Origin of the sequence: Alcaligenes nematophilus (genome assembly GCF_026344155.1) — a bacterium.
Lineage (GTDB): Bacteria > Pseudomonadota > Gammaproteobacteria > Burkholderiales > Burkholderiaceae_B > Alcaligenes > Alcaligenes phenolicus.
In genome coordinates this window covers 456,979-513,028 of sequence record NZ_JAPKMZ010000002.1, presented here as the reverse complement: position 1 = coordinate 513,028, position 56,050 = coordinate 456,979, and the positions used below count along the sequence as shown (strand labels likewise).

55 protein-coding genes, 1 tRNA gene and 1 pseudogene (1 of these 57 cut by a window edge) are annotated in these 56,050 nt (G+C 55.3%); 38 read left to right on the top strand and 19 right to left on the bottom strand.

Going from position 1 to position 56,050, the window contains the following annotated elements:
• On the bottom strand, positions 1-250 hold the 5' portion of the coding sequence (locus OSH04_RS07490; RefSeq protein ID WP_083054201.1) for a monooxygenase. The gene continues 62 nt to the left of window position 1, outside the view; only the first 250 of its 312 coding nucleotides appear in the window; it begins with the start codon at positions 248-250; its stop codon lies off the left edge, out of view.
• 166 nt (positions 251-416) lie between these two features.
• Here OSH04_RS07490 and OSH04_RS07485 point away from each other — a divergent pair, with 166 nt between their 5' ends.
• The 5 genes from OSH04_RS07485 to OSH04_RS07465 all read left to right on the top strand — a co-directional run bounded on the left by OSH04_RS07485 (position 417) and on the right by OSH04_RS07465 (position 7,834).
• Positions 417-1,301, top strand: coding sequence for an EamA family transporter (locus OSH04_RS07485; RefSeq protein ID WP_060186242.1), 885 nt, complete (start codon positions 417-419; stop codon positions 1,299-1,301).
• A gap of 94 nt (positions 1,302-1,395) precedes the next feature.
• Positions 1,396-3,300 carry a molecular chaperone HtpG gene (gene htpG / locus OSH04_RS07480; protein ID WP_060186243.1) on the top strand — a complete coding sequence of 635 codons (1,905 nt, stop codon included), beginning with the start codon at positions 1,396-1,398 and terminating at the stop codon, positions 3,298-3,300.
• Positions 3,301-3,724: 424 nt separating this feature from the next.
• Positions 3,725-5,920 (top strand): TonB-dependent receptor, encoded by a 2,196-nt coding sequence (locus OSH04_RS07475; RefSeq protein ID WP_266108191.1) that lies wholly within the window; start codon positions 3,725-3,727, stop codon positions 5,918-5,920.
• Between the two features lie 99 nt (positions 5,921-6,019).
• Positions 6,020-6,700, top strand: coding sequence for a Fe2+-dependent dioxygenase (locus OSH04_RS07470; RefSeq protein WP_021447015.1), 681 nt, complete (start codon positions 6,020-6,022; stop codon positions 6,698-6,700).
• A gap of 21 nt (positions 6,701-6,721) precedes the next feature.
• Complete coding sequence (locus tag OSH04_RS07465; RefSeq protein WP_266108190.1) at positions 6,722-7,834, top strand: alpha-hydroxy acid oxidase; 1,113 nt, start codon at positions 6,722-6,724, stop codon at positions 7,832-7,834.
• Here the strand turns inward: OSH04_RS07465 and ampD are convergent.
• Genes ampD through OSH04_RS07450 form a run of 3 tightly spaced genes read right to left on the bottom strand, consistent with a single transcriptional unit; the run spans position 7,822 to position 9,557 of the window.
• Positions 7,822-8,457, bottom strand: a complete 636-nt coding sequence (gene ampD, locus OSH04_RS07460) for a 1,6-anhydro-N-acetylmuramyl-L-alanine amidase AmpD (protein WP_250756689.1) — start codon at positions 8,455-8,457, stop codon at positions 7,822-7,824. The genes OSH04_RS07465 and ampD overlap by 13 nt on opposite strands.
• 4 nt (positions 8,458-8,461) lie before the next feature.
• Positions 8,462-8,713, bottom strand: coding sequence for a PP0621 family protein (locus tag OSH04_RS07455; RefSeq protein WP_009463238.1), 252 nt, complete (start codon positions 8,711-8,713; stop codon positions 8,462-8,464).
• The gene (locus OSH04_RS07450) at positions 8,706-9,557 is read right to left on the bottom strand and encodes a cytochrome C assembly family protein (RefSeq protein WP_009463240.1); all 852 of its coding nucleotides are present in this window, start codon (positions 9,555-9,557) and stop codon (positions 8,706-8,708) included. Before OSH04_RS07450 ends, OSH04_RS07455 begins: the two co-directional genes overlap by 8 nt.
• A gap of 103 nt (positions 9,558-9,660) precedes the next feature.
• On the opposite strand from OSH04_RS07450, the gene ffh reads away from it, so the two are divergent.
• A complete protein-coding gene (ffh, locus tag OSH04_RS07445; protein WP_009463242.1) occupies positions 9,661-11,085 on the top strand; it encodes a signal recognition particle protein in 1,425 nt (474 codons plus the stop codon).
• 102 nt (positions 11,086-11,187) lie between these two features.
• Here ffh and lysM read toward each other — a convergent pair whose 3' ends face one another.
• The 4 genes from lysM to trmB form a co-directional block, all read right to left on the bottom strand.
• Complete coding sequence (lysM, locus tag OSH04_RS07440) at positions 11,188-11,631, bottom strand: peptidoglycan-binding protein LysM (RefSeq protein WP_026484988.1); 444 nt, start codon at positions 11,629-11,631, stop codon at positions 11,188-11,190.
• Between the two features lie 130 nt (positions 11,632-11,761).
• The gene (gene thiS, locus OSH04_RS07435) at positions 11,762-11,962 is read right to left on the bottom strand and encodes a sulfur carrier protein ThiS (protein WP_060186249.1); all 201 of its coding nucleotides are present in this window, start codon (positions 11,960-11,962) and stop codon (positions 11,762-11,764) included.
• Between the two features lie 42 nt (positions 11,963-12,004).
• Positions 12,005-12,952, bottom strand: coding sequence for a prolyl aminopeptidase (gene pip, locus OSH04_RS07430; protein ID WP_009463248.1), 948 nt, complete (start codon positions 12,950-12,952; stop codon positions 12,005-12,007).
• The gene (gene trmB / locus OSH04_RS07425) at positions 12,949-13,716 is read right to left on the bottom strand and encodes a tRNA (guanosine(46)-N7)-methyltransferase TrmB (protein ID WP_009463250.1); all 768 of its coding nucleotides are present in this window, start codon (positions 13,714-13,716) and stop codon (positions 12,949-12,951) included. Before trmB ends, pip begins: the two co-directional genes overlap by 4 nt.
• 202 nt (positions 13,717-13,918) lie before the next feature.
• Here trmB and OSH04_RS07420 point away from each other — a divergent pair.
• Positions 13,919-13,992 (top strand) — tRNA-Gly (locus OSH04_RS07420).
• 162 nt (positions 13,993-14,154) lie between these two features.
• On the opposite strand, the gene OSH04_RS07415 is transcribed toward OSH04_RS07420, so the two are convergent.
• On the bottom strand, positions 14,155-14,805 hold the full coding sequence (locus OSH04_RS07415; RefSeq protein WP_200884472.1) for a TetR/AcrR family transcriptional regulator: 651 nt from the start codon (positions 14,803-14,805) through the stop codon (positions 14,155-14,157).
• Between the two features lie 126 nt (positions 14,806-14,931).
• Here OSH04_RS07415 and OSH04_RS07410 point away from each other — a divergent pair, with 126 nt between their 5' ends.
• From OSH04_RS07410 to OSH04_RS07295, 25 genes and pseudogenes are all read left to right on the top strand, one after another.
• Positions 14,932-15,753, top strand: a complete 822-nt coding sequence (locus OSH04_RS07410; RefSeq protein WP_035271311.1) for an alpha/beta fold hydrolase — start codon at positions 14,932-14,934, stop codon at positions 15,751-15,753.
• A 4-nt stretch (positions 15,754-15,757) separates the two neighbouring features.
• Entirely contained in the window at positions 15,758-16,054 is a 297-nt protein-coding gene (locus OSH04_RS07405) for an extradiol ring-cleavage dioxygenase (protein ID WP_052159360.1), read from the top strand.
• An 11-nt stretch (positions 16,055-16,065) separates the two neighbouring features.
• On the top strand, positions 16,066-16,905 hold the full coding sequence (locus OSH04_RS07400) for a DODA-type extradiol aromatic ring-opening family dioxygenase (protein ID WP_266108189.1): 840 nt from the start codon (positions 16,066-16,068) through the stop codon (positions 16,903-16,905).
• A gap of 22 nt (positions 16,906-16,927) precedes the next feature.
• Positions 16,928-17,272: a non-heme iron oxygenase ferredoxin subunit gene (locus OSH04_RS07395; protein ID WP_035271307.1), complete on the top strand. Its 345-nt coding sequence runs from the start codon at positions 16,928-16,930 to the stop codon at positions 17,270-17,272.
• A 91-nt stretch (positions 17,273-17,363) separates the two neighbouring features.
• Entirely contained in the window at positions 17,364-18,689 is a 1,326-nt protein-coding gene (locus OSH04_RS07390) for an SRPBCC family protein (RefSeq protein ID WP_266108188.1), read from the top strand.
• Positions 18,686-19,237, top strand: coding sequence for a 3-phenylpropionate/cinnamic acid dioxygenase subunit beta (locus tag OSH04_RS07385; protein ID WP_080748033.1), 552 nt, complete (start codon positions 18,686-18,688; stop codon positions 19,235-19,237). The genes OSH04_RS07390 and OSH04_RS07385 overlap by 4 nt, the downstream gene beginning before the upstream one ends.
• Positions 19,238-19,241: 4 nt before the next feature.
• Complete coding sequence (gene hcaB, locus OSH04_RS07380) at positions 19,242-20,069, top strand: 3-(cis-5,6-dihydroxycyclohexa-1,3-dien-1-yl)propanoate dehydrogenase (RefSeq protein WP_035271306.1); 828 nt, start codon at positions 19,242-19,244, stop codon at positions 20,067-20,069.
• On the top strand, positions 20,066-21,103 hold the full coding sequence (locus OSH04_RS07375) for an NAD(P)H-dependent flavin oxidoreductase (RefSeq protein ID WP_080748032.1): 1,038 nt from the start codon (positions 20,066-20,068) through the stop codon (positions 21,101-21,103). Before hcaB ends, OSH04_RS07375 begins: the two co-directional genes overlap by 4 nt.
• Positions 21,104-21,121: 18 nt before the next feature.
• Positions 21,122-21,901, top strand: a complete 780-nt coding sequence (locus OSH04_RS07370; RefSeq protein WP_254002658.1) for a 2-keto-4-pentenoate hydratase — start codon at positions 21,122-21,124, stop codon at positions 21,899-21,901.
• A gap of 104 nt (positions 21,902-22,005) precedes the next feature.
• Positions 22,006-22,959 (top strand): acetaldehyde dehydrogenase (acetylating), encoded by a 954-nt coding sequence (locus OSH04_RS07365; protein WP_035271303.1) that lies wholly within the window; start codon positions 22,006-22,008, stop codon positions 22,957-22,959.
• Positions 22,960-22,979: 20 nt separating this feature from the next.
• The gene (dmpG, locus tag OSH04_RS07360) at positions 22,980-23,993 is read left to right on the top strand and encodes a 4-hydroxy-2-oxovalerate aldolase (protein WP_035271301.1); all 1,014 of its coding nucleotides are present in this window, start codon (positions 22,980-22,982) and stop codon (positions 23,991-23,993) included.
• Between the two features lie 4 nt (positions 23,994-23,997).
• Positions 23,998-24,255: pseudogene (locus OSH04_RS19735) on the top strand (2Fe-2S iron-sulfur cluster-binding protein); the annotation flags it as partial.
• Positions 24,256-24,261: 6 nt separating this feature from the next.
• Entirely contained in the window at positions 24,262-25,050 is a 789-nt protein-coding gene (locus OSH04_RS07355; protein WP_052159359.1) for an FAD-binding oxidoreductase, read from the top strand.
• Between the two features lie 70 nt (positions 25,051-25,120).
• Positions 25,121-25,609: a nuclear transport factor 2 family protein gene (locus OSH04_RS07350; protein ID WP_052159358.1), complete on the top strand. Its 489-nt coding sequence runs from the start codon at positions 25,121-25,123 to the stop codon at positions 25,607-25,609.
• A 204-nt stretch (positions 25,610-25,813) separates the two neighbouring features.
• Positions 25,814-26,542 carry an FCD domain-containing protein gene (locus tag OSH04_RS07345; RefSeq protein ID WP_266108186.1) on the top strand — a complete coding sequence of 243 codons (729 nt, stop codon included), beginning with the start codon at positions 25,814-25,816 and terminating at the stop codon, positions 26,540-26,542.
• A gap of 420 nt (positions 26,543-26,962) precedes the next feature.
• Positions 26,963-28,642, top strand: a complete 1,680-nt coding sequence (locus OSH04_RS07340) for a DUF1302 domain-containing protein (protein WP_235332482.1) — start codon at positions 26,963-26,965, stop codon at positions 28,640-28,642.
• A gap of 13 nt (positions 28,643-28,655) precedes the next feature.
• Positions 28,656-30,011: a DUF1329 domain-containing protein gene (locus OSH04_RS07335; RefSeq protein WP_266108184.1), complete on the top strand. Its 1,356-nt coding sequence runs from the start codon at positions 28,656-28,658 to the stop codon at positions 30,009-30,011.
• Between the two features lie 41 nt (positions 30,012-30,052).
• Positions 30,053-31,150, top strand: coding sequence for a WD40/YVTN/BNR-like repeat-containing protein (locus OSH04_RS07330; protein WP_266108183.1), 1,098 nt, complete (start codon positions 30,053-30,055; stop codon positions 31,148-31,150).
• Positions 31,147-33,570 carry an efflux RND transporter permease subunit gene (locus OSH04_RS07325; protein ID WP_052159356.1) on the top strand — a complete coding sequence of 808 codons (2,424 nt, stop codon included), beginning with the start codon at positions 31,147-31,149 and terminating at the stop codon, positions 33,568-33,570. Before OSH04_RS07330 ends, OSH04_RS07325 begins: the two co-directional genes overlap by 4 nt.
• A gap of 34 nt (positions 33,571-33,604) precedes the next feature.
• The gene (locus tag OSH04_RS07320; RefSeq protein WP_035271296.1) at positions 33,605-34,531 is read left to right on the top strand and encodes a BKACE family enzyme; all 927 of its coding nucleotides are present in this window, start codon (positions 33,605-33,607) and stop codon (positions 34,529-34,531) included.
• A gap of 59 nt (positions 34,532-34,590) precedes the next feature.
• Entirely contained in the window at positions 34,591-35,184 is a 594-nt protein-coding gene (locus OSH04_RS07315) for a malonic semialdehyde reductase (RefSeq protein WP_035271295.1), read from the top strand.
• 48 nt (positions 35,185-35,232) lie between these two features.
• Entirely contained in the window at positions 35,233-37,596 is a 2,364-nt protein-coding gene (locus OSH04_RS07310; protein WP_266108182.1) for an FAD-dependent monooxygenase, read from the top strand.
• Between the two features lie 44 nt (positions 37,597-37,640).
• Positions 37,641-38,492, top strand: a complete 852-nt coding sequence (locus OSH04_RS07305; protein WP_254002662.1) for a fumarylacetoacetate hydrolase family protein — start codon at positions 37,641-37,643, stop codon at positions 38,490-38,492.
• 38 nt (positions 38,493-38,530) lie between these two features.
• Complete coding sequence (locus OSH04_RS07300; protein WP_035271292.1) at positions 38,531-39,670, top strand: zinc-binding dehydrogenase; 1,140 nt, start codon at positions 38,531-38,533, stop codon at positions 39,668-39,670.
• Positions 39,671-39,746: 76 nt separating this feature from the next.
• Positions 39,747-40,691, top strand: coding sequence for an alpha/beta fold hydrolase (locus OSH04_RS07295; RefSeq protein WP_254002663.1), 945 nt, complete (start codon positions 39,747-39,749; stop codon positions 40,689-40,691).
• Positions 40,692-40,961: 270 nt separating this feature from the next.
• Here OSH04_RS07295 and OSH04_RS07290 read toward each other — a convergent pair whose 3' ends face one another.
• Positions 40,962-41,276 (bottom strand): hypothetical protein, encoded by a 315-nt coding sequence (locus OSH04_RS07290; protein WP_152602605.1) that lies wholly within the window; start codon positions 41,274-41,276, stop codon positions 40,962-40,964.
• Between the two features lie 556 nt (positions 41,277-41,832).
• Between OSH04_RS07290 and OSH04_RS07285 the strand changes: the two genes are divergently transcribed.
• The gene (locus OSH04_RS07285; protein WP_254002664.1) at positions 41,833-42,870 is read left to right on the top strand and encodes a DUF72 domain-containing protein; all 1,038 of its coding nucleotides are present in this window, start codon (positions 41,833-41,835) and stop codon (positions 42,868-42,870) included.
• A 102-nt stretch (positions 42,871-42,972) separates the two neighbouring features.
• Here the strand turns inward: OSH04_RS07285 and OSH04_RS07280 are convergent, their stop codons facing one another.
• Entirely contained in the window at positions 42,973-43,614 is a 642-nt protein-coding gene (locus OSH04_RS07280; protein WP_254002665.1) for a cysteine hydrolase family protein, read from the bottom strand.
• Positions 43,615-43,899: 285 nt separating this feature from the next.
• Between OSH04_RS07280 and OSH04_RS07275 the strand changes: the two genes are divergently transcribed.
• The 3 genes from OSH04_RS07275 to OSH04_RS07265 all read left to right on the top strand — a co-directional run bounded on the left by OSH04_RS07275 (position 43,900) and on the right by OSH04_RS07265 (position 45,712).
• Positions 43,900-44,847, top strand: a complete 948-nt coding sequence (locus OSH04_RS07275; RefSeq protein WP_254002666.1) for a helix-turn-helix domain-containing protein — start codon at positions 43,900-43,902, stop codon at positions 44,845-44,847.
• 244 nt (positions 44,848-45,091) lie between these two features.
• On the top strand, positions 45,092-45,502 hold the full coding sequence (locus OSH04_RS07270; RefSeq protein ID WP_251196521.1) for a hypothetical protein: 411 nt from the start codon (positions 45,092-45,094) through the stop codon (positions 45,500-45,502).
• On the top strand, positions 45,503-45,712 hold the full coding sequence (locus tag OSH04_RS07265; protein ID WP_060186256.1) for a helix-turn-helix transcriptional regulator: 210 nt from the start codon (positions 45,503-45,505) through the stop codon (positions 45,710-45,712).
• Between the two features lie 129 nt (positions 45,713-45,841).
• Here the strand turns inward: OSH04_RS07265 and OSH04_RS07260 are convergent, their stop codons facing one another.
• On the bottom strand, positions 45,842-46,615 hold the full coding sequence (locus OSH04_RS07260; RefSeq protein WP_088451184.1) for an SDR family oxidoreductase: 774 nt from the start codon (positions 46,613-46,615) through the stop codon (positions 45,842-45,844).
• A gap of 193 nt (positions 46,616-46,808) precedes the next feature.
• Between OSH04_RS07260 and OSH04_RS07255 the strand changes: the two genes are divergently transcribed.
• Together OSH04_RS07255 and OSH04_RS07250 are read left to right on the top strand one after the other, a co-directional pair.
• Complete coding sequence (locus OSH04_RS07255) at positions 46,809-47,711, top strand: LysR family transcriptional regulator (RefSeq protein ID WP_009461145.1); 903 nt, start codon at positions 46,809-46,811, stop codon at positions 47,709-47,711.
• A 68-nt stretch (positions 47,712-47,779) separates the two neighbouring features.
• Positions 47,780-48,235, top strand: coding sequence for a GNAT family N-acetyltransferase (locus tag OSH04_RS07250; protein ID WP_266108180.1), 456 nt, complete (start codon positions 47,780-47,782; stop codon positions 48,233-48,235).
• A 132-nt stretch (positions 48,236-48,367) separates the two neighbouring features.
• Here OSH04_RS07250 and OSH04_RS07245 read toward each other — a convergent pair whose 3' ends face one another.
• The 7 genes from OSH04_RS07245 to OSH04_RS07215 all read right to left on the bottom strand — a co-directional run bounded on the left by OSH04_RS07245 (position 48,368) and on the right by OSH04_RS07215 (position 55,930).
• Complete coding sequence (locus OSH04_RS07245) at positions 48,368-49,507, bottom strand: calcium:proton antiporter (RefSeq protein ID WP_266108179.1); 1,140 nt, start codon at positions 49,505-49,507, stop codon at positions 48,368-48,370.
• Positions 49,508-49,818: 311 nt separating this feature from the next.
• A complete protein-coding gene (locus OSH04_RS07240; RefSeq protein WP_035271274.1) occupies positions 49,819-50,697 on the bottom strand; it encodes a response regulator transcription factor in 879 nt (292 codons plus the stop codon).
• A gap of 692 nt (positions 50,698-51,389) precedes the next feature.
• Positions 51,390-51,998, bottom strand: a complete 609-nt coding sequence (locus OSH04_RS07235; RefSeq protein ID WP_266108178.1) for a 2-hydroxychromene-2-carboxylate isomerase — start codon at positions 51,996-51,998, stop codon at positions 51,390-51,392.
• A complete protein-coding gene (locus tag OSH04_RS07230; protein ID WP_266108177.1) occupies positions 51,995-53,323 on the bottom strand; it encodes an MFS transporter in 1,329 nt (442 codons plus the stop codon). The genes OSH04_RS07235 and OSH04_RS07230 overlap by 4 nt, the downstream gene beginning before the upstream one ends.
• A gap of 39 nt (positions 53,324-53,362) precedes the next feature.
• Positions 53,363-54,148, bottom strand: a complete 786-nt coding sequence (locus OSH04_RS07225; protein ID WP_026485007.1) for an aldolase — start codon at positions 54,146-54,148, stop codon at positions 53,363-53,365.
• 179 nt (positions 54,149-54,327) lie between these two features.
• Positions 54,328-54,507, bottom strand: coding sequence for a hypothetical protein (locus OSH04_RS07220; protein WP_137430725.1), 180 nt, complete (start codon positions 54,505-54,507; stop codon positions 54,328-54,330).
• Between the two features lie 13 nt (positions 54,508-54,520).
• Positions 54,521-55,930, bottom strand: a complete 1,410-nt coding sequence (locus OSH04_RS07215; protein ID WP_266108176.1) for a GNAT family N-acetyltransferase — start codon at positions 55,928-55,930, stop codon at positions 54,521-54,523.
• Between the last annotated feature and the right edge of the window lie 120 nt (positions 55,931-56,050).

Below are 56,050 nucleotides of genomic sequence, written 5' to 3'. Positions count from 1 at the left end.
GCGCATCAATGCCGGTGATGCCAAAGCTGTTGAGCCGTTTGCTGTGCATCTCCAGATACGCCTGCGCGCTGGCTTGATCGCTGAATAGATACACGCCACCTGCTTTGGACTGTTCTTTATTCTCGGTCCAGATTTTCCAGATCAAGCCAGGTTCCAGGCAGATGGATTGCGCCAGTTCTTGCATGGCTTCGCTCATCTCTGAACCCCAAGGGCCGGGGTAGGGAAAATCAACATACAGCAGGGTGCTCATGATCGGCTCCATATCAAAATACGTGCCGAACATCATACCTTGATGTTTGAATTGTCCAGTACTGTCTCTTATTTGTCATGGGACGTTGAAAGGCGCGTGATTGGCTGGCCTCCCCCTTGAAGGGGGCGTATAGTTTTTCTTTTGCTATTTGCTGGTGGAAGCCCTCATGTCCTGGACCGCTTTGTTGTTGGTGGTGTGTGCTGCGTTCATTCATGCGGGTTGGAACTTGCTCTCTAAACGGGCGGCGATGGCAGGGGCGCATTTTGTATTCGCCTATTCCTTTTTTGCCATTCTGTTTTATTTCCCCATCACGCTGTGGGTGGTCTTTACGCAAGGCAATATGCCCTGGACCAGCGAGACCATTACCTGTTTGGTGCTTAGTGCCTTGCTGCACATGTGCTATAGCCTGAGTTTGCAAAAAGGCTATCAGGTTGCAGACCTGTCCGTGGTGTATCCCATTGCCCGTGGTACGGGCCCCATGCTCTCTTCCATTGGTGCTTTTATCCTGCTGGGCGAGCCTGTGCGTCCTTTGGGAGTGCTCGGCATCTTGCTGGTCGTGATGGGGATTTTGCTGATCGCCACGCAAGGTCGACTGCGCCGTTTTTTCAGCCCTGCAGCGCTGACGGGTGTGCGTTGGGGCATGCAGACCGGGATTCTGATTGCGGCCTATACCGTGGTCGATGCCTATGGCGTCAAGGTGCTGCTGATCTCGCCATTCCTGCTGGACTGGTTCAGCAATGTGTTGCGCCTGGGGATGCTGGCCCCTTTTATCGCCAAGCGGGGGCGGGCAGGCTTCGTCAAGTTCAAACCTTATTGGAAACTGGCGGCTGCAGTGGGTTTGTTATCGCCCATGTCCTACATCCTGGTCTTGCAGGCATTAAGCATGGGCGCACCCTTGTCCATGGTGGCGCCCGCCCGTGAAATGTCCATGATGGCCGGCACCATATTGGGTATGGTCGTCCTGCGCGAAAAGGCCAATGTCTGGAGTTTGCTCGGTTGCGCCATCATGATCAGCGGAGTCATTGCCCTGACATCCGGGCCGGCGGCCTGATCCGTCTCTTGAAATATGGTGGGTCGTCCCTATCTGTCTGCAATAGGGCGCGCTTTGGCGTGCGGCAATCAACCCATTTTTTTGCTTTTTCACCATGAGCCAGACTGACACTGCGAATACGTCCGAAACCTTGGGTTTTCAGGCTGAAGTCAAACAATTACTGCATTTGATGATTCACTCCTTGTACAGCAACAAGGAGATTTTCCTGCGTGAGCTGGTATCCAATGCGTCGGATGCCTGTGACAAACTGCGCTTTGAGGCTATCGACAATCCAGCCCTGCTGGAAGGCGATCCAGAAATGCGTATCCGCGTGGAGTTCGACAAGGACCAGCGCACGATCACCATTTCTGACAACGGCATTGGCATGTCCCGTGATGAAGCCATTGCCAACCTGGGCACCATCGCGCGCTCGGGCACCAAAGAGTTCTTCTCCCAACTGACGGGCGACAAGCAAAAAGACACCCAGCTGATTGGTCAGTTTGGCGTGGGCTTTTACTCCTCCTTTATCGTGGCCAATAAAGTGTCCGTGCTGACACGTCGTGCCGGTGGCGATCAGGAGGCCGTGCTGTGGGAGTCCGCCGGTGAAGGCGAGTTCACCATTGCCGCCGCTGAAAAAGCCGAGCGCGGAACCACCATCACCTTGCACCTGCGTGAAGGCGAGGACGATTTCCTGGACGGCTGGCGACTGCGCAACGTGCTGCGTCGCTACTCCGATCACATCTCCTTGCCCGTGCAAATGCGCAAGGAAGAGTGGGACGAAGAAAAGCAGCAACAAGTAAAGCAGGACGAGTGGGAAAGCGTGAACCAGGCCAGCGCCTTGTGGACACGCTCCAAGTCGGAAATCACCGACGAGCAGTACCAGGAGTTCTACAAGCATATCGCTCACGATTACGAGAATCCTCTGGCCTGGACACACAACCGGGTCGAAGGTCGTAGCGAATACACCCAGCTCTTGTTCGTCCCCAAGCAGGCCCCGTTTGACTTGTGGGACCGCGATGCTCGCCGTGGCGTGAAGCTGTACGTGAAACGCGTATTCATCATGGACGACGCCGAGCAGCTGCTGCCTGCCTACCTGCGCTTTGTGCGCGGTGTGATCGATTCGGCCGACCTGCCGTTGAACGTCTCGCGTGAAATCCTGCAAGAAAGCCGTGATGTCCGCGCTATCCGCGAAGGTAGTGCCAAGCGCATCCTGTCCTTGCTGGAAGATCTGGCCGAGAACCAGCCCGAGCAATATGCCGAGTTCTGGAACCAGTTCGGCCAGGTCCTGAAAGAAGGCACTGGCGAAGACATGGGCAATCAGGCCCGTATCGCTGCCTTGCTGCGCTTTGCGTCCACGAATCAGGAAGGTTCGGCGCAGGTCGTTTCCTTGAACGACTACATCGGTCGCATGAAAGAAGGTCAGGACAAGATCTACTACGTCACGGCTGACACTTTTGCCGCTGCATCTAACAGCCCGCATCTGGAAGTATTCCGCAAGAAAGGCATCGAAGTGCTGTTGATGTCCGACCGTGTGGACGAGTGGATGTTGTCTTACTTGCGCGAATTTGAAGGCAAGCAACTGGTATCCGTGGCCAAGGGTGGCCTGGACCTGGATTCGCTGGCGGACGAGGAAGAAAAGAAACATCAGGCAGAAGTGGCTGAAACCTTCAAACCTCTGGTCGAGCGCCTGCAAACCACACTGGGCGAGAAGGTCAAGGAAGTGCGCATTACTGCCCGTCTGGTCGATTCCCCTGCTTGCGTGGTGGTCGATGCCAACGAACTGAGCCCGCACCTGCTGCGTATGCTGCAAGCCGCTGGCCAGGAAGCTCCCGAGGTCAAGCCGATTCTGGAAATCAACCCGGAGCACGCCTTGATCGCCAAAGTCCAGGCCGCTGACGACGAGGCTTTTGGTGAGTGGGCACAGTTGCTGCTGGAACAAGCCATGCTGGCCGAAGGTGCCGCATTGCAAGATCCCGCCAGTTTTGTGAAGCGTGTGAACCGCTTGCTGTTGAATCTGTAAACCTGAATCTTGCTGGCTCTGCCTCTGGGTGGAGTCAGCAAGTGTTTAGCCTCATAGCCTTGATCTTCATTTGTAAGATCAAGGCTTTTTTGCGTCCATTGGCAGAGGACTAAGGGGAGAAGCGGGAAGATAGGGGACTAAACAAACGTTTGTGGCTAAGCGATTTTTTATTTTTTGTCCATCTTAATGAGAATTGATCGTAATACGATGTATGGACGCCACAATGTAAGGACAAAAACGCGGTTTTTGAACCGAATTTCAGGAAATCGTAAGATTTGGATGGACTTCATAATAAGAATGATTGATATTACCGCTTCCTTTAAAAGCGCTTATCTGGCAGCGAAACATCGCTAATAGCGAGCGATCGGACTTGATTCGATGGCACTGCCCAAAAAAGAGCGATAACTACCACATGGAGCTGGTGATGTTGTTTGTTTCCACCCTGCCGCCTCGTCGGTTCGCCGAGACGGTTTTGTCCGCAGCATTGTTTGCTGCTCTGACAACTCCTGCAATTGCTCAAACCGCCAATCCAGGCGTGACCGAGCTGCAATCCATCAAAGTTCAAGGCACGACGGATGCTAATGGCATTGATGGTTTTCAAGCGCATAAAGCGCAATCGGTGAAGTTTTCCGAGACATTGCTTAACACCCCGCGTTCCATCACCGTGATCCCGGAGGAGGTGATCAGGGACCGTGGCGCAACGTCGCTGCAAGATGTGTTGCGTACGACTCCTGGCATTACCCTGGGATCGGGCGAAGGAGGCACGCCTATGGGTGACCGTCCCTTTATCCGGGGTTACGAAGCCAGTACCGATATTTTCATCGACGGTGTGCGCGACTACTCCCGTGGCTCGCACGAGACCTTCAACCTGGAATCGGTTGAAGTCTTGAAAGGTCCCAGCTCGGCTTATACCGGCCGTGGCGGTACCGGCGGCAGCCTGAACCTGGTGACCAAGTCTCCCAAGCTGAAAGACTTCTTCCAGGTGGAAGCGGGCTATGGCACGTCTGATCAATATCGTCTGACTGCTGACGGTAACTACGCTTTCTCGGATACCGGCGCCATCCGTCTGAATCTGATGCGTATGGGCGGCGAAGTGGCAGGGCGCGATGGTGTAAAGATTGATCGTTGGGGCATTGCTCCTTCCATCGCCTTTGGTTTGGGTACGCCAACGCGTGTGACCTTGTCTTACTCGCGTCTTGAGAACAAAGACATGCCGGACTTGGGCTTTCCTTTCAAGAATGCTGCCAATCCGGATCGCGTCACCCCACTGGAAGCGGACCGCGATAACTTTTACGGTCGCCGCAATGTGGACTTTCGCAAGTACATTGCCGATACCGCTTCGGCCAGCGTCGAACATGATCTGAATGATCGTTTCACGGTGCGTAACGTCACGCGTTACAGCAAGACTCTGAATCACTATCTGATGACGCGTCCGTCTTTTGATAACTGCGCCGCAGGTGCAGGCGGGGCTTGCGCGACGGAAGGTGCTGGCTTGCAGTTCCGTCGTGACGACCGTACGAACTACCGTGTTGCTGAGTCTCTGTTGAACCAGACAGATGTTTACGGCAGCTTTAATACTGGTTCGATCACGCATGACATCGTTGCAGGTGTGGAAATCAGTAAGGAGGAGATCCACAACAAAGCGATGACGGGTGGCCCAGGCCGTGATACTGACTCGTTCTACGACCCGAACCCTAATCGACAGTACAACTATTCGCTGCAGTACGGTCCCAAGACCAAAACCGGCGATATCAAGACCCGTTCGGCCTACATCTTTGACACTGTGACCTTGAATGATCAGTGGATGATCAATGGTGGTCTACGCTTTGATCGCTTTGAAGCCGACAACACCAAAGAGTCTCGCAAAGACGATATGTGGAACTACCAGTTGGGCGTGGTCTACAAACCCGCACAAAATGGTTCCATTTATCTGAGCTACGGTACATCTTCAAATCCTACGGGTGAAAACCTGGGTCAGGCCGGTGGTGCAGATGGCCCGGCAGGCGGAGCAGCAATTCGTGACTTGAAGCCAGAGCGCAGCTACAGCTGGGAACTGGGGACCAAGTGGGATGTGGCTGACGAGAAGTTGTCTTTGACAGCGGCCATTTTCCAGACCGACAAGAAAGATGCTCGCTCTACTGATCCGTTGACCGGTGACGTGTCCTTGAGTGGCAGCAATCGTGTGCGTGGTCTGGAGTTGGGCGCGGCTGGTGCGATTACTCCGAACTGGAATCTGTGGGCTGGTTACACCTATCTGGACCCCAAGATCAAGAAATATCGCAGCGGCAATAACGTCTTTGACGGCAACCAGATGAAGTTCATCTCCAAGCAGAGCTTCAATATCTGGACAACCTACAAAATCATGCCCGAGTTGACCTTGGGCGCAGGTGCCACATTTGTAGGCAAGCGCTTTGTGGATGACGCCAACCAATTGAAACTGCCTTCTTACTGGCGTTACGATGCGATGGCGCGCTACGACCTGAACAAGAACGTGTCCTTCCAGTTCAACGTCAACAACATCAGCAATGTGCGCATGTATGATGCCTCTCACGTTGGTATTTTTGCCAACGTCGGTCCAGGCCGGTCCTACATGTTTAATGCCTCTTACCGCTTCGAGTAAGTTGCACCTTGTAGTGTAAAGTCAGATGGGCCGCCCTCTTGAGGCGGCCTGTCTGCTTCTCGTACGACTTTGTGCTTTTTTTGTTCTTGCAGGTATCCCATGCTGATTACTATCCCGGACGTTCTTAACGCTGAGCAATTGCGAGACTGTCGCCAGGCCCTGGAGCAGGCGCAGTGGGAGGATGGGCGTGCGACGGCGGGTTATCTGGCCCAGCACAGCAAACGGAACCTGCAACTGCCTCTGGATGCAGCCGTGTCTCGCCAGATGGGCGAGTTTCTGATGCACGTACTGGGTCAGCACAGCGGCTTTATTGCCGCTGCCTTGCCTTTGCGTATGCTGCCGCCACGCTTTAACCGTTACGAGGGTGGCGGGGAGTACGGCACGCACATTGATAACGCGATTTTTACGGTTCCTGGCACGGCTCAGCGCTTGCGTACGGATGTGTCCACGACCTTGTTCTTTAGCGATCCGGATGAGTACGAGGGTGGGGAACTGGTTATTGAAGATGTGTACGGCACGCAGTCCATCAAGTTGCCTGCAGGACATATGGTGGTGTATCCCGGAACGAGTCTGCATCGCGTCCAGCCTGTCACTAAAGGAACGCGCTATGCCTCGTTTTTCTGGACGCAAAGCATGGTGCGCCATGCGCATCAACGCAAGTTGCTATGGGAGCTGGATCAGAGCATTCAACAACTGGCCAAGCAGAATGCGGATGCCCAGGAGCTGTCACGCCTGACGGGGATTTATCATAATTTGCTGCGTGAATGGAGCGATGTCTGATCGCCTGGAGCTTGATTGACCATGTCCCAAGAACGACTGCCCCCGCTCAGTAGCATCCCGGCTCAGATTGCCTGCCTGAGGGATTACGAATCGTATGCCCGTCAGCGTATGCGTGCGCAGGATTGGGCGTACTTCAGTGCAGGGGCGGCGGATGAGCTGACGCTGCAAGACAACCTGGCCAGCTTCGGGCGCTGGGGCTTATGGCCTGCTGCTTTAAGCACGTTTGATCAGCCTTCCACCCGTTTGACGCTGCAAGGGCAGTCCATGGACTACCCGATTCTTCTGGCTCCCGTGGCTTATCAGCGATTGGCTCACCCTGACGGTGAATTGGCCAGTGTGTTGGGCGCGGGGGCGATGGGGGCGACCAGCGTCATCAGCATGCAGTCCAGTCATTCCTTTGAAGAGATTGCCGCACAGGCGCATGCCCCCTTATGGGTGCAGTGGTATTGGCAAAGGGATCGCGCATTTACTCTGGATTTGCTGGGGCGGCTTGAAGCGGCAGGGTATACCGCGCTGATGCTGACAGTGGATGCTGCGGTCAATGGTGTGCGTAATCAGGAACAGCGTGCGGGCTTTGCCTTGCCCACAGGTGTGGATGCCGTGAATTTGCGGGGTGCCCCCACGCAGCAGGCGGTTTTAGGCGCAGCAGGCACCAGTCCTTTGTTTGGCAGTGGTTTGCTAGATACGGCCCCGACTTGGGATGATCTGGCCTGGCTGGTGCAGAACTGTCCTTTGCCTCTTTGGGTGAAGGGAATCATGCGACCCTGTGATGCTCAGCGAGCCCTGGAGATGGGGGTTGCCGGGATTGTTGTGTCCAATCACGGTGGGCGAACCTTGGATGGTGCCCCCGCTTCTGTGGATGTCTTGGCTCAGGTTTGTCAGGTCGTGCAGGGCAGGGTGCCGGTCCTGATGGATGGCGGTATTCGTCGCGGAACAGATGTGCTCAAGGCATTGGCGCTGGGAGCAACAGCCGTGATGATTGGCCGTCCCTATATTTATGGTCTGGCCGCTGCAGGAGCAGCCGGTGTTGCTCATATCCTGCATATTTTGCGGGCGGAGCTGGAAGTGGCGATGGCGCTGACCGGCTGCAATACCTTGGCCGATATTGGCCCTGAACTACTTTATCGGTCTTGATCTGGCACTTGTCTTTGCTTTGGTCCCAACTCTTGTTCCGGCAATGTTTCTTTGGGCCAGCCATGTTCCCGCTTCACCCGTTCCCAATCAAAGAAAGGGCCCGGATCTGTCTTGCGCCCCGGAGCGATGTGCTCATGGCCACGTACGGCGCGCAAGTTATGGCGCATACGTAAGGCGCGGCTCAGGCGGGACAGCTCCCGGTACTGCGCTTCTGTAAATGGCTCGAAATCGCTGCCTTCCAGTTCAATGCCAATAGAGAAATCATTGCAGCGCTCGCGGTCTTCAAAGCGCGACACACCCGCATGCCAGGCGCGGCGGGTAGTAGGAACAAACTGGATGATGTGGCCAGTGCGCTGGATCAGAAAGTGAGCCGAAACTTTCAGGTCCCGGATGTTCTCGAACCAGGGGTGGGCGCTGATATCCAGCTTGTTCTGAAAAAAATCCCGAATGTAGGGCCCGCCGAACTCTTGCGGTGGCAGGCTGATATTGTGCAGCACCAGCAAGGTCGGAGTGTCGCCCTCGGGGCGGTCATCCTGATTGGGTGACAGGGCGCGCAGGACATTGGCATGAGGTTTCAGCCAGCCCTGTCGGTCCAGGTCGTAGGCGTGGTGCATGCGAGCCATGGCGTTAGCTGCGTGGGCCGCGCTTGGCGTGTTCCAGGCTGCACCAGGTGTGATGATTGCTCATCAAGGCTTCGGAGCGTGGCAGATAAATCCCACAGTGTGCGCAACGGACCATTTCTTCAGCAGCACCTTGCTTGCGCGGGGGACGCATGGTGGGGTTGGGTGGATTGCGCTTGCGGGCCTTGTTTTGCGACACGATGCGGGCAATGATCATGGCCGCCAGGATGGCGACAACCCAAAATAAGACTTTACCCAATTTTCCCTCGTTGCAAGATGACGTCTAGTACAAAGTGGCTGCCTGTATAGGCCAGCAGCAGGAAGGCAAAACCGGCCAAGGTCCAGCGCAAGGCAACGCGACCACGCCATCCATACTGTTTCCGACCCCATAATAAGCCACCAAATGTAACCCAGGATAGCAAGGTAAAGACAGTTTTGTGGTCGGCGGGCAAAAATTTACCGTCTATCGCCATGGAGACGGCGGCACCGCTCAGAATCGTGAAGGTCAGAATGACGAAAGAGACACGGATCAGGCGAAACAGCAGCTCCTCTTGCACCAGCAGGGGCGGCATGGTGTCCAGAACCCGGCTGAACAAACCGCGTTGCTCCTGATGAAGAATAGGGCGGTGCAACTGACGGTCCAGAGCCGTCATCAAAACGGCGTGCAAAGCCGCCACGGTGCTAAGCCCATAGGCGACCAGCGCAATCATCAAGTGAATCCGTAGCCATTCATTGCCGACATGGTTGACGATATGGCCTTCGGGAAAGGCCATGGCCAGCAGGCTGACGATTGTGGCTGCAGGCAGTAGAATGAGCAGCAGGCTGTCCAGACGCAGATACAGGCTTTGGAACCAGAACACCACCATGCCCAGCCAGATTGCCGCTGACAAGGCCAGTGCCCAGCTCAGATGCAGCCCCTGGGGCAGCACAATAGTCAGCAGCAGGCCCGCTCCGTGCACAATGATGGCGCAGAGCAAGGCCACCCGGCTGGGGGCGTTCAGTACGGTTCGGGTGCTGCCGCGAGTCAACGGACGCCAGAGCGAGATCGACAGCACGATGTACGCCAGTGCGGCGAGCAAGTGAAATACAATACTTGCAGACATAAGTCCCGGATTTCCTGAAAAACGGTACGGGGCGTACCTCAAGTGGCCATTTTATTCTTATTCGTAGACCACACGATAACCTAGTTTAAGCGAACCCAGTCCTATGTTTGAAAATCTGACCCAGCGTATGTCGCGTGTGGTGAAAACCATGCGCGGACAGGCTCGTCTGACCGAATCCAATACTCAGGATATGTTGAGGGAAGTGCGCCTGGCTTTGCTGGAAGCGGACGTGGCCTTGCCCGTCGTGCGCGAGTTTGTCGCACGGGTCAAAGAAAAGGCGCTTGGTGTTGAAGTTGCCGACAGCTTGAATCCTGGCCAGGCACTGGTGGGTGTTGTTCACCAGGAGCTGACCAATCTGATGGGCGCAGACCTGGGTGACAACGCCAGCGAGCTGTCCCTGGCGGCTCAGCCACCCGCGATTATTCTGATGGCCGGTCTGCAAGGTGCGGGTAAAACCACCACCACCGGTAAGCTCGCCAAATGGCTGAGCGAAGGCGGCCACGTTCAGCATGGCCGCAAGACAGGCAAGAAGAAAGTTCTGGTGGTCAGTGCCGACGTGTATCGACCAGCCGCTATCGAGCAGCTGAAAACCGTTGCCGCCCAGGTGGGCGTCGAGTTCCTGCCCTCCGATCCCAGCCAGAAACCGGCCGACATTGCCCGCAATGCCCTGGATCACGCCAAGCGTCATCACTTTGATGTGCTGATTGTCGACACGGCCGGTCGCCTGGGTATTGACGAAGAAATGATGCGCGAAATTCGCGCTCTGTACGATCTGCTGAACCCGATTGAAACCTTGTTCGTGGTCGATGCCATGCAGGGGCAGGACGCGGTCAACGTGGCCAAGGCCTTTGCTGATGCCTTGCCGCTGACGGGTGTGGTGCTGACCAAGCTGGATGGTGATGCACGTGGTGGTGCGGCCTTGTCCGTACGTCATGTCACCGGCAAGCCGCTGAAGTTCGTGGGTGTTTCCGAAAAGCTGGATGGTCTGGAGCCATTCCACCCCGAGCGTATGGCTCAGCGCGTGCTGGGCATGGGCGATATTGTTTCGCTGGTTGAGCAGGCCCAGCGCAATATCGACATCGCCGAAGCGCAGAAGATTACCGACAAGATCAAATCGGGCGACAAGTTCGACCTGAACGACTTCCGTGACCAGCTGCAGCAAGTCAAGAAGCTGGGTGATATGGGCTCCTTGCTGGAAAAACTGCCTGCCCAGTTCTCGCAAGCCGCGTCCCAGTTGCAAGGTGGTCAGGCTGAACAGCAATTGCGTCGTACGGAAGGGATCTTGAACTCCATGACCCCGGCCGAGCGTGCCAAGCCCGAACTGCTCAAAGCCTCGCGCAAGCGTCGTATCGCTGCCGGTTCTGGCGTGCCAGTGCAAGAGGTCAACCGCTTGCTCAATCAGTTCGAGCAAATGCAAGGCATGATGAAGCAGATGAAAAAAGGCGGCATGGCCAAGATGATGCGCGGCCTGGGCGGTATGGGTGCCTTGAAAGGTCTGGCTGGCAAGGGCTTCAAGGGCTTTCGCTAAGAAGCGCTTGGAGCTTGCCGCAAAGGCGTGAATCGCTCTGGCAGGACCACCAACAAAAAAAGCCCGCATACGCGGGCTTTTTTTCGTCCTGAGCTGTTGTTGTTACAGCGCAGGAATACGCAGTACCTGACCGGGATAGATCTTGTCAGGATGGCTGAGCATAGGCTTGTTGGCTTCAAAAATAACCGTGTATTTTGCGCCGTTTGCCTTGCCGTAGTTGGTTTCAGCAATTTTCCACAGGGTGTCGCCTTTTTGTACGGTGTACATGGTGGCTTCTGCGGAAGGCTGAGCAACGCTGAGCTGGTTGTCGACTTGAGAGACACCCAGGGTGTTACCCAGAGCCAGCACAATTTTTTCGGCTTGTTCGGTGGAGGCGGCTTGGCCGCTAACCGTGACTTTGTCGCCATCAACCGTCAGATTCAGACCGTCGGCGGAAAGTTGGTGTTTGGCCAGTTCTTTCTGGAGTTCGTCAGCTGTTGCTGCTTTGGCTTCGTTGGCACCAAAGAGTTTTTCGCCGACATCTTTAAGAAAACTGAATACGCCCATCGCTTTGCTCCTGAAGTTAGGGTTCTACGGCTGCCTGCTTGATGGCAGGCGAGACGGCCCATTATGACCTCATTTTTATCCCCGAAGCCGTAGCTGAATGTCAGCAATTGTGCATTTTAAAGGGCGAGTATCAGCCGCCACCGACGGCAACCACGATTTCAATGGTGTCGCCTTCTTTGATCGGGGTGCTGGCGTGCTGGCTTTTGGGCACGATATCGCCGTTCAGTTCCACGGCAATACGCTTGTTCTCGTAGCCCAGCTCGATAATCAGCGTGCCAACCGTGTCGGAGTTTGCCAGAGTCTTGCTCTGGCCGTTCAGGGTAATGTTCATTCTTGTCTCTGGATATGGTCCGGCCAGGGCCGGACGAGTGATTCAGATGGCAAATTTCTGGGTGGCGGCCAGCAGCCGGGCCAAAATGCCGGGTTCGTCGTAGGCGTGGCCTGCGTCCGCAACCATATGAAATTCTGCTTGGGGCCAGGCGCGATGCAGTTGCCAGGCTGTATGCGCCGGAGTGCACACATCATAGCGTCCCTGCACGATGACACCGGGAATGCCATGCAAGCGGTGGGCGTTTTTCAGCAACTGATCCGGCTCCAGAAAACCCCGGTTCATGAAATAGTGGTTTTCAATACGCGCAAAGGCCAAAGCGGCTTTATCACTGGACTTGGCATCCAGGTGATTCTGGCTGGGCAAGAGCGTGATGGTATTGCTTTCCCATTGCGACCAGGCGTGTGCGGCCCGTAACTGCACAGCGGGGTCATCGCCTGTCAGACGCTTGTGATAGGCGGTAATCAGATCCCCGTGCTCTTCCTTGGGAATGGGGGCCAGATACTGTTCCCAGATATCGGGAAACAGGCGCGAGGCACCTTCCTGATAAAACCAGTGCAGCTCTTCAGGACGGGCCATGAAGATACCGCGCACGATCAGTTCGCTGACGTGCTCGGGATGAGTCTGGGCATAGGCCAGCGCCAGAGTCGAGCCCCAGGAGCCGCCAAATACCAGCATCTTGTCGGCTTTGAGCTTTTCCTTGCGCAGCCGCTCCATGTCCTGAACCAGATGCCACGTGGTGTTGTTCTCCAGACTGGCATGAGGGTAGGAACGCCCGCAGCCGCGCTGATCAAACAGCAGCACATTGTATTTTTGCGGGTCGAACAGGCGACGGTGATCGGTAGAACATCCTGATCCCGGCCCACCGTGCAAGAAAATGGCCGGTTTACCTGCCGGGTTGCCGCAGCATTCCCAGTAGATATGGTGCCCATCATCGGTGTGCAAGGTGCCTTGGGCGTAAGGCTCTATAGGCGGGAACAGGGTAGCGCTCATTGTTCTTTCTTGGGCCAGTTCAGTTCAGGGGTAGGGGTGTCATTGCGGGTGAAGATCAGATCCCACACGCCATGACCCAGACGCAGCCCACGGTTCTCGAACTTGGTCAGTGGACGGAAGTCGGGGCGGGGTGCGTAGCCTTCGTGCGTGTTGCTGAGCATGGGCTCGGCGGACAGCACTTCCAGCATTTGTTCGGCGTAGTTTTCCCAGTCGGTGGCGCAATGGATGTAGCCACCGGGTTTCAGACGGCTGGTCAGCAACTGAATAAAGGGCGATTGCACCAGACGACGCTTGTGATGGCGCTTCTTGGGCCAGGGGTCGGGGAAGTAGATATGAATACCGGCCAGCGAGCCGGGAGCGATCATGTCGCGCACCACTTCCACCGCGTCATGCTGGATGATGCGGATATTGCTGATCTGGTTGTCATCAATGCGCTTGAGCAAGGCACCGACACCGGCATTAAAGACTTCCACGCCCAGGAAATTGTCGTCGGGACGAGCCTGGGCAATTTTCTGGGTGGTTTCACCCATGCCAAACCCGATTTCCAGAATCAGGGGATTGTCATTGCCAAACACCGTTTCCGGTTTCAGGATGTTGTCGCGGTAGCTGATCGACCACAGGGGCAAGAGGCGCGCCAGGGCTTGCTCCTGGCTGGGCGTAATGTGCGCGCGCCGATGAACAAAGCTACGGATATGGGTCTCGCCGGAATTGCTGTTCGCGACATTGGGCGACAGCAGGGATTGTTTTTCGTTGCTGGAGGTCATGGTTGTGGCGCGGGCATCAGGAATGGCTCGCGTATCAGCTAAAAGCGGGAAAACTCTATTGTAGTGAGTCTTGCCGCCGAATTCATGTGGTGGCACGCGAAAAAGATAGGGCCGGGGCGACGCATGAAGAAAAGATCGCGCTATAATTTTCGCTTCCCCATTCGCGGGATCGTCTGCTTTTGAGGCAGACCTCTCCATCAGGGCGGGTGTAGTTTAATGGTAAAACTGATGCTTCCCAAGCATCCGTCGTGGGTTCGATTCCCATCACCCGCTCCAGCAAGCGTACCTTGCGCAGCTAATGCCGGACGCCCCCTCTCTTTTGTGACTACACAGGCCTGTTTTGCGTATTGCGCGCAGTGGATGACCCGCGCTCGCTTCTGAGGTGTAGGAGCGCCTTCAACAAATACCCATCTGCAAGGTGAGCTCCCCACCGCCACGTCAATCTTGCTTAAGGGGTGCTAATAACAGCCGCTCCATCAGTGCATTTCGTTCGCGCTTCTGTTCGGCAGTCCCTTGCCGGGAAAGCAGAGACTCCGACAATTCATAACTGTATAGAGCAAAGGCTCGAGAACGGGCCTCTGCAACGCCAAAGCCTAAAGCGCTGAAACACTGGGAGATGTAAGAGAGGCGCTTTGCATCCATTTCGTCCAGCAATTGCCTTACCTTTTCATCTCGGCGAGCCCAAGCGCGGATGGCAAGCTCGGTTGCGGCGGCTTCTTCAGCTGCTTTCCCTCTCAAAGGAAGGGAGAGCAGATCGCGAATCAATTCTTTTGGGGGCAGGTCGCTGCGTTCGAAACGGGAAATGATCTGTTCTGTGGCCTCGTCACGCCAGGCGAACAACATTTGCTCTAACAGGTCATCCCGATCTTTGAAGTGCCAGTAAAACCCCCCTCGGGTAACCGCCAGCTCCTTGGCTAATACCTCAACGCGGATGGCATCCACGCTGCGGCTGACTAGAAGGTTGCGAGCCGCACGAATCCAATCGGCAGGTCCAAGCTGGCTGCGCGTTGCGCTGGGGGACGCCTTTAAGTTTCTTGTCATCTTGATCCCGAAAATGAAGGGTTCATCATTGTACCTTTGTATTTCCATGCGGTTGTGTATTGTTTTGTTTTTAAGGGATCAATGGTAATTACCCTGATTTATCAGAATAAATATTCCTTGACCAGGTTTTTTCTGCTCAATACTATACACATACGTATGTGTTTGGAGAGGGGTATGAGCACGGTAAAAGAAGCAGGGAAACTATTGAATGCTGCAGGGCATGAGACCCATTATTTCGATGTGGGACAGGGGAAACCGCTTTTCTTGTTGCACGGGTCCGGGCCGGGAGTATCGGGCTGGACGAACTGGAGCGGTGTGATGGATGAGCTGGGCCAGTCATTTCGGGTGATCGTTCCCGACATCGCAGGTTTTGGCTTTACCGAATTTAAAGAAGACTCGAAGTACGACATCAAACTCTGGGTGCGCCATCTGGTGGGCATCATGGATGAGCTGGGTATCGAGCGTGCTTCTTTTGTTGGCAATTCTTTTGGTGGTGCGCTGTCAATTGGCTTGGCGACAGCACATCCAGAACGGGTAGAGAAGCTGGTCTTGCTGGGAACACCTGCAGGGCAGTTCGAGCAGACTGCCGGTTTGCGTTCTGCCTGGGAGTACGAGCCCTCGTTGGCAAACATGGAGCGTACTTTGCGCTTGTTCCCGTACGACCAAACCATTATTACCCCGCAAATGATCCAGTCACGTTTTGAGGCGAGTGCCCGGCCTGGTGCGCAGGACGCACTGCGCAAACTGATTCCCCGTCCCAACGTGGACGGGCCAACGATGGTCAAGGGGTTCCCGGAACATATTGTGTCCAGCATTCAGGCTCCAACCCTGGTTTTGCATGGGCGTGAGGACAAGGTTGTGCCGCCGTCTTGCGGAGAGTTGCTGGCGCGCGCGATCCCTAACGCAGATCTGCACCTTTTTGGTTGCTGTGGTCATTGGGTGCAGACCGAAAGACGGGCTGATTTCTTGCGACTGGTTTCGCACTTTTGCGCGTGATGCCATGAGTCGGAATGTCCTTGAACGGGTCTTGCATCAGTTGACTGTCGACCGTGCAGCCAAACAGCGCTTTCGCGAGGATGCGCCTGGGTTCTTGCGTCGCTTTGCATTAAGCGAAGAAGAACGCCGCATGCTTTGCGAGTTTGACGTGCTGGGGCTGCAGCAAGTGGGAGTCAATCCCATGCTGACCATGGGCTTCTGGCAGGAGTTGTCGCCAGAGCGCGATATGCGCGCATACATGCGCAAGCTGCGCCCGGTAGGTGCTATCGAGCCGCTGCACAGCGCGGCATTAAAGCAATAGACGAGAGAAAAATGGGTCAAATAGTGGGGGGATTCCTCGTACCGCACGATCCGGTCATGTTCGTGGCGCCCGAGGCGCCCGAGCTTGCTGTCCGGCAGCGGATGTGGAACGCATTTGAGCAATGTGCGCAGCGCTTAAGAGCGCTTGCACCCAGCAGCGTCGTGATTGTGGGTGCAGATCATTACATGTTGTTTGGTACGGCCTGCCTGCCGTCCTACTTGATTGGTACGGGCGATGTTGATGGTCCTTTGGACGCGATGCCTGGTCTGGCGCGGGGCCTTATTCCCAATAGTGAAAGTCTGGCTGTTCATATTGCGCAGCATGGTCATGAGACTGGTTTTGATTGGGCGGTTGCGCGCGCTTTGACGGTGGATCATGCCATTGGCATTCCGAATCAGTTGCTGGTGCAGCCATTGCGGGATTCGGGTGCAGCAGTTGGCACTGTCCCGGTTTATCTGGCGGCCGGTGTCGATCCCTATATTCGCATGCGACGAGCCGTAGAGCTGGGACGGCAGATTCGCCAAGCCGTGGAGTCGTATCCCGATGATGAGCGCGTTGTGGTCATCGGAAGTGGTGGGATTAGTCACTGGGTGGGTACGGCGCAAATGGGCCAGGTCAATGAGGTGTTTGACCGTGAAATTCTGGCCTATGCCGAACGCGTTGATCTGGAGGCTATGTGTGCGCTTAGCGACGAGTACATCTTGGCCAACGGCGGTAATGGTGGCATGGAAGTACGCAACTGGGCATGTGCCATGGGTGCGCTGGAAGGTGGCCGAGGTGAGGTCATCGCTTATGAAGCGGTTCCCGAATGGGTCACTGGCCTCGGGTTTGTGCAACTGTTTCCGCGCTAGGGCGGGTGAAAGGGGTATGACGATGAGCAGGAAAGTATTTCTGATGCGGCGTGATGAGCTGCAGCCGGGCGAGGTTCGCAAGGTGGAAACCGGGACGTGTCCCTTGGCGGTTTACAACGTCGATGGCGTGTTCTATGCCACGCATGACATCTGTACGCACGCCACCGCCTCTTTATCCACTGGCGAGATTGTTGATGGTGATTTGATTGCTTGTCCAGTGCATGACGGTTTGTTCCATATTCCGACTGGCCAGGCAGTGGGGCATCCCTGCGTGGTTGATCTGCAAACGTTCAAGGTGATCGAGGAAAACGGCGATATCTATGCGGATCTCGACTACGCCTCGGAAGCCGCCTCATCGGCGATCTGATCAGGAGATATCAATGACACATGAGTGTGTGGGGAACTGCGGTCGCTTGCGCAAAGATAAAGTAAGCGAGCCTATGGATGGCTTGGAGCGTTTGATTGATCTGGAAGCGGGCTGCCTGTCCCGTCGGGTCTATTGGGACAGTCGCATTTACGAGCAGGAGTTAGAAAAGATTTTTGCGCGTAGTTGGCTGTTTCTGGCGCATGAGTCGCAGCTCCCCAAGCCGGGCGATTATGTCACTGCCTATATGGCGGAAGACAACGTGATTGTGGTGCGACAAAAAGATGGGTCGATCAGGGCCTTTTTGAATACCTGTCCGCATCGGGGCAACAAGATTAATTTTGCCGATGCGGGGAATGCACGCACGTTTATTTGTAATTACCATGGCTGGAGCTTCGGTATTGACGGTGCTTTGCGTGGGATGGCAGGGCAGGAGCTGTTTGAAGAAAGTGGCTTGAACCGGGAAGATCATGGTCTGCATCCGGTGGCTCAGGTTGCCACGTACAAAGGCTTGGTTTTTGGCAATATGGATCCGGATGCGCCGCCTTTGAGCACCTATCTGGGGGACTTCCGTTATTACTTGGATGTTCTCCTGGATATGGATGGCGAGGGGACAGAGTTTGTTGGCGGTTGCGTGAAGTCGGTGATCAACTGCAACTGGAAGGTACCCGTCGAGAACTTTATTGGCGATATCTATCATGCTTTGTGGACCCACGACTCTGCCGCCCGTGCAATGCTGGGAGGGCCGGTTGCCGAGGTTTATAAAGATCCGGATTCCTATCATGTCAATTTCAACGGCCATGGCTGGGAGTTCAATCTGGACACCGTCGGCAATGCAGCCACCTTGGGTGATAAGGAAATCCGTAAATATCTTTATCGCCTTCAGCCCGAGGTGGCACGACGCCTGGGCGAGCTTCGATCCAAAATGATCGGGTCGATTTCATCGGCCGGCGTCTTTCCTAATCTCTCTTTCCTGCCGGGCCAAAATACGTTCCGTGTCTGGCACCCGCGTGGCCCGGGAAAAATCGAGCTCCATACCTGGACCTTGGTGAACAAGAGTGCGCCTGCCGATATCAAAGACCGCTGGCGTAAAGGGGCCATGATGACATTCTCTCCTTCGGGCGTGTTTGAAATGGATGATGGCGAAAACTTTGAGTTCTCGACGCGTACCAATGCAGGCTTTGTCACTCGGCAACAAGATTTGTATATGGGGCTGGGACGGGGCACGCAACTGGAAAATAGTGGTCTGCCGGGTAATGTCTATCGCAACCAGGTCAATGAAGCTAATCACCGGGCCTTTTACCAGCGTTGGCTGGATTTGATGCAGTCCCGCTCATGGAGCGAGGTGCCGCAGAGGGATTCGGCTCAACTATCAGAAACAGCTTTCGAGTACGAGACTGATGCCAAGGAGGCAATATGAACGCCGCCTTTCAAGTTGGTGCGCCGTGTCAGCCAGGAGATCGGGTAGACCGCGAGCTAGCTCATCGGGTTGAGCAGTTCCTGTATCGGGAAGCTCGTTTGCTGGATGACGAGCAGTGGGAACAATGGCTCGCTCTGATGACCGAGGACATTCATTACTGGATGCCTGCAATCGAGAACCGTCGCCGTGGAGGTGCTCGCGGGGCTTATGTTCCCGGAGGTGGTGCCTATTTTGATGATTGCCATCTTGATTTGGAGCGCCGCGTCGCACGTTACCGGCAGCCCTCGGCCTGGGCTGAGGATCCGCCCACTCGCCATGTGCATGTCATCAGTAATGTGGAAGCGTTGTACGGGGAAGAAGCTGGCGAGCTGGTCGTTCACTCAACGTTCGTTAATTACCGCAGTCGGGGTGAGGCGGATAACGATTTGCTGCTGGGGCGGCGCGAGGATGTGCTGCGACAGCAGGGCGGCAGCTTTCTCATTGCCCGCCGCAAGATCCTCATCACGCAATCTTTGCTGATGTCCAAGAACCTCAACACATTCCTGTGATTCCATGACTTGGCTAAATGATGATGTGGCCCTGGTAACCGGGGCCAATTCGGGTATTGGGCTGGCTGTCGTACGACGGTTTCTGGCTGAAGGTGCTCGAGGAATAGGAGCGCTGGTGCGTAGTGCAGCCAGTGCAGATGCTCTACGCCAGGAGTTTGGCGAGCAGATCGTGGTGACGGTAGGCGATGTGCGTTCCGGACAAGCTAATGCACAGGCGGTGGAGGCAACAGTGAGCCGTTTTGGCAAGCTGGATACCTTGGTTGCCAATGCAGGCGTTTGGGATCATTTCGCTCCTTTGAGACGATTCGGTGATGCGGAGCAACTGGCGCAAACGTATCGGGAGGTCTTTGACGTCAATGTCCTGGGCTACTTGATGGCCGCCTATGCGGCTGAGCCAGCTCTGCGGGCCAGTCGTGGCAGCATGATCTTTACCTTGTCCAATGCCGCCGCCTATGCCGGCGGAGGTGGTCCGGTTTACGTGGCCTCCAAACATGCGGGTGTGGGCCTGGTGCGGCAACTGGCTTATGAGTTGGCGCCCGATATTCGAGTCAATGCAGTGGCTCCTGGTGGCACGCTGACTCCCTTGAAAGGGCCGGCATCCCTGGGTAAACAGGATGTGCATTTATCTGATATTCCCGGGTTTGGTGAGGCGGTCGCCGGGGCGGTGCCCTTGGGCTTTGTGGCTCAACCCGAAGACCACTGCGGGCATTATGTTCTGCTGGCCTCACGAGCCAATTCCTCTACGACGACCGCAGCCATCGTGCATAGCGACGGTGGTTGGGAAGTGCGTGGCAGGCCAGCACGTCGGTCCGCGGCAACGGGGCAGTCATGAGTACTACAGTGGCATCGGCCTTTAAACGGCAGGCGGAACAGGAAATGTTGCGGCAGATTTTTGCTCAGGCACGCCTGCCCGTGATGGGGGCTCCCATGTTCCTGGTGTCCGGTTCGCGGCTGGTCTGTGCCAGCTTGAGTGCTGGCATTGTTGGCACTTATACCGCTTCGAATTCGCGTGATATTGCCGCCCTGGAGGCGGACCTGGAACAGATCAGTCAACATGCCGCACGCTGTGGCGGGGCGCCTTGGGCACTGAACCTGATCGTACACAGCAGCTATGACCGTTTTGATGCGGAAATGGAATTGGTCAAGCGTTTTCGTCCCAGCATTGTCACGACAGCTTTGGGTAACCCCCGGCGTGTGATGGAGTCCGTTCATGGGTATGGCGGTCTTGTCATGGCTGACGTCATCAGCCCCACCTTGGCCCGCAAAGCGATCGACGCCGGTGTAGATGGCTTGGTGCTGGTGAGCAGTGGTGCGGGTGGCCATACCGGACGATATCACCCCTTTGCCTTTCTGGAAGAAGTGCGCCAGTTCTGGAGCGGGCCTATCGGTCTGGCCGGTGCTATCTCCAGCGGTGCTCACGTCCGTACCGCTCAATTACTAGGGGCGGATTTTGCTGTGGTGGGGACTCGTCTTATTGCGACCCACGAAAGCATGGCGACGGCGGATTATCAGGAGTTGGTCGTGCAATGCGGCATGGAGGATCTGGAGCTGTCCAGTGCGGTTTCAGGGGTGCCTGCCAACTGGCTCAAACCAACGCTGGTGGCAGCAGGTTTTACACCCGAGCAGTTGAAGGAAGAAAAGAAAATTGATTTTTCGGGCGACATCATTGCTGCGCCTAAAGCATGGAAGCATGTGTGGTCGGCAGGGCATGGCGTGGGGGCGGTGGATGGTTTGTATTCGGTCGAGCAAGTGGTCCAGAGTCTGGCCGTGGAGTATGCAGCGGTGCTGCGAGACGAGGCTCAGCGGCTTCCGGCTTTACTCAAACAATACGCTCGGGCGGAACATATGCATCCAGGCGAACAATAAATGAAGGAAGGGGGAAACATGGATAGCAGGGCAGTACAGGAGGCGGCTCAAGCGCTCTATGAGGCGCGCCGCAACAAAGAGACGATTGCACCCATTTCGCAGACCTTGGGTATTGAGGGACTGCAAGCGGCTTATGAGGTCGCCGCTATCAATACGCAACGGGCCTTGAGTGAAGGCCGTGTGATTAGTGGCTGGAAAGTTGGTTTGACTTCCCATGCCGTGCAAAAGCAGCTCGGTGTGGATCAGCCGGACTTTGGGGTGTTGTTTACGGATATGGAGTTTGTCTGCGGTGCCACTGTGCCGGTCAGCCGTTTGATGCAACCCAAGGCAGAAGGGGAAGTGGCGATAGTACTGGGGCGGGACTTGAGCGGAGAACTGACCTGGGGGCGGTTTCTGAATGCTATTGAGTACGTCCTGCCTGCTATCGAGATCGTGGACAGCGCGATTCAGGATTGGCGCATCACGCTTGCCGATACCGTGGCAGATAACGCTTCTTGCGGCCTGTACGTGCTAGGTACCGATCCCAAGCGTTTGACTGACCTGTCTTTGCGGGACTGTGTCATGCGTTTTGAGTGCAACGGTCAGCTTGTGTCTGAGGGGACGGGCGCCGCCTGTTTGGGGCACCCCTTGCATGCGGCCTGGTGGCTGGCCAGCAAGATGACAGCGTTGGGCCAGACTCTGCGCGCCGGTGATGTGGTGTTGTCTGGCGCATTGGGTCCCATGGTTCCTGTTACCACAGGAAGTTCTCTATTCCTTGAGGTGCAAGGGCTGGGCACGGTGAGTTGCCAGACTGACTGAGCGATGCCAGTGCCAGGCCGAAGTGGCGTACGTTTTTGCTACACCACTTCTACGTCATTTATCCGCGCTGGGCGCGACGAAGTTTCTCAATACGGGAAGTCATCATGACACGAAAGATCAAAACCGCCATCATCGGTTCCGGGAATATTGGTACTGACCTGATGATCAAGATCCTGCGTCATGGCCGTCATCTGGAGATGGCAGTCATGGTCGGGATAGACCCAGATTCAGATGGCCTCAAGCGGGCAGCGCGATTAGGGGTTACGACCTGCGCGACTGGGGCTGCTGGCTTGGCTGCTATGCAAGAGTTTTCGGATATCGGCTTGGTGTTTGATGCCACTTCGGCGGGGGCGCATGTCGAGAATGATCGCGTGCTGCGAGCCGTGAAACCGGGTATTCGAATGGTGGATTTAACACCTGCTGCAATCGGCCCTTATTGCGTCCCTGTAGTTAATCTGGATGAACAACTCGATGCCTTGAATCTGAATATGGTGACCTGCGGTGGTCAGGCCACTATTCCAGTAGTGGCGGCAGTTGCCTCCGTAGCGCCAGTTCATTACGCCGAGATTGTGGCCTCGATTTCCAGTCGCTCGGCTGGACCTGGAACCCGCGCCAACATTGACGAATTCACTGAAACCACCTCAAGGGCGTTGGAAGCCGTGGGCGGCGCTCGACAGGGCAAGGCCATTATTGTGCTCAATCCAGCCGAACCGCCGTTGTTGATGCGCGATACCGTCTATACCTTGTCTGCGTTGGCGGATACGGCACGTATCGAGTCCTCGATTGAGGAGATGGTTGCACGCGTCAATGCTTATGTACCGGGTTATCGCCTCAAGCAACGTGTGCAATTCGAGACGTTTGACCAGAGCCGACCACTTAACGTGCCAGGTGTGGGCCTGATGAGCGGTCTGAAAACCTCGGTATTCCTGGAGGTTGAGGGGGCCGCGCATTACTTACCTGCCTATGCGGGCAATCTGGATATCATGACATCGGCCGCGCTGGCGGCTGCCGAGAAACTGGCCGTGCGCGAGCTTGGCGCCTACGCAGCGCTTGATTGAGCGGCAGGCGGAGACAAAAAATGAATCGCAAACTTTATATTTCCGATGTGACCTTGCGAGATGGTTCGCATGCTGTTCGTCATCAATACAGTATTGAGCAAGTCAAGGCAATCGCTCGGGAGCTGGATGCGGCACGGGTGGACTCCATTGAAGTAGCGCATGGCGATGGCTTGCAGGGTTCTTCCTTCAATTATGGTTTTGGGGCACATACCGATCTGGAGTGGATTGAGGCCGTGGCACAGGAGGTCTCGCATGCCAAGGTCACCACCCTGTTATTACCCGGTATTGGCACCATGCATGACATTCGTGCGGCCTACGATGCCGGTGCCCGGGTTTTACGTGTTGCCACCCATTGCACAGAGGCGGATATTTCCAGCCAGCATATTGACTATGCGCGTGAGCTGGGCATGGATGCCGTCGGTTTTCTGATGATGAGTCACATGACCACGCCCGAAAAGCTGGCACAACAGGCCAAGCTGATGGAAGGTTACGGGGCGAACTGTGTATACGTGGTGGACTCGGGTGGAGCCTTGACCATGGATGGAGTACGCGACCGTTTTCGGGCATTCAAAGAAGTGCTCGATCCGCGTACACAAACAGGTATGCATGCTCACCACAACCTGGGCTTGGGCGTGGCCAATTCCATTGTGGCGGTGGAGGAGGGCTGCGATCGTGTTGATGCCAGCTTGGCAGGGATGGGGGCAGGGGCAGGCAATGCGCCTTTGGAGGTGTTTATTGCCGCTGCTGAACGCTTGGGCTGGAACCACGGCACAGACTTGTTCCGCTTGATGGATGCGGCTGACGATATTGTACGGCCCTTGCAGGGCAGGCCTGTGCGGGTGGACCGTGAATCCTTGGCTTTGGGATATGCCGGAGTCTATTCCAGCTTCCTGCTGCATGCTGAAGCGGCTGCACGCCAGTATGGTTTGAAAACTGTCGATATTCTGGTCGAACTGGGGCGACGTCGTATGGTGGGTGGCCAGGAAGACATGATTGTTGATGTGGCGCTTGATCTGAAAGCGCGGGCAGCATAGTTCTATGGCCGACAATCAAATAGCCGCTGATATTAGCCATGTTCAGGCATCAAGTGTGACTTTTGCTCCGGCAGGAGTCAGGCTGGTCTGTCCACCCGGTGTGAGTATTTTGGATGTTGCTATGGGGGCAGGCTACTTCCCCAAACACAGTTGCCGACGGGGGGAGTGTCAGTCCTGCTCCGCTCCTTTGATAGAGGGGGCGGTTCATTATCCAAAAGGCTTTGAGCCAAGTGGCATGGTTCCAGGGCATTGCTTGACCTGCGTGGCAATGCCCAGTGGGGATATTGTGGTTCATGCCCCCGAGGTCCCTCTTGAACCCGGACAACGGATCAGCCAGTTTGGTGCGCGGGTCGTCTCTGCCGACAGAGTCAGTTCTGATGTGACGATCGTGACATTGCAGGCCCCAGCCTCGGCAGGGTTCAGTTTTGTTGCCGGGCAGTATGTGGATGTCATCTTGCGTGATGGTTCGCGGCGTAGTTACTCGATGGCCAATATTCCGGATAGTTCGGGTTTGATTGAATGGCACGTGCGAGTGATGCCAGGCGGACGTTTCTCACAACATGTCTATCAGACGCTGAAGGTCCGTGACTTGCTGCGCGTGGAAGGTCCTTTCGGCAGTTTTCGCTTGTCTGCCGCTTCCTGCCCCGTCATTTTGCTGGCTTCGGGGACGGGGTACGCCCCGATTGCCGCGATGTTGAAGTCGCATGGGGCCGAGTTGGCGGCCAGAGGGGGCCATTTGTATTGGGGAGCCCGCCGTCGGGAAGACATTTATGCCTGGGATGAGGTGCTTGCCCTGTGCGAGCAAGTGGGCAACCTGCGCTTTGTGCCTGTCTTGTCGGAGCCTGAACCTGATTGGCAAGGGCGTTGCGGCTTGGTTCATGAGGCGGTTTTGCACGATTTTCAGGATATGGCCAGTGTCGAGGTCTATGCCTGCGGTAATCCCCTGATGGTTGATGCGGCAAGAACAAGCTTTGTGGAGCAGGCCGCCCTGCCGGAAAGTGTTTTTTTCAGTGATGCTTTTGTGACTGCACCGTCCGTGCCACCGGTGGTGGCATAGGCACGCTTTAGTCATGAGATTTTATTTTGAATGACGGGCGTGTGAAGCGTCCGTGTCACCTTGAGGAAAAATGATGCAGTCCTTATCGCAGCAAACGCAGAGCAGTCATTCCGATCCTTCTTCTGCTCAGGTGGGCGGACAAGCTGATTTTGAGGCTGCTTGCACGCAGCTATGTGTTGAGTTTGCCAACGCGCTGGATGCCGACGATTATGTACGGGTTGTGGATGTGTTTACCCCTGATGCCACTATCGTGGCGGCCACGGGTGAGGCTGTGCAAGGGCGTGATGCTATTTTGGCGTCCTTAAGCACCCGGCCAGCAATGCGTACACGGCATTGCTGCAGCAATATTCGTATTACTCTGAATGCCGATGGCAGCGCGACTGGGCTTTGCTATGTTGTGTGTTTTAAAAACTTTGGAGAGGAAGCCGCGCGGGGCGTCTCGACAACACCGATGCCTATTGTGGCGGATTATCACGATACTTACGTGTTTACAGAAGAAGGCTGGCGCATCAGCGAGCGACGCATTGCCATGATTTTCAATCCCGATTTGGCAAATTAGCGTCAAGTCTGGTTCAGGCAGCTCACCGGTCTTCTGTTCTGTGCGATGCGCGAATTCATCGTTTTATGTAGAAAAAACTAAATTATGGATTTATTGATCTTAAATCCTAAATAAGCGATAATTCGTGCCGCCGCCGCTTCCCGGCGGTCTTGTAACCAACGATACGTGTTTAGGTGCGTATCGTAATGTTAAGTCGTACACACCATGGGGACTGCCGAGCTGTCTTCCTCCTCTTCCAGCAGTCTAACAACGCTGGCTTTTCAGCGTCTGCGTGCGGATATTGTCACAGGGGCATTGCTGCCGGAACAACGTCTGCGCATTCAAGCGCTGGGTAAACGCTACGAAATTGGCGCAACTGCCATTCGTGAGGCTTTGTCGCGCTTGACGAGCGATGGGCTGGTCGAGTTTCAGGAGCAGCGGGGCTTTCGTGTTGCGCCCGTTTCGCGTGAGGAACTGCAAGATCTGACCCAGACGAGGATCGATCTGGACTGCATTGCCGTACGCCGTGCGATTGAGCGTGGTGGTATCGATTGGGAGTCCAATGTGGTCAGCCATTATCATCGGCTGTCCAAAACCACGATTCCTACTTCCCCCGAGCTGTTTGACGATTGGTTGCTTGCGCATAATGCGTTTCACGAGTCCCTGCTGGCGGGCTGTCAGTCGCCTACGACGCTCCAGTTGTGTCGTCTAGTACGTGAGAAATTAGCTCGTTATCACAACTTGTCTTTGCGTAATACCACGCTTGAAGACCGGGCTACCCTGGATGAGCACAAACAGCTTGCTGATGCGGTGATTTCCCGTGATGCGCCCTTGGCGCAGGAGCTGATTTCTGAGCACTTTGCCCGTTCTGCAGAGTTTGCCCTTCTGGCTTTCGATAAGGCATTCCCGGTCGATGCCGAGGCTGTCGATGACAAGTCGATGCAGCATTCTTAGGCCCCTTACCTATCACCTGCCCGTATGTCGCGGGACCCATTTATATGTCAAAGCCCACCATTAAGGTGGGTTTTTTTTTGTTTGTTCAGTTTGTAGCAAGTGGCGAGTACGACACATCAATCTTTTATTTTTGCTTGTTTTTGGGTTCTTTGCGTCTGGCGGCAAGGAGCGGGCGACACCTGCGACAAAAAATGAAAACTGGCTCTTGTCTCCATAAAAGTGGGTATATTTTATTTTTATCGATTTTATTTGTTGAAAATCCATAAAATAGGAATTACCATACAAAATCCTTAATCGTCTGTTATTAGGTGGCTCATTCTCCTTTTACGTGCGATGTGGGGAAAAAGGACGGTGTAGAGCGACACGCAGAGGTCGCGGAACACTGCCAAGCGCCAGCATCGGCGCGATAAAGGAGACAAAGTGAGACAGAAAACGCTGACGGCGCACGATCGCCGCGCATTAAAACGCCTCTGTGCGTTTAGAGGGGGGGCGCTAGCGCTAGGGATTGCGCTTGCCGTGCCTGCCCAAGGCTTCGAAATTGATGTCGGCAATCCCGATATGACGGTGCGGTGGGATACGACCGTCAAGTACAGCAATGCGTTTCGCCTGAAGTCAGCTTCGTCGGACTTGTTGTCCAATCCCAATAATGACGATGGCAACCGTAATTTTGGTCGTGGACTGATCTCCAACCGACTGGATTTGTTCAGCGAGATGGACGTGATGTGGCAGCGTCGTTTTGGCCTGCGGGTCAGTGGGGCGGCCTATTACGACAGCGTCTACAACGAGTCAAATGACAATCCAGGTCTGGCAGGGGGCGCCTTTCCCAATCAGACTTCCGTGGCCTACAACCGTTTCACGAATGATGTCCGGGTCAAGCATGGCCGTAATGTGGAACTGCTCGACGCGTTTGTGTTTGGCAAGTTTGATATGGACAATGGCGCGGCTACGCTGCGTGCGGGTCGGCATTCCCTGATCTGGGGAGAAAGTCTCTTTTTTGGCGCTAACGCCATTGCCGGCGGACAAATGCCGATTGATGCCGTCAAACTGGCTTCTGTGCCGGGTACGCAGTTCAAGGAAGCGATCCGTCCAGTACCGCAAATTTCAGGGCAGATTCAGCTCGGTCCGCAAGTGTCTGTGGGTGCGTACTACCAGTTCCAATGGGCTGAAAGCAAGGTTCCGCTGGCAGGCTCTTATTTCTCTGATAACGACACAGCGGCGGGTAGTGAAACCTTGATGGTTGCGCCAGGCTTGCCGCCCGCACGACGCTTGGCGGATGCCCGGGCACGCAACTCTGGGCAGGGCGGCTTGCAATTGAAGCTGCGTCTGGATGAAACAGACTTGGGCTTGTATGCCATCCGTTATCACAGCAAAACTCCGCAAGTGATCCCCGTCCTGGGTGTAACGCCACAAGGGCCTATGCCAACAGGCTACTACTTGGCATACCAGGAGGCGATTACCGCAGTGGGTGCCAGTGCCAGCCGGACCTTCGATAACTTCAATATTGCGATTGAAGGTTCGATACGTCATAACCAGGATCTGGCGACCAACCGGGGCATTGATGCCAGTGCCTTGACCGGTGAGCCATTCAGCAATAATCGCCACAACCCCGCTTATGCCGTGGGTGATACGGCACACATCAATATTTCCACGATTGCTTCTTTGCCGGCGACGTCGCTATGGCGTGAGGCGAACCTGACGGCGGAAGCGGCCTGGAACCGCGTGTTGAAGATCACAAAAAACCCGGATGCGGCCGATGTGCGGGGCACCCGCGACGGCTTTCAACTGCGCTTTGTCTTCGAGCCTATGTACCGCAACGTGTTTCCCGGCGTGGATATCAGCGTGCCAATGGGTATGAGTTGGGCGCCAAAAGGTTCCCGCCCATTGGCGGCAGGCAGCCCGAACGCCTGGACACCTGAAGGGGGCGGGGACATAAACATTGGCATTAATGCCAGCTTTCGCGACGCCTGGCGTTTCACACTGGCATATACGCACTACTACGGGCCTTCCTCTTCTTTCATGAGTTCTGACGGGGTGTTTGGTTGGCAACAGTCCCTTAGAGATCGCGACTTTATCGCAGCCTCTTTGCGCTATTCCTTTTGATTGGAGATACACCATGAAGTCGATGCAGTTCAAATCCGCACTGATGCTGGTGCTGTCTTTAGCCACGGCAGGTAGCTATGCTGCCGTCCCCCCCGAAGAAGCCGCAGCATTGGGGACGACCCTAACGCCCATGGGGGCAGAGCGTGCAGGTAATCAGGATGGCAGCATCCCTGCCTGGACTGGGGCAGCCACGCCCAATGCCGGAATTGTGCAAGGGCGCAGGCAGGACCCTTTTGCTGACGAGAAACCGTTGTTCTCGGTAGATGCCAAGAATATGGCCCAGCATGCGGATTATTTAACAGAGGGTACGAAGGCGCTGATTCAGAAGTACCCCGAAACGTTCCGACTCGATGTCTACAAGACTCACCGTACGGCCATTGCGCCGCAATGGGTTTATGACAATACCGCCCGTAATGCTGTCAATGCGCAGTTAAAAGAGGGAGCGGCCGGTCTATTGCCTGAGGGGGCATACGGAGGAGTGCCATTTCCTATACCCAAATCGGGCCTGGAGGTGATGTGGAACCATCAACTTCGCTGGCGTGGTGACGCTTGGTATCTGGAAGCCAAAGGATATCAACTGACTTCGGATGGGCAGTGGATCAATGTGCTGGATGCCGAAAACTCGATGTGGATGCCGTACTACTCTCAGGCCCCAGACAAATTTAATGACGAATACTACCTGATCCGCTCCTTGACCAAAGGGCCAGCTATTCGGGCCGGAGAGGCAATCACTGGACGGATGAATCTGGATGAGTCCAAATCTGCTACCTGGGTCTATCTGACGGGGCAGCGGCGAGTGCGTAAGTTGCCCAACTCGTGCTGTGACACACCCACGCCTTTTTCGGCGGGTATTGCCAGTTTTGATGAGGTCGGCGTGTTTACCGGACGCATGGATCGTTTTGATTGGAAGCTGTTAGGTAAGAAGGAGATGTACATCCCCTACAACACCAACCGGATTTTGCAACCTGATACAGACCGCGAATTGTTGGGAGACAAGCATATCAATCCGGACCATGTGCGATGGGAGCGTCATCGTGTTTGGGTGGTGGAGGCTGAGCTGAAAAATGGGCAGCGCCATACATCCCCCAAGAGCCGTTACTACATTGATGAGGATAGTTGGGACGCTGTGATTGCCGAGCGTTACGACGCGAACGGTCAATTGGCCCGTGTGCCCTATGGCTTACCCATGGTGATGTCTGATATTCCAGCCACAGAGCAGGTGAATTGGGGGGTTTATGACCTGACCAACGGCGCTTCGTATGTCACGGGTTTTCCGAACGAACGACGCGGTATGTATGTTCCCAAGTCCTCACAGTACCGTGACTTCATGTTTACGCCCGATGCGATGGCAGCGGAGGGCGTGCGCTGATGTCCCTGGCTTTAGCCAGAGCGGCGTTGCATGGAGACATGATGAAGAAGCGAACTTATTGGCCGGTGGTGGTGGCGTTGGGGCTGGCATCTTTGAGCATTGCTAGCGGTCATGCTGAGTCGGCGTTCCCGGCGTTGGATCGGCCTGCCTTGGCGGTTAAAGCCGTACAGCGCAGCGTTTTGTTAGCTGCTGCGCTGGATGATGGGCGAATTGTGGCCGTGGGTGAACGCGGGGTAATTGCCTTGTCTGATGACGGTGGCGTGAACTGGCGACAAGCACGGAATGTCCCGGTGAGCGTGACGCTAACCGCAGTGCAATTCACAAATACGCATCATGGTTGGGCGGTCGGGCATGGCGGCGTTATTTTGCAGACTACGGATGGGGGAGAGAGTTGGGAGCTGGTTACTGATGGGCGAGGCCTGGCGCAGGTGGCTGTTCAAGCAGCGGAACTGCGCTTGCGCCGCGACCCGCAGGATGAGGCCGCCGCCAGACAGCTTCGAGTAGCCCGGAGTTTGGCGAGTGATGCCGGTAATACTCCTTTATTTGACTTGTGTTTTGTCGATGCTCAGCACGGCTATGTTGTAGGCGCTTATGGCCTGTTTTTCGAAACCCGTGATGGTGGGCTGACGTGGAACGATGCCATGGATCGCTTGCATAACCCAGGCGGTTTACATCTGTACGCCATTCAGGCCCGAGGCAAAGAGGTCTTTATTGGGGGAGAGCAAGGCTTGATGCAAGTCTCCAGGGATAAGGGGCGTCGTTTTCAGGCTTTGCAAAGTCCCTATGAGGGTAGTTGGTTCGGCCTGGCCTTGAATGACAGCGGGTTGATGGCAGTAGGTTTGCGTGGCAATGCTTTCCACTCACAAGATGGCGGCTCGACGTGGACGCGTGTGGCAGGGGCCCCCGAGGCGTCCCTGCCGGCCGCCGTCTCAGCTCCCGATGGTTCAGTGCTGATTACGAGTCAGGCAGGGCAACTGTACGCCAGCGCGGATGGGCGCGTGATGGCTCCCTTGCTCACCCAGCCCATGCCGCCTTTGTCTGGGACCTTGGTCCTGCCTGATGGCAGTGTGATTGCTTATGGCGTGGGGGGCGTACTGCGTTTGCCTGTGTCTTTGAAAGAAATGAGAACACGTCCATGAAGTCTGATTCTTCCTACATATTGCCTGTGCTGCGGGACTTGTCGCAATTTGATGCCACATCGGGGTCTCGGGTGGAGCGTGCATTGTTTAACCACCGGCGCATCGTGGTGCTGCTGTGTGCGATCGTGACCTTGTTTTTGGGCTGGCAGGCTAGTCAATTACGGCTGACGGCTAGTTTTGAAAAAAGTATTCCCACTTCCCATCCGTTTATTGAGAACTTCCTGAGCTATGAAAAACAGCTCTACGGGCTGGGTAATGCAATTCGTGTCGCTGTGGAAAATCCTCGAGGCGATATCTATGACCCTGTGTACCTGGATACGCTGCGACAGTTGAATGATGAACTGTATTTATTGCCCGGCGTTGCCCGGCAAGGACTACGCAGTCTCTGGACACCCGCGACCCGTTGGGCAGCTGTAACAGAAGAGGGGTTGGAGGGTGGTCCGGTGATTCCGGATGGCTACAACGGCTCGGCTGCCAGCTTGCAGGAGCTGGCGGCTAATGTGGCTCGTTCGGGAGAAATCGGCCAGATTGTCGCATTCGATGCTCGCTCCAGCCTGATCTTTGTACCGTTGCTGGATAAGGATGCCAACGGCGCGCCGTTGGATTATCGGCGCTTGTCGCAAGCTTTGGAAGACTTGCGTAACAAGTACGAAAGCAAGGGCGTACATGTCCATATGACCGGCTTTGCCAAGATTGCTGGAGACATGATTGATGGCGTCAGTTACGTCCTGGGTTTTTTTGTGTTCGCTGTGCTGATCGCGGGCGCAATGGTGTTTTGGTACACGCGTTGCGTACGGTCGACCTTGTTGGTGGTGGCCACCTCATTGATTGCTGTTGTCTGGCAGTTAGGGCTGTTGCCGTTGATGGGATATTCCTTGGATCCTTATTCCATTTTGGTGCCGTTTCTAGTGTTTGCCATTGGCATGAGCCATGGGGCGCAAAAGATGAACGGCATCATGCAGGATATGGGTCGGGGGACGCATCGTCTGATAGCGGCGCGCTATACCTTTCGACGCCTGTTTATGGCTGGGTTGACTGCTTTGCTGGCTGATGCCGTGGGTTTCGGCGTGCTGCTGGTGATTGATATTCAGTCTATCCGGGAGCTGGCCATTGCAGCCTCTATCGGTGTGGCCGCTTTGATTTTTACCAATCTCATTTTGCTACCCGTGTTGCTCAGTTATACCGGCGTTAGTCCAACAGCAGCTGCACGTAGTCTGCGTACCGCTGAGAGCGAGGAGTCCGATCAGAATCGGGCGCGGCTATGGGTGTTTCTGGACAAGTTCACTCAGCGTCGCTGGGCTCGGTGGGCCTTGGCTGCTGCCGGTTTGATGTTTCTTTTTGGGGCCACGTTGAGTACCCGGCTGTCTATTGGCGATCTGGACCCCGGTGCCCCTGAGTTGCGGGCTGACAGTCGCTACAACCGGGATGTCGCTTTTATTAATGCAGCCTACGGTGCCTCCAGTGATGTGCTGGCCGTCATGGTGCGTACGCCGCAGGGGCAGTGTACGCAGCTTGATACGGTGCAAAAGGTGGATGAACTGGAGTGGAGTCTGCGCCAGTTAGAAGGCGTGGAGTCCACCAATACCTTGGCTTTGTTGAACCGGCGCATGTTGACGGGGCTAAATGAAGGCAATCCCAAATGGTACGAGCTGATGCCCAGCCAGGACAGCATCAACTCCGTGACGGCTAATGCGCCTCGTGGTTTGTACAACGACGCCTGCAGTTTGTTGACGATGTATGTGTACTTGAAGGATCACAAGGCCCGCACCCTGGCCGATGTGGTGGCTCATGTCGAGGCGTTCGCGCATCAGAACAACACTTCGGACACACAGTTCTTGCTGGCTGCTGGCTCGGCGGGGATAGAAGCGGCGGCCAACATTGTTGTGCAAGATGCTTGGGGCAAGATGTTGTGGCTGGTTTACAGCGCAGTAGTACTGCTGGCCTATCTTGCATTCCGGTCTTGGCGGGCGGTCGTAGTGGCAGTTCTACCGCTGGTGCTGACTTCTTTGTTAGCAGAGGCCCTGATGGTTGCTCTGGGCATGGGAGTGAAGGTTGCTACCTTGCCAGTTATTGCCCTGGGTGTGGGAATCGGGGTGGATTATGCCTTGTACATCCTGTCCGTTCTTTTGGCACGGTTGCGCGAGGGCATGAGCTTATCTGAAGCCTATTACCGAGCACTCTTGTTTACCGGAAAAGTGGTCATGTTAACGGGTGTGACCCTGGCAGCAGGCGTCGCAACCTGGGTGTTGAGTCCGATCAAGTTTCAGGCTGATATGGGCATTTTATTGGCGTTCATGTTTTTGTGGAACATGTTGGGTGCCTTGCTCTTGTTACCAGCCTTGGCTTGTTTCTTGTTGCGCCCGGCTCAGGTTCAGAGCGCAGCGCTTAACCAAGGTGTACTTGCTCCTGCCAAAGTCTGAATGAAGTCCAGTGTCCTTTTTATGTGAGTTTTTTATGTCCAGAAAAGTCATTATCACGTGTGCCGTAACTGGCTCGATTCATACGCCGACGATGTCGCCGTATTTGCCTGTTACGCCCGCGCAGATTGCCGAGCAGGCACTTGACGCCGCCCGTGCGGGTGCAGCGGTCTTGCACTTGCATGCACGCGACCCGGAAAACGGCAAGCCTACGCCCAGTGCGGCTGTATTCCGGCAGTTTCTGGAGCCTATCCATACGCAGTGTGATGCTGTCATTAACATCACGACGGGTGGGGCTCACACCATGAGCTTGGACCAGCGTCTGGAAGCGGCCCTGACGTTCTCGCCAGAAATGGCCTCTTGCAATGTGGGTTCTTTGAATTTTGGTTTTTTCCCCATTCTGGACAAAGTCAAAGAGTGGCGTCATGCCTGGGAGCCTGAATACCTGGAAGCCTCTCGTAATGCGATCTTCCGTAATACCTTCGGTGATATCGAACAGCTATTTGAGCGTGTGGCCAAGCCTTTAGGAACACGTTTTGAATTTGAATGCTATGACGTTGGCCATCTCTACACGCTTAAACATTTTGTTGACCGTGGTTTTGTCAAAACGCCTTTCATTCAATTTGTGTTGGGCGTCTTGGGCGGAATTGGTGCTGACCCCGAAAACCTGACACATATGAAGCGTATCGCCGACAAGCTGTTCGGTGACGATTACCACTGGTCTGTACTGGGGACAGGCCGTCATCAAATGCCCTTGGTGACTCAGGCGGCCTTGATGGGCGGCAATGTCCGGGTAGGTCTGGAAGACTCTTTGACGGTCGGGCGGGGGACACTGGCACGTTCCAACGCTGAACAAGTGAGCCTGATTCGTGAGGTACTGGAGCGATTGGGCCTGGAGATTGCAACACCCGCAGAGGCTCGTGCCATGTTGGGGCTAAAAGGCCAGGGGCAGATCAGCCTTTGAGCGCAAGCTGACCGGGGCGCCACCCGCGCCCGTTTTTTGTTTCCATAAGAGATATTGAGATGAATACATTGACGCCCGATTTCGCCGCAGACCAGTTATTTCTGGCAGCCCGTACGACAAACAAATTTCAGGACCGCGGGGTTGATGACGCTGTTCTTCGGCGCTTATACGATCTGTACAAATGGGGGCCAACGGCCATGAATACCCAACCGGCACGCGTGGTGTTTGTACGCTCTGCCCAGGCCAAGACCCGTTTGGCCTCAACGCTGATGGAAGGCAATGTGGAAAAAACCATGCTCGCCCCCGTAACGGCCATTATTGCTCGGGACAGCCAGTTTTTTGAGCACTTGCCTGCCCAGTTTCCAGCGGTGCCTCATGCGCAGCAACTTTTCTCATCGAATGCCCAGTTGGCGCAGGACACTGCCGTGCGCAATACCACCTTGCAAGGTGCTTATTTGATTCTGGCTGCCCGTCTGGTGGGACTGGGGGCCGGGCCTATGAGCGGATTTGACCCGCAGGCACTGGATCGGGAGTTTTTTCCAGAAGGCCGATTCAAGTCCGACTTCCTGATTAATCTGGGTTATCCCGATCCAGCTGGTAATTACCCACGTGGTCCCAGGCTGTCGTTTGAAGATGCGGCACGTATTGTCTGACGGCGCTGGGTCCAATCATTTTTCAGTGTATTGATTGAGGTGGAGACAATGAGTATTTCTAATAATAAAAAGGTGGCAATCGTCGGTGGCGGCCCAGCAGGGCTGCTCACCGCGATTTTGCTGCGTGAACAAGGCATTCAGACCACGATTCTGGAGCGGGCTGACGGTATTGCAGCATTGCCGCAAGCCCATGTGGTGAATACACGCACGTGCGAGATATTACGTGAGCTGGGTTTGTTTGAGCGCATGGCAGCAGCGGCGTCCAAGGAAGAGAGGATGAACTGTGTGACCTGGTCTTCCGAGCTGGCCGGTACCCGCTTTGGTTGTTTGCCCTTGCAAGGCAATGAGCAACAAAAGGCGTTTCGCCGTCAAGCCAGCCCGGTGCGTACCTTGAATATGGGCCAGCATATTTACGGCAAGATTTTGCTGGATCATTTACGGGGCTTGGGCGGGGATGTGCTTTTTCGACAGCAGGTGCTCGATGCTGTCGTAGATGGCATGAAGGCAGTGCTCTCTATTCAGGATAGTGAGGGGCACACAAGAAAAGAAAGTTTTGATTATGTACTGGCCTGTGACGGAGCCGGTAGCGTTGTGCGCCGGGCCTTGGGCATTGACATGATTGGTCCTCCTTCGATTGCTCGTTTTGCCACCTGTTATTTCAAAGGCGACTTGAATCGCTATTTAGGCAAGGACACGGGCCCGGTTCACTTTGTTGCCAACCCTGATGCGCCTGGAATCTTTGTTTCGTATGACCTGGACCAGACCTGGGCGTTTATGTGCGTGATGCCACCTGGTGCCGCGCGTGAAGCCTATTCGGGCGAAGTCATGCTGGAGCTGGCTCGCCGGGCCGTTGGCGATCCAGAGGTCAAATTGGAGCTGGTCAGTGTCAGTTCCTGGAACATGAGTGCGCAAGTGGCCACGCAGTTCCGCAAAGGGCCTTTTTTCCTGGTAGGTGATTCTGCTCATCGATTCCCGCCTACTGGTGGTTTGGGCTTGAATACAGGGGCCCAAGATGCTCATAACCTGGCTTGGAAGTTGGCAAAGGTAGTGCGTGGTGAGGCTGATGATGGTTTGCTGGATACCTATGAAACAGAGCGTTTGCCAGTAGCTGCCCGCAATTGTGCACATAGCGTCGCCAACTTTCAGAAGTTGCTGCAAGTGCAGGACGCTATTGAAGCCCCCTTTTTGATACCAGCTGATCCCACTGTCGTGGAGCGGCCACCTACCCCCCGTCGCGATTTCGGCTTGAACAGCGGTTCCGAGCAAGCTAAGCAAAAGCAACGGCGGATTGATGTTGCCATTGCTGCCCAGCGCCCACATTTTGATGCCCTGGAGATAGAGATTGGTTATTGCTACGGGGAGCATGTCACCCACGATAGCGATACGGATTACGTGCCAGTACTGCAAGCTGGTACCCGTTTGCCACATGTATGGCTAGACACTGCCGAGCAGTCGCCACATTCCAGCCTGGATGCTTACGCCAAGCACCAATACACCTTGTTGTTGTGCGGTTTGCAGGCAGGGGAAACCGAGGGACAGAAAACGCTGGAGCAAGCCGGCATCGGTTTGGCGCATTTGTGTTCTTCGGCTTCTGGCCGGTCTGCTTCGCCAATATTTGCGTCGGGCAGTGCCGTCCTGGTGCGCCCTGATGGCCACGTCTTATGGCATGGACGTGCCGATGCCGAGAATTTTCACGAAGCCGCTCTTGAGGCGGTTCAGCAATATCCCAAGACTGGCGGCTCGGCGGCCGCTGCGGTTGGGGAGTTTGTCAACATGATGGAGAAAGCCATGAATTCAGATCAGTCTTGCTCGACAGCGGCTGGGCCCGCCACCAGCTCGGCAGGTATCAAACCCAAGAAATTGGCCCATGTAGTTCTGCGCTCCGATGAACGATATGAGCAAATGTGTGATTGGTATCAGGACTTGCTGAGCGCCTATGTTGCTCATCGAGACGGGATGACTTGCTTTATGACCTTTGACTCTGAGCACCACCGCTTGGCGGTGGTGCGTGTCCCCGGCATGGTTGATCGGCCGTCAGGTGTGGTGGGGCTGGAGCACATCGCCTTTACCTTTGAGACCCTGTCGGACCTGCTGGAAACGTACGATCGCTTAAAGGCTAAGGGCGTTGTTCCGATTTTAACTATCAACCATGGTCCAACCATGTCCATCTATTACGAAGACCCAGACCGTAACCGTGTCGAAATGCAGGTAGATAACCAGAAAACCATTGAAGAGTTCATGGCGTTCGTTAAGTCCGGGGCCATGGATACCAATCCGATTGGTCAAGTATTTGATGCAGATGCCATGTTGGCTAAATTGCGCGCCGGGACGCAGCAGGAAGTGTTGATGCGTTACCCCGTGCCGCCAGAGCCCGTTGATCCGGCCGTGATGGAAATCCTGCTTCGCAACTGATGTGTTGAGTGTTTAAGCACTGAACTCTTGATTATAGGAATGCTATGAAACTGGCAAGCTATCGATATAACGGCGTGGAGTCGTTCGGGATTGTGGTGGGTTCGTCTTTGATTGACTTGAAACGTCGTCTGGGTATCCCGGATCTGAAGACATTGCTAGGTATGGGTTTGCATTTGGCCCAGGCACATCAAGATGATGGGCCGGACTATCAGCTGGACGAGGTGGAGCTGCTTTCCCCTGTTACTAACCCAGGTCACATTATCGGCGTGGGACTGAATACCAAAAGCCATGCAAAGGAAGCGGCAGACTACTTCAAGGCGGAAATCCCTGAGCCCAAGTACCCCCGTTTGTTTCTTCGTGCCCCCTCCAGTCATGTGGCGCATGGGCAGGCTGTAGTCGTGCCCAAAGCCTCTCCAACGCTGGATTACGAAGGGGAGATGGCCATTATTATCGGCCGTGGCGGGCGCTATATCTCCAAGGAAAACGCCATGGAGCATATTGCCGGAATTGCTTGCTATAACGATGGCTCGGTTCGAGCGTATCAATTGCATTCCGAGCAGGTTACTGCGGGCAAGAATTTTTATCAGAGCGGCTCCTTCGGGCCGTGGTTGACGACCTTGGATGAAGTGGGGCCTGTCTCTGATCTGGTGTTGGAAACACGCGTGAATGGTGAGTTGCGGCAGCGTCTGACCATGGATGACTTGTACTTTGACTTCGCAAGTTTGATTGAGTACGTGTCACAACCTTTTTTGCTGGAGCCAGGTGATGTGATCATCATCGGGTCTTCAGCTGGGGTGGGGGCTTTTACTGGGCAGTACCTAGTTCCAGGTGATGAGTTGCTCATTTCGATTCCCACGGCAGGAACTCTACGTAACACCGTCATGGCAGAAGTCTGACGCTGTGGGGCTGAGGTTAATCGAACTACCGAGGTTGTATGAATAAGCAACGCACGTCTGGCTATCTTCAATTGCGCTCTCTGGTCAATGCGGATGCGCAACTGGAGTTGTTTCTGGCTCATGAGCCCGTTCCCGCCCCAGGGCCGGAGGAGGTTTTGATTCGGATTGACGCTGCCCCAGTCAATCCGTCTGATCTAGGGCTGTTATTTGCTGCCGCTGACATGAGCACAGTCCGGTTGGTAGAACGTGAAGGCTATCCATGCCTACTAGCCGATATCCCTGAGGCGGCCATGCCAGGTTTGCAAGGCAGGCTTGGGCAAGCGCTTGCGGTGGGCTATGAAGGCACAGGCATTGTGGTGGCAACGGGGCAGTCAGAACAGGCTCGTCAGTTGGATGGCAAGCGTGTGGCTGCGTTTGGAGGAGGCATGTATAGCCAATATGCTTGTGTTCCCGTACAGGCGTGTCTGGTTCTGCCAGACAGGACGACGGCACAGGAAGGAGCTTCGGCTTTTGTGAATCCTTTGACCTCGCTGGGCATGGTGGAAACCATGCGCAGTGAGGGGCATACCGCCTTGGTGCATACCGCAGCGGCGTCCAATCTTGGACAAATGTTGAATCGCATTTGTTTGGAGGATGGTGTGGGGCTGGTCAATATCGTACGCAAGCCTGAACAGGCCGATTTATTGCGTGCTCAAGGGGCTGTGCATGTATGCGATTCCAGCTCGGACACGTTTAACGATGACTTGATCCAGGCCATTACCGCGACGGGGGCTACGTTGGCCTTTGATGCGACAGGAGGGGGCACCCTGGCCGGGCAGATCCTCGGTGCCATGGAGTCTGTCTTGTCGCGTGCGGGTGGGCAGTACAGCCGCTACGGTTCTACGACGCACAAGCAGGTTTACCTCTATGGCGGCCTGGAAAGTGGCCCGACTCGCTTTGAGCGTAATTTCGGTATGGCGTGGGGAATGGGCGGCTGGGTTTTGTGGGCGTTTTTACGCAGGATGGGGCCACAAGGGGTTGCACGGCTTAAAGAGCGCATTGTGGCCGGACTGACCACGACGTTTCACAGCCACTACTCCCAAGCGATTTCTATGGTTGAGCTTTTGCAGCCCGAGACGATTGCTTTGTGCAACCGGCGTGGTACTGGCGAAAAATTTCTTCTTTTCCCCAACGGCTAGGTGGCCCTGCAGCCCTGAGTTGGGGGCAGGGGGAGTCGGGGACTGCCTTTGTATGATCGTTTTTTAAGGAAAAAGTGTGAGTGAATTAAGTCATCACTATATCGAGGTTAATCGCGTTCGCCTGCACTATGTAGAGGCAGGAAGCGGGCCCGCCGTTATTTTTTGTCATGGATTTCCGGAGCTTTGGTATAGCTGGCGTCATCAACTGCCTGCGCTGGCCAAGACGGGTTATCGTGCTATCGCCCTGGATATGCGTGGGCATGGAGAGTCAGAGGCTCCTGCGGAGGTGGGTAGTTATGGTGTTATGCAGACCGTGGGTGATGTCATCGGTTTGATGGATGCGTTGGGGATTGAGAAGGCCGTCATGGTGGGGCACGATGCTGGCACCTCTACGGCTTATCACACGGCCTTGATGCGTCCAGATCGTGTGCGTGGCGTAATGGGGTTGTCTGTCCCTTATATCCCTCGCGGTGATTTGAGCATTTTGGAGGCCTTTGAGGGCGCTGTTCCACCTGGCTTCTATATGCAATATTTTCAGGCCCCAGGCGTAGCGGACCACGACCTGGAGCGGGACGTGAAGCGAAGCTTACGCCGCTTGATTTACGCAAACTCGGGGTTGAACCCTCAAGCGCCTTTTCTGATGCTTGTTCCCGGCGGTGGTACCTTGGTAGATACCTTGCCCGAGCCAGAAGATGCGATGAGCTTTCTGTCAGAAGATGATCTGGATGTTTACGCGGCCGCCTATAAGCGCTCGGGTTTTCGCGGTGGTTTGAACGGGTATCGTGTCTTTCAGCGTAACTGGGAAGATACGGCAGCATGGAATGGCATGGCTTTACCGGTTCCTGCAGCATATGTCGGTGGGAATCTGGACACTGTATTGCAATTCCCCGGGTTTCGTGAAGCTGCGCAAGCAATGGGACAAGCGATATTTTTAGATGGGGCCGGGCATTGGATTCAAACGGAACGCGCGCAAGAGGTGAATACAGCTTTGTTATCGTTCTTGGACTCTCTTGCTAAATAATGGCGGATGAACGGAGCAGACACACGTCATGTTGGCTGCTAAGGGGAGCATGGTGCTCCCCTATTCTCGGGATCGTTTGCTTGTGATGCAAACCCCTCTCATTTCTTTTTACCTCTTTAAGGCTGTGGCTCTTAGGCTAGTTCTGGTCTATCTCCTGGCAGTTGCTGGTTTTCACTCCTCGGATGCCAAGCGCACTGCCTTTACAACACGCTCCGCAAGCTCCTGCTTTTCCAGTTGTGGATAGGCCTGTTTCAACTTCCCGGAAACGTGTCAGCTGTTTCCTATCAGAGAGCGGATGACCCGACTGGTGTCTTGATCAGGTATTTCAAGCACTTTTTTCAGCTTTTCCTGGGCGCGTTGGAAGATAACCAGACTGCGAGCTTCTTCGGCCATTCCACCATGGACGGCATGTGTCACGACTTGCGCCGTGTACAGCACATGCTCCGTCAAATGAGGATAGCGCCAGGCGAACTGTACGTTGGCATAGTCATCAAAAATAAAATTGCGCTGGGTGCCATCTTCGTAGGCCGTCAGCTTGCCAAAGTGAGAAGAGCTTGCGTAACGCCCCATAGACGGGTGTGACAATAGTAATTTCGTTTGTTCTAGAGCTTTAAAAAAAACATGAATATAGTGATAAAGCCAGGATTTCGTCGAAAATAATAAAAATCGAGTTTGCTACAAGATGATTCGGACTCTGTGAATCCTGACAAGCTGGAAGGTTTCTGATGGCGACACGATTTGCCAAGCATTCGGACCTTGAGGGGCACTTGGGCTTCAGTGCGAGCGTTTTTTATGCTCTCTTCTGACCTGCAATTAGCCTCGGGGGGAAATATCCTCAAAATACGTTTTTTCTGGTTTTGGAGGATGCGGCCCCTGGCTCATGGGGGAGCGGGTCATTCGGCGCGCACCACCTTTGCTGGAGTTGGATCGGGTCTTACAGGCTGCGCGTGCCTTGGAGGACGGGACGGAAAGCAAGCAGAGTCTGCAGTGCTTGCTTGGGCAAGGAACATCTTTGGGCGGGGCTCGCCCAAAATCTACTGTTCGTGATACGGATGGCCGCGATGCCATTCATGCTTATACGGATCTGGTGGATTTTGAGCCGGCATTTGCTTAACTTCATTCCCATGGCACTATACCCAGCATGCAAGAAGATCTTTTCGGCGATGCCATTCCCCAGCCACCCGCCTCAAAGCCCGCTGCTCCTTCCCGACGCAAAATCACCAAAGTCAGCCTTGCTGCTTCCGCGCTGGAGCTAAGCGATCTGGCCGCTCAGCTTCCTGAAACCTTGCGTTTCGGTGTCTCCACCTGGTCCTACCCCGGTTGGGAAGGCTTGATCTGGGATGGCGAGTACGAGTCGAGCATCTTGTCCAAACACGGCTTGGAGGCCTATCACCAGCATCCCTTGATGCGCACCGTCTGTGTGGATCGCACCTTCTGGCGTCCTTTGACGGTCACGCAGTATTCCGCCTATGCCGCTCAGGTTGATGAAGATTTCCGCTTCGTTGTGAAATGTCCTTCCATGATTACGGATGCCCAAGTTCGTGATGAGCAGGGCAAGGTACGCAAATCTAATCCGGACTTTCTGGATATTCGTCTGGCTGTAGAGCAGTTCGTGCAGCCTGCAGTCGAGGGCTTGTGTGCCAAGTTGGGCGTCTTGGTCTTCCAGTTAAGCCCTCTGTCCTGGGGCTGGTTGAATCGTCCGGCAGAGTTGTTCGACAAGTTGGGGCAGATGCTGGCAGCGGCGCGTGAGGCTTTGCCGCAAGGCTCACAGGTGGTGCTTGCGGTAGAGGTAAGAGATCCAGAGCTGTTGACTCAACATCTTGTCGATACGCTCAAGGCCAATGGCGCGACATTTTGTCTGGGGCTGCATGGCAAGATGCCGCCGATTGAGGAGCAACTGCCTGTCTTGCGCGCCTTGTGGCCGGGACCCTTGGTGTGTCGCTGGAACTTGAACCGGGAGTTTGGTGCTTATGGCTATGCCGATGCTCAAAAAAAGCATACCCCCTTCGATGCCATTGTCAGCGAGGACGTGCATACCCGCACTGTGCTGGCGCGCACGATTCGCGGGATCACGGGGGCAGGGCAGGCGGCGTACGTGACGATCAGCAATGATGCGGAAGGCTGTGCACCGCTCTCCATCCAGCGATTGGCGCAGCTGATAGCGGCGCAAGATAAGTAAAAATGAGCCTTGTGAACTGAGCTCTAACAATTGGATAGCTCACAAGGCCTGCCTGGGTCCTTCACGTCCTGACGCCTTAAGGTATGCGGGCTCTGACCGTGCTCATACTTCTTGCCTGGTTTTCTGAATCAGCTCTTGCGTCGTCATGACATGCGCGGTGGATACTGCCAGCACCCCCAAGGTGACGCGGTGTACTTCTTCAGCCGGAATCGCCCCAAAGCCCATATCCGGGTAGTTGTAGGTGCCTGTGGCATCAGAGATAAAGGCCACTTTGTAGCCATGGAACATGGCATCGCGAGCCGTAGCGTGGCAGCAGTTTTCAGTGGTCACGCCGGTGATGACAACGGTGTCGATCTTGCGAGTACGCAAGATGATGTCCAGGTCGGTGCCAAAGAACGCGCTGTAACGGTGTTTCTTTATGACGACTTCGTCCCCCTGTGGGGCTACTTCGGGGTAGATATCAACGCCCGCTGTCTCATCTACCAGCCCCACCTGGTTTTGAATCGGAGGGTAAATCTCTCCGAACAGGCCCATATCGCAGCCGTTGCGGCGGTGGGCGTGGGCGGTGAAGATCACTTCCATGCCAGTTTGGCGAGCGTGGCCCAGCAGTTTTTGCAGGCGGGGCATCAACTCCATGCCCATGGGTGTTTCCAGTGGGGCGCCGGGTGCGATGAAGTCGTTCTGCATGTCGATCACAATGACCGCCGTGCTGCTGGGGTTGATTTGATCAATCTGAATAGCCATTTCATTCTCCTTTGGTTTGCTCACGGCCGGGCGACTGTGTATTTGGTATTGCCGCTGCCGGTGTCATAGACGCTTGTAGAGTAGGAGGGTGGTGCAGTTTTGGCTTGGCTGCCACTGCCAGTTTTACGTTTTTTTTGACTGTGCCTGCCATCCTGGACAGTACACGGGCAGGGAGCTGAGGCTTGGTATTTTCAGGGCTTGTCTGTCTTTGGGTAATGGACGTAATCTTGTTGAAAAACGATTAATCCATCGGTGCAGATAGCCCCGATTATGGAGACTGAACCTATGACAGCGATCATAGCGGTCAAGCCCGGAGACAGCTTTGAGCACTGGCACGAGGTCACTTGCAGGCAGTTTTCACAGACCGAGTGCAGCCAGATTGCCCGGCCCCAGTTTCAGGCGCGGGTCACCCTCACTAGTTTTGGTGGTTTGGGCCTGAGCAGCATCTGGTCTGCCACCCCTCAGGGGGAGGCGATACGGGTGAGCAGACGGCAGGCCGATATCCGTAAAGATCAGCGCGACTGTTTCATGCTGTGGCTCATGCTGGATGGTCATATTCAACTGAGCCAGGACGGACGCTACGTCAGCCTGGGAACAGGGGATCTGGTACTTCAGGATCAATCTCGGCCTTTTGATCTGGAGCTGGGCTCTTTGGCTCACGCGGCCATGGTCATGATTCCCCGCCCCTTATTGGCATCGCGCTTGCCCTCGGTGGGCAATCTGGCAGCGCGTCGTATTGCAGCCAACTCGCGTCTGGGGCCGATGGCTGGCGCCTTGGTCAAGCAACTGCTTGGTATGGGGGAGGCAGCAGCGGACGGTATGGATCAGCGTGTGACGGCTTCTGTGCTGGATATCTTCTCCGCGGTATTCGAGTCTGACGCTCCTGCGCTTTCTCGGGGCACTCGTCAGGAGCGGCGGCTGGAGCAGGTTCAGGCTTATATGCGTGCACATTTGCATGAGGATACGCTGGATGTGGACCAGATTGCCCGTGCTTCGTCCATGGCGACTCGCACTCTGTATCGGCTCTTTGCGCTTGAAGCGACCACACCCATGCAATGGCTGTGGGAGCAGCGTTTGATCCAGAGCTACCGTTTGCTGGAGGGCGGGAAACCTAAACGGGTGACCGAAGTGGCCATGGCCTGTGGCTTCAAGGACCTCTCTCATTTCAGCCGTCTATTTCAGGCGCGGTTTGGGCAATCTCCCTCGACGCTAGGCTACACGGGCAGGTCTTGAACTTTGCCTGTTCAAGTGGCTTTATATCCAGGCTGCGTGTTGGGGGGTAGCAACGCGCGCAGGTGCCAGCTGCAAATCTCGTTTTTATGGTCAGAACGTGTAGGCCCAAATAGACCAGCCAGCCAATCGGAATGCTTGCTGGTCGACTGGCTCTATATTCAAAAATGTAAAGTAAACATTACTTATTGACAAGTAGTTTTGACTTCTATAAAGTCAGGTTTACTTTACATTCAGGTGCTTAACCATGCTTGCCAACAGTAATTCCCCCTCTGCGCCGTCACCAGGTCGCAGCTATCTGATTCGCACTTTGCTCTTTATGGGCGTGTATATCCTGGTCAATGCCTTGACCATTCTGGGGCTGTTCGACAGCCTGCTCGGTCGGCCTGTTGGTTGGCTGATTGCCATAGCCGTCGCCTTGCCTGTGGCCGGACAAGTCTGGGCCACCTTGCGCTTGATGGCGAAAAGCGATGAGTTCGTGCGGGTGATCGTGGCCAAGTGTTTTGTGCTGGCCTCAGGCGCAACCTTGACCTTGTGGACCGCCTGGGGCTTTGGGGAAACCTACGCCGCTGCGCCCCATATTCCTGCCTGGCTGATTTACCCCTTCTTTTGGGCGGTGTTCGCTCTAGTTTCACCCTTTGTCCGGACTAGCGATTAAATGAAAAATCGATTGCGTGTATTGCGGGCCGAGGCGAACTGGACGCAGGCAGATTTGGCGGAGCGCTTGGGGGTGTCCCGGCAGGCGGTCAATGCGCTGGAAACGGGCAAACATGCACCGTCCCTGGATTTGGCATTCAAGATTAGTGCCTTGTTCGAGCAGACCGTAGAAGATATTTTCGAGAACCCGTATCAGGAATCTCGGGCTTGAACGCGGTTACGTTCTGGCTGGCATTCCCACTTGTGGATGCCTTTTGGACATCCATGCGCAGGTATTGAGAAAAGCCAGTGCTCAAGCCCGAAGCAGTGATCTTGCAGGCTCAGACACTGGCTTGCCTTCTTACTTGGTGGTGTAACCACCGTTGATCAGAATGGTCTGGCCGGTAATCCACCAGCCGTCACTGACCAGATGACGGATAAAGGGCACGACATCTTCAATGTCCGTCAGCCCGGTCTTGGAGTAGGGGGACAGGGCGGCCGCGGTCCTGTGATAGGCCACGGCATCCTCCCCCTCGGCTGGATAGAAGAAGGGCGTATCCATAGGACCAGGGCCCACCGCCGTGACGGAAATACCGCGTGCGCCATATTCTTTGGCGGCGGCGCGGGTGTAGTGTTCTACCGGTGCTTTGGTGCCGGCATACGCGGCGTAAAAGGGGGTGAAGGCACCCAGCAGGGACGTGACCAGGGTGCAGACTTTACCATTGTCCTGTACGTGTTTGCCGGCTTCTTTCAGGAAGAAAAAAGCAGTTTTGGAGTTGATGTCGCTCATCTCCTCGTACTCGGCTTCACTCACTTCGGTCAGTGGCTTTTTCAGTACTTTGCCCACCGTGTTGATGGCGATATCAGGGCGGCCAATTGCGGCGACGGTATCGCTAAACAGTTTTTCCATGGCACTGGCCGAACGCAAGTCGGCCTGGAAGGCGACGGCTTGTGCACCAGTTGCCTGGATGGCTTTGACGGTGGCTTCGGCATCCGCTTTGGAGCTGTCGCTGTTGTAGTGAATGGCAATGGCGCGCGCTCCTTGCTCTGCCAGGTCGCGGGCGATCAGGCCGCCCAGATTCTTTGCCCCGCCTGCAATCAGAACGGTTTTACCTTTGATGCTGTGCTTTGCCATGATGACTCCTTGCTAGTGTGGGCTGCGGGCTGCAAGCCTTTTCGTTTTTTCATGATATAAGTCGCTGAAATTGTTTAAATCATTTAGTTCTGACATCATTTGTCTGAAAAAACGAACAATACGCACTGCTGCTTGAATCAACCGGCTCTAGCCATTCTGCCCGTGTTTTGCCGCTGCTTATCTGGAGAAAGTTATGGACCGCATTGACCTGTTTCGCATCTTTACGCGGGTCGTGGAGTGTGCCAATTTCACCCGCGCGGCGGATACCTTGGGTATGCCGCGCTCTTCGGTGTCGGCCGCCATTCAGGAGCTGGAAGGTCGAGTGGGCGCTCGCCTGTTGAATCGCACCACGCGCAAAGTCACAGTCACGCAAGATGGTGCGGCGTTTTACGAGCGCTGTCTGCGCGTGATTGCTGATGTGCAGGAAACCGAAAACCTGTTTCGCCAAGCCAGTGTAGGGCCTAGTGGCACGATCAAGGTGGATGTGCCGGGGCGGGTAGGCCGCCTGATTGTGGCACCTGCGCTGCCGGAGTTTCTGGAGCGCTATCCGCATGTCCATGTGCATCTGGGCGTGACGGACCGCGAGGTGAATCTGATCGAGGAGCAGGTGGATTGTGTGCTGCGAGTGGGACCCCTAAGTGATTCGGGCCTGATCGCCAGAAAAATGGGCAGCTTGCCCTTGATCAATGTAGCCAGCCCCGCTTATCTTGCCCGTTATGGCATGCCCCAGACGCCAACGGATCTGGAAAACCATCAAGTGGTGCGTTATGCCTCGCCCACCAGCGAGCGTGTGGCTCCTTGGGAGTGGATGGAGCACGACAAGCGTCAGGTGCTGGATCTGCCAGGTCGTGTGACGGTGAATAATGCCGAGGCCTATATCGCCTGCTGTCTGTCCGGCTTGGGGCTAATTCAGATCCCTGCTTACGATGTGCAGGCGCATTTGCAATCAGGTGAATTGGTGGAGGTACTACCGGATCACCGTGCCGCTCCCATGCCCATGTCCTTGCTGTATTTGCATCGCCAACACTTGTCGCGTCGTTTTCAGGTGTTTGCGGATTGGCTGGAAAATTTGTTGCGTCATTCCGCCCTGGAATGAGGCTGGTCTCGAACGTTTTTGTCTGGGGCTGCTCCAAGCTGCAGCGGACAACTCAAAACGGGGTAGCGATGGAAATCAGAATAATTCGTGCGACGGACTGGGACTGGATACAGCAATGGTTCCAGGACGAGGACTTGAACCGCGAGTTGGGGCCACTGGATCAGGAGTGGCTGGAGCACGTGTTGAACCAAAGCGATGGCGTCCAGCTGGTTGCCGAGCAGAACGGTCAGCCCATTGGTTTGATTGGGTGTGCCTGGGGAGATGGGCGAAATCTGCCACATGCAATTACCGATATTGCCGTTGCGCCGCCATTACGCGGCAATGGTCAGGCCGGAGCCATGCTGGAAGCGGTATTGGCTTGGCCAGGCCATCCCCCATGTCGTAAATGGGTGGCTTTTGTGTTCCCGGAAAACCAGCGTGCCTGCCGCTTTTTTACGCGCTTGGGGTGGGAACACGTGGACTTTGCCGATGGTATGAACGAGTTCGAGTACAAGTGTGTTTGTTCGGAACCGGATCGATCCTGAGCAGCTCGGTTTCTGTCAGTAAATCATAGACCTTGAGTGACAGACGCTTGGGCCACGAAGGCCCGCTATGCTTGTCTGTCCCGTTGGATAGGTGCAAACAAAGCCGGTTTGGCTCTGTTTGCCTTGTTCTTCTCAGGGATAAAACAGCAGCAGCCCGAACACGGCGAAAACCATCAGGTGCATATAGCCTTGAATAGGTGAGGTTCGCTTGCCGCTAAAGCTCAAGATACTGAGCAGCGCCGTGATCAGAAACAACACGATTTCCATATTGCTGATGCCCATAATCACTTGCTTGCCGGTGATCAGACCAATCATCAGCACCACCGGCACAGTCAGCCCCACGGTAGAGACGAAGGCACCCAGACACAGATTGATGGCGCGCTGCATTTCATTATTCATGGCCGCCTTGATCGCAGTGATGGACTCCGGGGTGAATACGATAATTGCGATCAGTACACCGCCGACGGCAACGGGGGCGCCCGAGGCGGCGATACCGTAGTCCGTCACAATGGCCAGATCGTGTGCCAACAGGACGATAGGCAGGATCAGGGCGATCAGCACCAGACTGCGTATCAGCATCGCGCGAGTCGCCTGGGGATCACGCGGTGTGGGTGTCGTATCGTCAGTGCTTTGTATCGCCTGATCAGGCTGCACATAGTCATGGCGGTGACTGCCCATTTGCAGATATAGAAAGATGGCATAGACCAGGCCCGTCAGAACCGAAATGCCAATGGCCTGGGTGGTGCTGAATTCGCCCGCATTGCTGGTGTAGTTGGGCAGAATCAGGCCCACACTGGTCAGCAAGACGATCATGGACAAGTAGGTATTGGTGCCTTGGCGATTGAACTCCTGATCGCCATTGCGCGCTGCGCCGGCAATCAGACACAGGCCGGTGATCAAGTTCAGGATGATCATCATCACGGCGTAGATCGAGTCCCGACCTATGGTGGGAAAGTCGCCCGGCCCCAGCAGTACCGAGGCAATCAGGATAACTTCGATCAGCACAATGGACAGGGTCAGGATCAGAGTGCCGTAGGGCTCGCCCAGTTGGTGGGCCAGGTGGTCGGCTTCACGGACCACACCAAACGAGGCCGCCAGGATGGTCACGAACAGCACCAGAAAGACGATGGCCGCCGTGGTGCCGTTCAGGGAGTCTCCCAGCCATTGCCCGCCGAAAATCATGAACAGGACAACAATGGACCAGGAACCGAGCAGACGCAGCCAGGTGATGGGAGTAATGAGTTGAGTTGAGGGTGATGCAGGGTGGGCCATCGTGGATGCTCCGCCAAAGAGGTAGGGCCGTCCCTGTACTGAAAAGGCAGATCCAGGTCGTCCCGGATCTGTTTTGAATTGAACTATTCAAGTAGCCACGATTTTATCACCTTGCCCCTTGGCGGCAAGTGCGGACCCTCTGAAACCGGATTTGTGTGGCGTGCAGCCATCTTTTTCTGTATCTGGCCAAGGTGGAGGCCTGAAGGGCGGGTTCCTTTATCACCTTCCTGGCATTGTTTCGTTCGGCTGTTTTATTTTTGTGTGAGTCTGGCGCGAGTCTCCTGTGGACCTTGTTCTTTTCCTGTTGCTATTTACGGCGGACACCATCCAGATGAGAAAACAGGTGGGCCCATGGAGCGAATGCATGGTGTGTTTTCTGTATAGGGTTTGTTCTTCTCCATAGCCTGGCGGAATTTTCCGGGAGACACTCCCGCATACGTTTTGAATGCGGTAGAGAAATTGGCCGGGCTGGAAAATCCTAAATCGGTTGCAATCACATCAATTTTCAAGGCCGTAGTCTTCAGCAAATACTCGGCCCGATACATACGCTGCAATCGGATATAACTGCTCACACTTAGGCCAAAATTACGCTGAAATATATTCATGATTTTCCGACGTGAAATCTTGAACATATCGCACAGTTCTTTTTGACTGGGTGGCGCACCCAGATTGGCATCAATGGTTTTCTGAATGGCATGGATCAGCATGCTGGTTTCGGCTGTCGTGCTGGGCCGCTGGCTTGGCATCTTGCCCGGTACAAGTGCAGGCGCCATCTGCTTGGGGCAGCGCAAGGGCACGTTGATACGTTCTTTGACTTCATCGACCGCATACGGATTGCCAATGTAATCAACCGCACCAGCCTTTAGAAAAGTGACGCATTCATCGCTGCTGCCATCCATGCGTGAATCCAGAATGATGATGGGGATTTGAGCCGTGGCTTTTAATCCTTGCAACATATGGGTCAAGGACAAAGCGTCTATCCCCGTCAATTGCTTATCCATCAGGATAAGCTCGGGTAGCGTTAATTGGGCCTTGGTATATCCTTGCACTCCGTCAGCAGCAACAGAAACCCGAAAAGCACCAGCCAGCAGGGCTTGAAGAAGTTGTTCGTGCTGTCGAGTGTTATTGGAGATCAGCAGAATCCTGATTTTTTGATCTGGCTGATACTTTATAGTGGCGTATTTGTTCAATATAAAGCCCCGCGCCCTTCTTCTGACGAAGACGGCTACCTTTACTGGCATTGCTCAAGTAGCCAATTTCCTCAGAATACAGACTCAATGAATAGATAAAATCTATCGATATGATTCGTACGGCAGACATAACATTCTGTATCAATGGAAAAAGTAAATTTTCAAAATTGCTCATTGCATTTCATTTTTGGCAGGCGGCATGCCGAAAGCCCGAAACTCGGGCCTTAAGGCGGACCCAAAAGTCCAATTTCAGGAATGCTACGCTGGCGTATCGGTGAATTTTCCTGGCAGGAAAAGGCGTGATTCTACGGCTTTTACCTCTGAATAAAGGACTATGTCCAGGCAGGCCAGCCGCGGTTTTGCCCGCACTAGTGTGCATCTGGATGAGGCCGTCCGGGGAAGATTGTGAGGCTCTTTGGGTGACGATTTGTTCAAGCAGCAAGCGCAGCCCGTAGCGAGGCGTTTATTTGCCGCTTTTTTGTTGGATTTTGACCAAGCACGGATGCTCGCCTTTGATGACTGTTATGGCTATTAGAGCGATTTCGGGATAGACCGTTTGAATCATTTTGATGGCTTGGGGGCAGGGCTTGAGCCTGCGAACCAAGCTGTAAACAAGTAGAGCGGGGCAAGGTAGATAAACCTTGCCCCGCCCTTGTTTTAAAAACAGTCAGGCTTGGTGTCTGGGTTGTGCTTCAAGCTGGCGCAGGATGCAGGGCGATGGCTTCGTCCAGCATGTCCAGTCTGTCCTGACCCCAGAACAGTTCGCCCTGATACACATAGGAGGGCGAACCGAAGACACCGGCTTTAATGGCCTCTTCGGTGTGGGCTTGATACTGCGCCTGCACCAGCGGTGCCTGTTTCAGCCAGTAGTCTGCATCCAGCTGCTGTGCTTGCAGGATTCGAGCCAGTTGCGTGGGGTCAGCAATGTTCTGCTCCTCGCACCATTGTGCCCGCAAAATGGCTTTGTACAGATCCAGTACCGGCAGACCAGCCTGATTGATAGCAATCACCAGGGTGGAGGCCAGCGTGGCGTCTGGGCACATGAAGCGCGGTGTGGGATTGACATGTATGCCCAATTTGCGACACCAGCGTTTAAGCTCTGCAATGCGATAAGCCTGACGTTCTGGTGAGCGCTGTCCCAGCAGGACACCGCCTGTACGTGCATAGACTTGCGGCAAGTCCACGGGTTTGTAGTGGATAGGGATGCCATGCTTGCGAGCAATCGCTTCCAGTCTGTCGGCTCCCAGGTAGGCCCAGTCCGAATTCATCCAGAAGTAGTAGTGAATACCGGCTGCGTTCATGTGCGTACCTTTCGGCTGGATAGGGCGGGAAGGGAGAAGTGCGTCGGCCCATGCATGAACCAGGTACTGGCAAAAGCAATCAGACCCAGCGCGCTCAGGTACCAGACGATGTAGTCGGGTTGACCGTCGCCATAGGCCAGCAGGGACGTCGCCACCAAGGGAGCCAGACCGCCACCGATGGCACCGGATACCTGCACGGCAATGGAGATGCCGCTGTACCGCACTTCAGGTGGAAATTGCGTGGAAAACAGGCCACCTTGCGGGCCATACAGCGCGGCATACACCAGCCCAATCGCAATCACCAAAGCCAGGGTGATGGTTTTGGAATCCAGGCTGCCCAGCATGGAAAAAAAGGTGGAGGAGAATGCCAGCATGCAGATCGTGCCAGCCATAAAGACCCATTTGAAGCCGATTCGGTCGCCCAATACGCCAAACAGGGGCATGGTGAACAAGGCCGCAAAGGCACCCCAGACGGTGGCATCCAGCATGACGCTGCGCTCTACTCCCAAGGTGGTGGTGGCGTAAGCCAGGGCAAAGGTCACCACGGTGTAGAACCAGGTCACTTCTGCCAGACGGCCTCCCACGACCAGCAGGACTTCGCGTGGGTAATGACGCAGAACTTCCAGAGCAGGAATTGGAACCTGTTTGCCCTTTTTGCTCATTTGCTCGAAGTCGGGGGATTCGGCCACTTTGGCACGTATCCACCAACCCACCAGCAGCAGGGCGACGCTGGCTAGAAAGGGCAGGCGCCAACCCCAGGACAGCATGTCTTCCTCAGGCAAGCTGGCGACGGCTCCCATAGCCAGGGAAGACAGGATCAGGCCGGGGGCTACCCCTGTTTGCGGCAAGCTGCCAAAAAAGCCCTTTTTGCCTTCCGGGGCATGTTCAACCGCCATCAACACGGCTCCGCCCCATTCTCCGCCTACTGCGATACCTTGCAGAAAGCGCATCAGCACCAGCAGCACAGCGGCCCAGTAGCCAATGCTTTCATAAGAGGGAATCAGGCCGATCAGGATGGTGGGGATTCCCATTAGAAAGAGCGTGATCAGTAGCATGGATTTTCGGCCCAGCTTGTCGCCAAAATGGCCGAAAACAAATCCTCCTAAAGGACGGGCGAAAAAGCCCACAGAGTAGGTGGCAAAGGCCGCCAGCGTGCCCGTAATCGGGTCGAAGGCGGGGAAAAAGATCTTGTTGAAAATCAGTGCGGCAGCGGTGCCGTACAGGAAAAAGTCATACCACTCTATGGTGGTTCCCATCATGCTGGCCAAGCCAGCGGTAACGTACTGGCGCGACGAACGCGCCTGTCCATTGTTAGGCATCGTCATGGCGACCTCCTGGTGGAAGCGGGGTATTGGTTGCGGGTGTCAGCGAGTTTTAGTTAAGGGCGCAATGCCTTGGGTCTGACGGGACCAGTAGTCAAAGGTAGCGTTAACAATGGAGGGCTTGAGCAGATAGTCGTGCGCTTCGGCCGCCAAGGTATCGTCCACAGGGGTAAGTGGGCCAAAGGCCGCTTGTGCACGCACTTGCAGACGTGCGGCGCGTTCCAGATACACCGACAGGTAAGTGGCTTCCTGGCAGCTTTTACCTGCGGTCAGATAACCGTGGTGGGCCAGAATAATGGCACGCTTGTCACCCAGGGCTTTGGAGATGATGACGCCTTCCTGATCGGCAATGGGCACGCCAGGCCATTCGCCCAAAAATGCACAGTCATTGTGCAGAGGCGTCATGTCCATTTGCGAAATCACCAAGGGCTGGCGGGCGGTGGCCAATACCGTGGCCCAGGGCGAGTGTGTATGGATGATGGAATTGACGTCGGGGCGAGCTTCGTAGACCCACAGGTGAAAGCGGGTGGCCGGGTTGGCCATGCCTTCGCCGCTAAGGGTATTCAAGTCGCGGTCAACTTCAATGAAGTCTTCGGGGGTGGCTTCGTCAAAACCCAGACCAAAGCGCAAGGTCCAATACGCACCGGGGCGCTCGGAACGGACGCTGATCTGGCCGGCCAAACCAGCTTCCTGCTCGGTCATGGCCAGGATGCGGCAGGCAAATGCCATGGTTTCGCGGGTGTCGCGTTGCACTTGCTGCAGATGAGTGGCCATCTCTTTGGTGGCGCGTTCGTCAAAATAGGATTTGTCTCTGAGTGGGGTATCCATGTGCTTGTCTCCTTTGGTAGGCCTCGTCGATCCTTGTGCCGACGATGGGATTCATTGTCTTGATTTACATCAAGAGGAGCTATGCGCGCTGGCTCATAGCTCCTATTCCATTTGCTTGGGGCCTTATCAAGGGGACGAGCCCGGCAGTGGGGCCGGGCCGGGAGACAAGCGCTAGGGCATTAGCCCTGGCGCCAGCGGGAGCGCTCGCGGCGTCGCGAGCGGGACCAAGGATGCTGCACCTTATGCGGCTGTGGCCGGGGGTCGGGTGGATGTCGCGTGTCATTGCTTTCCACGGGATTGGAGTCCGGTTTAGGCGAGTCCAGAAAGACATTGATGGAACAATCGCAATCGAGGTACATGGACAGTCCTTTGTCAACGTGAAGAAAGGGGAGGCGGTACGCAGGCTCCGTTCCGGACCTGAGTGTCTCCCGAAAAAAACGTGTCGTAGCTGTCTTGCAGGGTATGCAGGATCATTTCGGGGTAATTGTCATGCTCGGTGGGCAGACGCAATTGCAGCTGTGCCAGATGCTCGTTGTCCTGCTGCCCGCCCCACTGCTTGTGATAGTGGCCGTGCTGATAGCCGCGCAGTTGGCGCAAGCGGTTCAGGGCATTCTTGCCCGCGTAGGAGTGGTAGAGCGTGTCCAGTGTCAGACCACAAAGAGCAGCCAGTTGGGCAAAGCCGCTGAAATCGAACTGGCGTGTCTCCAGAACGCGCAAGGTAAAGCGTTCCAGAGCCGTCATGATGGCCGTAGAGTCGCTGGCGGTGGCTGATGCGTGCTGGAGTTGATCTAGTGCGGTGGCGGCTTCTTGCTCGCGCAGCGCATCGTTGGCACGCAGTACATCGCACAGACCAAAATGCAGGATGTCGATCAGCTCCAGTTGGAGTTGCGGCAGATTGCGCTCGCTATGCTGCCACCACTTCCAGTCCAGGTAATCGGCCAGCTCCGCACATTCCACCCAGATCGCCCGGTAGTAGTCCTGCTTGGCCACTCGCCAGTTCGGATCAATCAGCTGATTCAGCTCGGTTTGCAGGGCCAGCATTTGCTTTAAGCGGCGGGCCCCGGGACCGGCTGGAGCGACAGTTATTTGCTGCCCCAAACGATGTTTCTGACGACCTTGATCGTCAAAGTTTTCAGGTGCCAGCCAGGCCTGGAAATTCGCTTTCAGGGCTGGCCAGTCCTGGTCGGTAATGGAGAACCAGGCTGTATCGCGCGAGCGGCCCTTGTACACAATCGCCTGACGGAAGATACCTTCATAACGAAAGCCCAATCGTCGTGCAGCGGCTTGGGAGGGGGCATTGTGTGTGTCGCACTTCCATTCGTAGCGACGGTAGCCCAGTCCATCAATTGCATAAGCCATCAACAGGTAGTGGGCTTCGGTGGCCATACGGGTTTGTTTCAGAGCGGGTGACCAGGCTACAAAGCCCACTTCAATGCAGCCGTTTTGTGGGTCGATCCGCATCAGGGACAAGGTGCCCAATGCGCGACCCGTGGTTTGTTCGACGACGGCGTAATGCACTGCATTGCTGGCCTGGCTGATGGTTTGCAGGTGCTGGTCGAACTGTGCGCGGTTGTTAAAGGGGCCTACAGACAAATAGGTCCAGTCGCGGCCATCGCTGGCGTTGCTGTAGGCCTCGTACAGGCTGTCGCCATGTTGTTCCGGGTTCACGGCTTCCAGACGGCAGTATTTGCCGTGCAGAACGCAGCGTGCTGGCTGCGGGCGGGCCTGCCAATGAGGGAGCGAGGGGCCAATAGGCTGGTGATACGCGTTCAGCTGAACCATGACTTGTCTTCAATGGAAAACGCTCCAGAAATGCCAATCTGTGGCACAGCTGGAGGCGGGAAAGGGAGTGTGGGGCCGGGAGACAAGAGGCGTCTTGCTAGGCCACTAATTGATTCTATT

Coding starts and splice junctions, on each gene's coding strand:
- OSH04_RS07265 (WP_060186256.1), top strand. CDS start 45,503: ATGAAAAATCGATTGCGTGTATTGCGGGCCGAGGCGAACTGGACGCAG.
- OSH04_RS07345 (WP_266108186.1), top strand. CDS start 25,814: ATGGGGACTGCCGAGCTGTCTTCCTCCTCTTCCAGCAGTCTAACAACG.
- OSH04_RS07325 (WP_052159356.1), top strand. CDS start 31,147: ATGAAGTCTGATTCTTCCTACATATTGCCTGTGCTGCGGGACTTGTCG.
- OSH04_RS07350 (WP_052159358.1), top strand. CDS start 25,121: ATGATGCAGTCCTTATCGCAGCAAACGCAGAGCAGTCATTCCGATCCT.
- OSH04_RS07225 (WP_026485007.1), bottom strand. CDS start 54,148: ATGGATACCCCACTCAGAGACAAATCCTATTTTGACGAACGCGCCACC.
- OSH04_RS07365 (WP_035271303.1), top strand. CDS start 22,006: ATGACACGAAAGATCAAAACCGCCATCATCGGTTCCGGGAATATTGGT.
- ffh (WP_009463242.1), top strand. CDS start 9,661: ATGTTTGAAAATCTGACCCAGCGTATGTCGCGTGTGGTGAAAACCATG.
- OSH04_RS07465 (WP_266108190.1), top strand. CDS start 6,722: ATGTCCCAAGAACGACTGCCCCCGCTCAGTAGCATCCCGGCTCAGATT.
- OSH04_RS07255 (WP_009461145.1), top strand. CDS start 46,809: ATGGACCGCATTGACCTGTTTCGCATCTTTACGCGGGTCGTGGAGTGT.
- OSH04_RS07395 (WP_035271307.1), top strand. CDS start 16,928: ATGAGCAGGAAAGTATTTCTGATGCGGCGTGATGAGCTGCAGCCGGGC.
- ampD (WP_250756689.1), bottom strand. CDS start 8,457: ATGGCTCGCATGCACCACGCCTACGACCTGGACCGACAGGGCTGGCTG.
- OSH04_RS07285 (WP_254002664.1), top strand. CDS start 41,833: ATGCAAGAAGATCTTTTCGGCGATGCCATTCCCCAGCCACCCGCCTCA.
- lysM (WP_026484988.1), bottom strand. CDS start 11,631: ATGGGCGTATTCAGTTTTCTTAAAGATGTCGGCGAAAAACTCTTTGGT.
- OSH04_RS07485 (WP_060186242.1), top strand. CDS start 417: ATGTCCTGGACCGCTTTGTTGTTGGTGGTGTGTGCTGCGTTCATTCAT.
- hcaB (WP_035271306.1), top strand. CDS start 19,242: ATGACTTGGCTAAATGATGATGTGGCCCTGGTAACCGGGGCCAATTCG.
- OSH04_RS07235 (WP_266108178.1), bottom strand. CDS start 51,998: ATGAACGCAGCCGGTATTCACTACTACTTCTGGATGAATTCGGACTGG.
- OSH04_RS07310 (WP_266108182.1), top strand. CDS start 35,233: ATGAGTATTTCTAATAATAAAAAGGTGGCAATCGTCGGTGGCGGCCCA.
- OSH04_RS07250 (WP_266108180.1), top strand. CDS start 47,780: ATGGAAATCAGAATAATTCGTGCGACGGACTGGGACTGGATACAGCAA.
- OSH04_RS07320 (WP_035271296.1), top strand. CDS start 33,605: ATGTCCAGAAAAGTCATTATCACGTGTGCCGTAACTGGCTCGATTCAT.
- OSH04_RS07280 (WP_254002665.1), bottom strand. CDS start 43,614: ATGGCTATTCAGATTGATCAAATCAACCCCAGCAGCACGGCGGTCATT.
- OSH04_RS07450 (WP_009463240.1), bottom strand. CDS start 9,557: ATGTCTGCAAGTATTGTATTTCACTTGCTCGCCGCACTGGCGTACATC.
- OSH04_RS07275 (WP_254002666.1), top strand. CDS start 43,900: ATGACAGCGATCATAGCGGTCAAGCCCGGAGACAGCTTTGAGCACTGG.
- OSH04_RS07315 (WP_035271295.1), top strand. CDS start 34,591: ATGAATACATTGACGCCCGATTTCGCCGCAGACCAGTTATTTCTGGCA.
- OSH04_RS07405 (WP_052159360.1), top strand. CDS start 15,758: ATGAGTCGGAATGTCCTTGAACGGGTCTTGCATCAGTTGACTGTCGAC.
- OSH04_RS07370 (WP_254002658.1), top strand. CDS start 21,122: ATGGATAGCAGGGCAGTACAGGAGGCGGCTCAAGCGCTCTATGAGGCG.
- dmpG (WP_035271301.1), top strand. CDS start 22,980: ATGAATCGCAAACTTTATATTTCCGATGTGACCTTGCGAGATGGTTCG.
- trmB (WP_009463250.1), bottom strand. CDS start 13,716: ATGACCTCCAGCAACGAAAAACAATCCCTGCTGTCGCCCAATGTCGCG.
- OSH04_RS07330 (WP_266108183.1), top strand. CDS start 30,053: ATGAAGAAGCGAACTTATTGGCCGGTGGTGGTGGCGTTGGGGCTGGCA.
- OSH04_RS07415 (WP_200884472.1), bottom strand. CDS start 14,805: ATGGAAATACAAAGGTACAATGATGAACCCTTCATTTTCGGGATCAAG.
- OSH04_RS07230 (WP_266108177.1), bottom strand. CDS start 53,323: ATGACGATGCCTAACAATGGACAGGCGCGTTCGTCGCGCCAGTACGTT.
- OSH04_RS07400 (WP_266108189.1), top strand. CDS start 16,066: ATGGGTCAAATAGTGGGGGGATTCCTCGTACCGCACGATCCGGTCATG.
- htpG (WP_060186243.1), top strand. CDS start 1,396: ATGAGCCAGACTGACACTGCGAATACGTCCGAAACCTTGGGTTTTCAG.
- OSH04_RS07335 (WP_266108184.1), top strand. CDS start 28,656: ATGAAGTCGATGCAGTTCAAATCCGCACTGATGCTGGTGCTGTCTTTA.
- OSH04_RS07220 (WP_137430725.1), bottom strand. CDS start 54,507: ATGTACCTCGATTGCGATTGTTCCATCAATGTCTTTCTGGACTCGCCT.
- OSH04_RS07215 (WP_266108176.1), bottom strand. CDS start 55,930: ATGGTTCAGCTGAACGCGTATCACCAGCCTATTGGCCCCTCGCTCCCT.
- pip (WP_009463248.1), bottom strand. CDS start 12,952: ATGAGCGCTACCCTGTTCCCGCCTATAGAGCCTTACGCCCAAGGCACC.
- OSH04_RS07475 (WP_266108191.1), top strand. CDS start 3,725: ATGTTGTTTGTTTCCACCCTGCCGCCTCGTCGGTTCGCCGAGACGGTT.
- OSH04_RS07300 (WP_035271292.1), top strand. CDS start 38,531: ATGAATAAGCAACGCACGTCTGGCTATCTTCAATTGCGCTCTCTGGTC.
- OSH04_RS07410 (WP_035271311.1), top strand. CDS start 14,932: ATGAGCACGGTAAAAGAAGCAGGGAAACTATTGAATGCTGCAGGGCAT.
- OSH04_RS07260 (WP_088451184.1), bottom strand. CDS start 46,615: ATGGCAAAGCACAGCATCAAAGGTAAAACCGTTCTGATTGCAGGCGGG.
- OSH04_RS07470 (WP_021447015.1), top strand. CDS start 6,020: ATGCTGATTACTATCCCGGACGTTCTTAACGCTGAGCAATTGCGAGAC.
- thiS (WP_060186249.1), bottom strand. CDS start 11,962: ATGAACATTACCCTGAACGGCCAGAGCAAGACTCTGGCAAACTCCGAC.
- OSH04_RS07305 (WP_254002662.1), top strand. CDS start 37,641: ATGAAACTGGCAAGCTATCGATATAACGGCGTGGAGTCGTTCGGGATT.
- OSH04_RS07355 (WP_052159359.1), top strand. CDS start 24,262: ATGCCCAGTGGGGATATTGTGGTTCATGCCCCCGAGGTCCCTCTTGAA.
- OSH04_RS07270 (WP_251196521.1), top strand. CDS start 45,092: ATGCTTGCCAACAGTAATTCCCCCTCTGCGCCGTCACCAGGTCGCAGC.
- OSH04_RS07385 (WP_080748033.1), top strand. CDS start 18,686: ATGAACGCCGCCTTTCAAGTTGGTGCGCCGTGTCAGCCAGGAGATCGG.
- OSH04_RS07375 (WP_080748032.1), top strand. CDS start 20,066: ATGAGTACTACAGTGGCATCGGCCTTTAAACGGCAGGCGGAACAGGAA.
- OSH04_RS07245 (WP_266108179.1), bottom strand. CDS start 49,507: ATGGCCCACCCTGCATCACCCTCAACTCAACTCATTACTCCCATCACC.